Genomic DNA, 57671 nt, shown 5'->3' on the forward strand with positions numbered 1-57671 from the left:
TGGCCCTTTTGATGGGCGCTCCCCCCAGTCGGGCAGAGGCACCGATTGAGTCAGGCTTGGAGGCACGGGTGGCCGACAATGTACAACAACTGCTCATCACCAACCACTGTCAACGCTGTTATTTGGTCGGGGCTGACCTCAGTCAAACGCATTTGATTGGCGCGGACCTCCGAGGCGCAGACCTCCGAGGCGCGGACCTCTCCTGGAGTAACCTCGAAGGCGCGGACCTCACCGGGGCCAGCTTGACCCATGCCAATTTGACGGGGGCCTTTTTGACCAATGCCAGTCTGGTCAACGCCAACTTAGACCATGGGAATTTTGCACAGGCTCAGCTCTACTATGTGGATGTCACGGGGGCCTCTATGGAGAACCTCAACCTCGCCCAGGCGACGGTCGTGGGCACTCCCATCAGTATTGGGGGGGACACGGTACCGGCTGAACAGGGCAACCACCTCCCGATCTTTGTCCCGGATGAGGCGCACCCCCTGGTGCCGCCCCAGAATCTCTGGCTTGTGCCACACCCTCATACCCCTGACATCTTAGATGTCCCCCCACACATTATTCCCCATGCTTGAGGGGGTATGAGAGCCCTCCCTTATCCATACCCAGAACCGGCAGGTGTTCACGTAGAGGACCCAGCCGGTTACACCTTGGACGTGATTTAATGCTCGAAATATCAGTCATAACAACGTTGGGGACGACGTCATTTCTCCCGTCAAGAAATAGTTCACTACGGCCACAGGACATCCCTTACCAATCGTTACTTAGGTATGCAGAGCCAGCAGCCCACCTGCATTTTCCAGATGGGCTGCTGACCCCTTATTGTAACCACAGTTCCACCTGCTATGGCCTACTGATTAGTCTCTGAAATATCTCCTTCAAAGGGCTGTACCCCCGTTTCAGGATAGTTATCATCACTGGGAGAGAAGAGTCGTTTAGCAGCATCAAATATCCAAACTGTAGATTGCTGAATAGACTGACCAACCGTGCTTACCATTCTTTGTAATGCGCTCATAATAAAGCTCCCTTAATGCAGATAAATTGATCTAGCAATGCTTTTCTTTGTAGGAATATTGCAATTCCCAACAGTCTTCTAAAGACTAAACTCTATGGTTAGGCAAAACTGCTATGGCTCTAGAAGAATTATCTTGCTGCTTGTATCAAACAGCGATTGGTTCAGATAACGCCATAAAAGCATCCCTACATGCTCCAAGCGAGTTTTCTAGATGAACACTGGCTACCCCCCTCCCTGATTGTTTAATATCGAACACCTTTTAAGATACAGAGAAAGTTTGGGGATATTGTGAGGACAAATAGTATGGTGCAATGAACACGCCGACAGCCCCTAGTACCTCCCCATTTACAACCAAGCGTTACGGCCCTCAGGCACTTGCAGCTAAATAACCACCACGTCCCATGCACCCATCTACCCATCCATAGTCCTAGCCTGGGACGGTTTTGTGGGCAATCTAGCACTCTGGTGGTATTTCCTTCAGCCTTTTAGAGCACGCCGTTAAAGAAGTATAGATTGCAGCTCTATTGAAACGATATAGTTTAAATACGTCTAACACCAATACATCTTGTATTATGACTCATTACCAAGATGCTTTTATTTCCTATGGTCGGGCAGATAGCAAAGCCTTCGCTACAAAGCTAAATGACCAGCTGGTCGATCAAGGATTAGATGTTTGGTTTGACTTTGAGGATATTCCTCTAGGCGTAGACTATCAAAAACAGATTGACACCGGTATTGACCGGGCTGACAATTTTCTCTTTATCATTTCACCTCATTCTGTTAATTCATCCTATTGTGGCTTAGAAATTGAGCGGGCCATATCGCGAGGGAAACGGATTATTCCGATCTTACACGTCGAAGAAATTAGCCGAGAAATTTGGCAACAGCGCAACCCCCAAGGTGCAGATGCAGATTGGGAAGGCTATAAGGCTGCTGGGAAACATTCTAGTTTTTTAAATATGCATGCTGCGATCGAAAAAATCAACTGGATTTACTATCGCGAAGGCATTGATGATCTTGACCAGTCCTTTCAAGGACTGTTAGCGATCTTACAAAAACAGAAAAAATATGTACGCCGCCACACCATCCTGTTAAAGCAAGCGCTTTATTGGGAATATCATCAAAAGCAATCTGGCTATTTGCTAATTGGAAAAGAACGGCAAACCGCAGAAGCCTGGCTCACTCAACCATTTAAAGATGAGCAGCCTCCTTGCCTACCAACAAATTTACATTGTGAGTTTATTACTGAGAGCACTAAAAACGCCCATAATCTGATGACTCAGGTGTTTTTAGCCCATGCCGAAGAAGACATTTCTTTTCGGGAACAACTGCGTCAGCGTTTAATGCGGGAGAACATTACTGTTTGGACCAACAAAACCGATATTCTCACTGGCACAGACTTTAAACGAGCCCTCAAAGTCGGCATTGAAGAAACAGACAATATAATTTATATTCTTTCCCCCGCAGCCTTAGGGTCCACCTATTGTCAGCGAGAGATTGCCTATGCCCAGTTATTAAACAAACGGATTATTCCCCTGCTGGTTAAACCGTTGGATATGCAGCGGCTTCCTCCCCGCCAACGCTCCCTTCAGTTTATTAACTTTTCAGACAACACCAGCCTCGAACAGTATGAAGATGATATTGCCAAGCTATTACGAATTTTGCGCCATGGGGCCGATTACCACAGCGAGCATAAACAACTACTAGCAAAAGCTCTAAAGTGGAAACGCCAGCATCGCAATCCCAGCATTTTGTTAAGGGGCTACAATTTACGCCATGCTGAAACCTGGCTAAAAGTCGCTCAAGACCGTCCCCAACAAGGGCCTACAAAATTACAGACCACCTTTATTAAAGAAAGCTTACGCCAGCCTCCGGCCCAGTCACTAGACGTTTTTATCTCCTATTCCCGTAGCGATTCAGAATTTGCTCGTCGTCTCAATGATACCCTTCAAATTCAGGGTAAAACCACCTGGTTTGATCAAGAAAGTATTAGCTTTGGGGTAGACTTTCAGCAGGAGATTTATCGAGGCATTGCCTCAACGGATAATTTCTTGTTTGTGATTTCTCCACAGGCCGTAAACTCTCCCTACTGTGCTGATGAGGTCGCCTATGCAGCCAGCCTAAATAAGCGCTTTATTCCTCTATTGTATCAGTCTGTCGATACCCAACAGTTGCCTCCTGAGTTAGCTAAAATACATTGGATTGATTTTTCACCCCAAACCCACGACTTTTTAACTAGTTTTAGCCAACTAGTACGTACCCTGGATACCGACCGCAACCACGTGCAAAGCCATACAAAGTGGTGTCAACTGGCCATTGAGTGGGAACAGAAAGATCGCAGTGCCGATCTGTTGTTACGAGGCAGTGAATTAGTGATTGCTGAAGCCTGGCTACAGGAAGCCGAAATTGGCAAAAAACAGCCTCCTGCCACATCATTACAACAAGCATTTATCCATGCTAGCCGTGCCGCCCAGATGTCTGAAGAGGCTGCTGAACAGCAGCGCCAGATCCACCTACTTCAGCTACAAAAAGAGCGTACCCAAGAAGCAGAAACCCGGCTCGCTGAACAGAAAAAGTATGCCAAACGGCAACGGTGGTTTGTTGGAGTGCTGAGTGTTGCCTTAATCGTCGCCACTGGGTTAGGCGTGGTCGCCTTGATGTTGTTTGGTTGGGCTCGCGTGAGTGAACAACAGGCTAAGACCAGTGAGCAACAGGCTAAAGCCAATGAAGTAGAGGCCATCAGCCATACCTCAGAAGCACTATTTGTCTCCCATCACCAGCTGGAGGCCCTGCAAGCAGCTCTGCAAGCTGGAAGAGAGTTAGAAACAATGATCAATCCCACTGACCAACAGACTATTCCCGTCATTCGGGCATTGGGCTCGGTGCTCTATGGTATCCATGAAGCCAATCGGTTTTCAGGCCATGCCAACCTGGTCTCCGATATTAGCTACAGCCCCGATGGTAAACATTTGGCCTCAGTCTCCTGGGATCATACCCTACGGCTTTGGCGCTGGGATGGCAAACTTTTACGGGTGTTTAAGGGCCATAATGAAGCAATTTATAGCGTTGCGTTTAGCCCTGACGGTCAAACCCTAGCCTCTGCCAGTGGTGATCGCACTGTGAAGCTCTGGGATATCGAGGGGACCCTGCTCAAAACTCTCAGCGGCCACCGCAAGACTGTCCGGGCCGTTGAGTTTAGTCCCAACGGCCAGCTGCTTGGTTCCGCTAGTGATGATGGCGATATCCGTATTTGGAATCGGGATGGTACTCTGCGCCAGACGCTCACAGCGCACCATGGGGGCAGTCCAGTGCTGACACTGGTTTTTAGCCCTGATGGTCAAACCCTGGCTTCTGGCGGCGGAGATGGCACGATTAAGTTGTGGTCCGTCGAGGATAACCAACCAGCAAAACTGTTGTCCGGTCACCGCCAGGCAATCTCCAGTATTGTCTTTAGCCCCGATGGGGCAACCATTGCCTCTAGCAGTCGCGATCGCACTATTCGACTCTGGAATTCTGATGGGACTGCCCGGCAAGAACTCAAGGGGCATACGGCCTCAGTGGATAGTGTAGCCTTTAGCCATGATGGTGAACGGCTGGCATCGGGCAGTCGCGATCGCACTATTAAACTATGGAGTTTGACTGGCCAGTTATTAAAAACACTACAGGGCCACGAAAATGAAGTACAGACAGTCACCTTTAGTCCAAATCATCAACTAGCCTCAGCCAGTGCAGACAACACCATTCGCATTTGGCACACTCAGGAAGACCTGGTAACAGTCCTGGATGAACACAAAGAACCGATGCGGGATGTCAGCTTTAGCCCCGATGGGACCTTAATGGCCGTAGCTGAGGGGAAAAACGATATTAAGATCTGGCACTCTAACGGTACCCTGCTGCAAACTTTAAAAGGTCATAACAATATCGTGCATTCGGTGACCTTTAGTCCCGATGGCCAAACCCTGGTTTCCAGCAGTTACGATCAAACAGCAAAAGTTTGGCAGGTGGGTGCTAATCAACCGGCACACACATTGTCTGGTCATCAAGGACGCGTCTATGCCTCTAGCTTTAGCCCCGATGGTAAAACCTTGGCCACGGCTAGTCGCGACACCACCATTAAGCTTTGGGATCTGGAAACTGGTAATCTGCTACAAACTCTTTCTGGTCATAGCGATCGGGTTTATGACGTCACCTTTAGCCCCGATGGCCAATGGTTAGCTTCCACAGGACGAGATACCCATGTTCACCTACGGCAACGACACATGGATGGTAGCTTCGCTAATGAGCCTGCTCGTGTGCTTACCTTAGATGAAGAAGACCGTGCCTGGAATAGAGCGATAGAGTTTAGTCCCGATGGCCAAACCCTGGCAGTGGCAGGCTACGACAAAGCTATTCGCCTGTGGAGTTTAGAGGGAGAATTATCACATACATTAACCGGTCACGGTGCCTGGGTGTATGGCATCAGCTTTAACTCCGATGGCACGTTACTTGCCTCCGCCAGTGGCGACAAAACAATTAAACTGTGGCATCTGGATGGCAAGTTACTATTAACCTTGGCAGGTCACAATGACTGGGTATTTAATGTTGCATTTCATCCAGAACACTCACAAATTGTTTCTGCCAGTGCAGATGGAAAAGTCATTCTCTGGAAATTACAGTTCGAGCTAGAGAACCTGATGAAACATGGTTGTGATTGGGCAAGGTTTTACTTGCACAACAATGTGGAGATGGATGAGAACGCTCGCCAACTGTGTAACGGTTAGGATTCTATTACCATAATCTTTCCGAGATAGGAAGAATGCTAGTAATAACAAGACTGAAAGAAACAATGGAGCTGATGTCGGAGAGCTTAACTCTAGCCTATGGAAACGTACATAGGATGGGGTTTATTGCTTTTAGTCATAGTTGTGTGAATAAAATCTTGTAAGCCAGCAATATCTCTAGCAAGCCCTTTTTCCCTACTTTGTCGATCCAGAATCCGAAATCGTTGAGAATTGATGCTGACGTATGAATCAATAAATCGCCGATGGGATTTTTCCTTAATTGAGTTGATGGGAATTAAAATAGCGGCTTCGATCACATTGCCAAACTCAAGATTACAAACACTGCCAAAGTAACGAAGCTGATCGCTTGTCTTTAGATAACTATTGAGCAATGATGGCATTGACTGTCCTGTTTTCTTAAGTTGAACCCTAAGAGAATTGAGGGCAGTTTTATCAGAGCCCTCTGCCCATGAAAAATGGGGAAATGAACTATTAAGGGTAGCCGGGTCATGAATTCGACAATGGATCTTAGGGACAACCAACCTGTCTTGAGTCATCCCGTAACGTTGCATAAACGGCAATAATAGCGCTTGGACAGAGTAATAATGGGGTGATGCAATAGTCACTTTGCCAAAAAAATAGTCCATGTCAGGATACTCTCGTATCAAAGCACCCAACCCACACCAGACTGCAAATAGTCCTAGTCTGCGTCGTTGGGCACTACGATTAACAACTGAGCGCCCTAGTTCAATGGTCTTAGGCAAATATTGCTCTCGAAACCGTTGGGAAAAATCAAACAGTTTAGCTGTGGCCAGATCCAGCCTACCGTCCACATGCAGAGCATCACGGCAGAGAATGTAACGATGCATGGAGACAATTTCTTGAGCAACGGGATCCCATACCACGAGCTGACGATAGGGAACCGGTCCATAATCAAAGCAATCGATATCTTTCGGTTTTCCACTGCCACCTCCCTCCCGGCGAAATTCGACTTCTCGAATCCGGCCAATTTCGGTCATCACCCGAGGCGCATCATCCGCCGTTACCAGATAGATCTCTAACCCTTTATGGGTCCGAATCAGCTTGTCTACAGTCAACTCAGAGGACAAGACCTGTTTGTCAATGGCGTTGGTGATGGAGGGCAGCATTGTCGATGTCGCATTCATTAGTAACACCTTTCAAGTTATAGCGATCAAAGAGGATACCATCCTTAGAAGATGTGCCACTTTACTGGTGAGACGCCAGAAGTCTAGTTGGTACGGATGACATTACCACTAGCTGCGTCCTCAACCACAGCAATCCATAGACTTAAGCCACTGATTAGCAAGGATAACAGTGAAAAATAACAACGTTAACGTTTGTATCAGAGAAGAGATTTTGAAGCACTACAGGAATATGCTGTACACATGAGTTGAAAAGCTCATAGCCACAACACAGGGAGGTCTAACGATAGATATTTCGATAGAATCATCAGAAGGCTCAAAGACAACACCCAAGCACATCACTGATATTTCTTCTTACTTGCACTAGAGAGCCCTGTTTATAGTCAGTTCGCCTGACATTAAATACCTCTAAAAAGTCTTGTTTATTTTAGAAGAGTTCCTCAGCTGAGTGTTCTGGGTGTTGTTGTATTTTAAACCTGCACTCAATCCATCGCTACAACATCCGGGGCTAACACAGGAATACACCGTTAATCCCTGACTCAATCCCTAATCCGCTTACACCGCAGTGATCGCCGACACAAACCAAGCAACCTTGATGGTTGTATAAGCAGACCATAAGCATATCGGATAAAGAGAATGACATGACCCATGGCTAGCTTACTGTGAATTCACAGACAACGCAAGTGAGTGCATAACGTCTTTCAACCCCTACATCTGAGTAGAAAGAGCACTATATTTCTTAACCCTTTATATCTAAATCGAAGCCCCCATGGGTCTTAGCACTTGTGGGATTTCTTATATAGCAGTTATCTCACCGACTAGTACAAGGTAACTGATTTACCCACCCTCATAACCCTTTGAACAATAAGCAGAAAGTTGATTAATCTTTAGGTTTTGGGAATCAACTGTAATGCTTTGACGCTGTCTTTGTAACGGATAAATTGAGTCTAGGCAGGAGGGAGTTTATTAATGAGGAATATGAGACTCTCCTAAAAGAGGATGTCGAGTATGTGCCACTGATAGGCACTGCGGAATTTGTTAACCTGTATAAACAGGTTAAGACCTGAAGAAAATTGTAAGCCTACAATAAAACCACTGAGAATTACTTCACACCATGCGACTTGATGGATAAAGTCAAATTAAGGTGATACTCTACACAGATATCTTGATACTACATAGATATTCTTGTTTAACGAGCCATTGATGTCGAATTCCATGTCGACTCGAAATATGGCTCCATACGATGCTATCCAAGGAGACACTGTGGAACACGTTGGCATTGAAGCAATGAATGTTTTCGGAGGTACGGCCTACTTGGATGTAAGTAAATTGGCTGTGCATCGCAAACTGGATGTTGATCGTTTTGAGAACCTTCTGATGAAGGAAAAGACCGTAAGCTTGCCTTACGAGGATCCGATCAGTTTCGGAGTAAATGCAGCTAAACCGATTGTGGACGCGTTGAGTCCGGCTGAAAAAGATCGCATCGAACTGCTCATCACGTGTACGGAGTCGGGGATCGATTTTGGTAAATCGATCAGTACCTACATACACCATTATCTTGAACTCAATCGAAACTGTCGCCTGTTTGAACTCAAAAATGCCTGTTATTCCGGGGTTGCTGGTCTGCAAATGGCAGTCAATACAATTCTTTCTCAAACATCGCCCGGGGCAAAAGCCTTGGTAGTGGCAACAGATATCACCCGTTTTCTGGTCGCGGAGGGTGGTCAAGAGCTGACGCACGACTGGTCATTTGCCGAGCCTAGTAGCGGGGCTGGCTCAGTTGCCATGCTAGTCAGCGAAATGCCCTATATTTTCCAGGTCGATATCGGTGCCAATGGCTATTACGGGTTTGAGGTCATGGACACCTGTCGTCCGGTTCCCGACAGCGAAGCGGGTGATGCGGACCTATCGCTATTGTCCTATCTAGAGTGTTGTGAGAAGGCCTATCTGGAATACCAAAAACGCGTCAAAGATGTCGACTATACCAGCTCCTTTGGCTATCTCTCGTTTCACACCCCGTTTGGTGGCATGGTCAAAGGGGCTCACCGCAACATGATGCGCAAGATGGCCAAGGCTAAGCTACCGCAGATTGAGGAAGATTTCAGCCGTCGGGTTGCACCGGGTCTCACCTATTGTCAACGGGTCGGCAACATTATGGGGGGAACAATGGCATTGTCCCTGGCCAGCACTATCGATTGCGCGAGTTTTGATTCACCGCAACGGATCGGATGTTTTTCCTATGGGTCTGGCTGTTGCTCTGAATTTTTTAGTGGAGTAGTGACCAGTGAGGGACAGCAACGTCTTCGTCGCATGGGGATTGAGGCGCAATTGAATCGGCGTTACGAGCTATCCATGGAGGAATACGACAAGATGCTGTTGGGTAATCACGCGGTTCGTTTTGGCACCCGCAACGCGACATTAGACCCCAACTTTATGCCTGCAGCAAGATCAGCAAGGAATGGGAAACCACTGTTGTTTCTCAAAGCGATTCAAGAATATCATCGTGAATATGAGTGGGTATCGTAATGGAGCAATACGATACCATACGCATCAGGTTTGACGGCCCAATTTGCATGCTGCAGATTAACCGTCCAGAAGCCAATAATACTATCAACGATCTACTGATAGCAGAATTCCAAGACGTGCTTCGGAGGTATCGAGACACAATTACCGTTCTGGTAATTGAGGGATTGCCTGAAGTGTTTTGTTTTGGGGCAGATTTCCAGGCGATCGAGCGTAGTCTAGCGGGTGGTGAAGCAAAGGGGCAGGATCCTGAACCTCTGTACAATGTCTGGTTAGATCTGGCCACTGGGCCTTATGTCAGCGTGGCCCATGTTCGGGGAAAAGCCAACGCAGGCGGTATGGGATTTGTTGCGGCCTGCGACATTGTTCTGGCCAATGAAACCGCCATATTCAGCTTGTCCGAACTGTTGTTCGGACTCATGCCTGCCTGTGTGCTGCCGTTTCTAAACCGTCGCATTGGCTTTCAAAAGGCTCATTACCTGACCCTGATGACCCAACCCATCTCCGTTCAAAAAGCTGAGGCTTGGGGGTTAGTGGACGCTTATGATGCCAACAGCGAGAACCTGCTGCGTAAGCATCTGCTTCGCCTGAGACGGCTTTCTAAAAAGGGCATCACCCGTTATAAGCGTTACATGGGCGATCTCGATGGCTCGCTCGCCCAGGCACGACCCCAGGCTTTGGCGGCCAATCTAGAGGTTTTCACCGACATGGACAATCTTGATAAAATTGCCCGCTATGTTACAACAGGGGTATTCCCATGGGAGGAATGAGCACGGTATCGGAATCAGTGGTCAATGTTAAGGAGGTGGAACCCTATATTGTCCAGGTGACCATGTGCGATCGCGTGCACAAGAATACCTTCACCCATCAAATGAGCCGTGAACTGATTCTTGCTTTCCAAAGCATCGCAACCAACAACACATTTAAGGCCGTTATCCTGACTGGCTTTGACAGTTATTTTGCCAGCGGTGGCACACAAGAGGATTTACTGACCCTCCAGGAAGGGAATGGAAAATTTTCAGACAACAACATTTATGGCCTCGCCCTCGATTGCCGGATCCCGGTAATTTCAGCTATGCAGGGGCATGGCATTGGCGGCGGATTTGTGATGGGTTTATTTGCCGACTTTGTGATCTTAAGCAGGGAGAGTATTTACACAACCAATTTTATGAAGTACGGATTCACGCCAGGCATGGGGGCCACTATGATCGTTCCCCATAAGTTAGGACCAGTCCTGGGGCCAGAAATGTTGCTTCAAGCCCGTCGCTACCGGGGGGCAGAATTAAAAGAGCGAGGCGCTGTTTTTCCTGTTTATCCAAGAACCGAGGTCATGAAGCAGGCATTGGACGTAGCTCGGGACCTAGCTCGGATACCGCGTGTTTCCCTGATCACCCTGAAGGATCATCTTGTGCAGCAATTGCGGAAGGATTTACCCCGGTTCATTGAACAAGAAGTAACCATGCATGGCATCACCTTCCATCAGCAAGAAGTAAGAGATAACATTCGGTCTTTATTCGGCAAATAACATCACCTGACCCATGAATGATCTGCTCACCTTATTTAAACGCAAGCTGAATACTCAAGCGCCTACATCCCCTGATAACAGACCAACCATTGCCCGACCGCTCGGCAAAATGGAATACTCCGCCTGGATCTTTGACCAAGCGAGCCCATTTAACATAGGTGCGGCTGTGGATATTCATGGCAATGTGACTGAGGATGCTTTAGCGCAGGTGCTTCGTTGGTGCCAAATACGGTATCCGATGCTTCGCAGCATCCTACGCCAGGAACATCAGAAACTATACTTTGCCTGTTATGAGCCAGCAGAAGCACCGGTAATCCCCATCGAAATGTGTTCAAGCACCGAGGAGAATCGAGATCGGATTGCCACCGAAGAATTGCGCCGACCATTTGACGGCTATCATGAGTTAATGATCCGGGTAAAACTCGTAAGATTTTCCGAGGATTACTGCTCCGTATTCGTAACCTTTCAGCATTTAATCGGCGACGGCTTTTCCCATGCAAACCTGTTGGTGGACATTGTCAATTTACTTGGCACAGTCTCCTCCGGTGAAAGCTTACCATCACCGGAACCGCTTCCCTTCCCGCCGATGCTGGAAGATGGCATGGCCTCCCGTTTCAAGGGAATTAAAGGTCTGTTGCAACTGGTAAGCTGTCAATCCAAGGTAATGGGGCAACTCAATCAGCTGGGCGACATGCCAGCACCGTTGCGCAACGACGCAGATGTGCCGTTTGCTGAGCGACGGCCCATCGTCGAGACCTTCACGTTTAATGCTGCTGAAACAGCATCCCTAATTGCATATGCCAAGCAAGAACAGGTCACCCTTTACGCGCTGCTCATCGCCATCACCATGGATGTCATTCACCCGCTCCTGGCCGAGAGCCCAAAGCAAAAAGATACAACCGAGCGGGTGATTACCATGCCCATGCCCATCAATCTCCGTCCTTTCCTGTCCATTCCCAAAAATGATTTTGGATTATTCTCCTCTACCGTGGATGTGGTTCGCAAACTAACGGATAAAAAAAATATCCCCGAGATGGCCAAGGATATTAGACGCGAAATCAAATCCGCCATGAAGAAAGATTCTCCCCGGTTGTTTGTGATGCCAACGGTTGCGGCCATCATGGACTGGAAACTATTTTTCCCAAAAGGAAGCAAAGGTGTTGATCGAGCGGCTCGGTTCATTGTCAGCATGGCTAAGTACAGTTCCACCAGCTTGACGTTCCTAAATCTAACAAGAATGTCGACTAAGACTGGCAATTTTACGGTCACCAATGCCCGTGGTTACGTAGCTCCGTCGATCCTTGGCACTGCTCTTTTCAGCGCTGTCCTGTTCAAAGACTTACTAAATATTCACCTGAGTTACAACGAGAAACAATTCAGTGGAGAGGATGCTGCCCTATTGAAGCACCGATTTAAGACAACGGCACTGGCCGTGGCACAGGGAAGCAACACCATGGCTCAAAGCAAGCCTTAATGAGCTTGGACAACTGATGACTAAAACCAGCGAGCCCCCATCAGACTGCTATAGGGTTGATACGGCTGGAAAGCCCCAGTGACGAACCAGACGTATCGGTTGGCTACTGCGAAGGGCTGTCGTCACAATGTAATTTGGTGAGGGTAACCATTGCTCAAAAAACCAGTCACCAGCTTGGTTAAGCAGTCGAGGACCTCCTTCTCGTAGTTCAAATGCAATGCGTTCAAATGGCATTGACAGACCAAGTCCGAGGGCTTTTGAATAGGCCTCTTTGAGTGTCCAATACCGACTAAAAAGCAGAGGTCGCTCAGAGTCTGGCACCGTCAACAAGCTAGCCAACTCGGCAGGGGCAAGCACATTTGCAGCCAAGTGTTCCAAACAATTAAAGCGCTCGACTGACTCCACATCCACACCACAATCTAACTCGCGCGCTACGATAACAGCCACCATGCCACGTGTATGTGAAATATTGAAGCGCAAGGGTGGAAAGCCATACCCTGTAGCAATTTCCGGTCGACCGTAGGGGGTGGATTTGAAAACCCAATTCTGCGGTGCCACGTCCAGTTCAAATGATGAGAGAGCATGTCGGGCAAGGCCATGGGCCGCACGATAAGCATCCCGATCCAGATCGAACTGGAACCGTCGCATTTGCTCAATTTCTGCTGGCACGAGTGCAGCTTCGCAGCGCAGAATATCGACTCCACTAAGCTGAGAGACATCGACTACCCAAATCTTTGCAAGATTGTTAGTCAATGATCTCATTGCAGAGCCGATTTCAATCGATATGGCAACTCTCGATTCATCTAATCGTCAAGCCAGTCATGAAGACTATCAATAGCTGATTTCGGCATGAATCTCTTGGCCTGTCTTTCATTCTCTTTGTGGGCCTCAGAATTCTCAACTACATGCTTCCAAGCAGCCTTTTGGGCTTTGTGGTTATTAGTCAAAATATCCACGAGAGAGCTGTGCTTCTTATTACTCTCCGATTCTTCATGCAGCTCGCTTAATTTCTCGAAATAAACAGCAGCAGCTTTAGAAAAGACTTTGATCTCGTCCGTCAGGCCACCGAGAAGCTTATCGGTGGCAGGCTTATCATCGTCGTTATCGGATGCATCAATTACTTCAACATCATTATTTTTCTGGTCAGACATGATAATTACTTCCTATTTGACTAGTGTGTTTAAGTTGACCGTTATCTAAGGTGGTATCACCTATCGTTGAAAACTGATTGTGCCATGGGGCATCCGCCCCCTACTTCACCATTGCGATGACGATTTGAGTATCGTCTTCGACTTTTCCCTCTGCTTCCAACCCCTTCAATATATCTGAGATTTTATCCATGATGGGGCCATCAAAGTTTTCCCTTAGTTGGGTAATATGTGAGCGAGGCTTTTTCCCGAGCTTTACCAAAATTGGCTTCGTCGCGGCTAGACTCACTTCGGGAATCGCGCCAGGTAAAACTCCAGTCTCAAGGAAAACCAAGGCGCGCTGCTGGAAACTAAACGAGTTTTCATAGCCAATAACCTCAGCATAGCCCGTGCCGTTGGCAAATTGGCCACTGGTATCTGTAAAATCTACAGGCATCTCACTGGCAAGGCTCCAATCCTCTGCATTAAATGTAGCGTCATCTGACCATGCCGTCACATTACCTGCCAGGGCATGAGCCCAGGAATGATCCTTAACATTAGTTAGGGTCCAACCATTAGGGATGAGCGCATTTGGGGGATAGGGGCCGGACGCATTCGTAATCGTTGGCAATACTTGAAAATTCGTGATTTTCATCTCTCCGACGAGTGGAGGTTTCTCAGGGTTACTAAGAATGGTTACGTCTAACTTACCCTCTTTGATCGATGTATAGTAGCTAGATGTGGAGATTATAGGTAGTTGCGGCGAGAGGCCTATCGGATTTGGTCCAACATTTAAACCGATGGTCATTAGAGTATCTTTGTTGGCCAGGTTCAAATACATCCAACACCAACCGAGAAAAGGCTGGCCATCGTCAACAAAGGGGATACTGTCATAACCAGGAGTTTGCTGAGGCGGATTTTCCAAACTGCCATTCAGGTTTTGATGATCAATCCAACCTAAGCCAGACTCTACCTGATACGTTTTGCCCTCCACCATGACCGTACCAGACACCTTGATCTGGGGCCAACCATACTCAAAGCCAGGAGCGGGTAATTCGGTGAATCCGCAACCATTAACACCGCGAAGGAAAAAAGCGGTCTCAGGGGTAAGCGCATCCTGACAGTCTGCCACCAGGTCCAAACGCATACGGTCTCCATCGTTGACCTGCGCTCGCAGCGGCAGAACATTCTTCGAGCCGGAGAAAGAATCTGGACCACACACAAAGCGAAAATTCTCACCAGGTTTGCTGTAAGCTATATGCCCGCCTTTAAGAGGCCACTGAAGGTTTCGATTTCGCCGAATGAGTCGTCCCTTGCCATTGTCTGTTTTCATAACCACAGTCACCTTAGAGGCGCAAATAAGGGATTCCTCATCGCTCCAATTCGCCTCCGTTTGAGCCGTAGTACCGACAATGCGATTCTTTTGCAGCCAAATCATTACACCAATGCGCTGCGATTCACCATTTGGGCCTTTGGTATTCAGATCACAGCTCAAATAATGCCACTCGGGCCCCATTTTTGGATGTAAATGGTGATCCTTCGGAAAACTGAGGGGCTGCTCAGGCCCAGCTGTCTCCATATCAAAGCTGGCACCTCTGCCGAGAAGTCGTTGAATAATTAGCGCTGTTTGCGATGGATATGAAGATTCATCCAATCCACGAGCAGCCCTTTGAAGGACCTCATAGTTCGGAATTTGAACGGCTTCACCAGTTGCTGGATCCGTAATCTTGTTAACGGCAGTGTTAACAGATTCCAAGTATTTCAATATAGTCCCGGAGACCGGTTTTGACTGGGTAATGTTCACGATATCTCTAGCGAGCTGACAGATGCACTAAGTTGATAACCGATTCGAACAAGTTCGCCACAATAACCTGGCAAGTCATTGAGATCAAGTAAGAAATAACACTTTTGAGAAGGAATCCTGCGTTGTCTTCTTCTATTTCTTTAATACTTTATGGCCTATAACAGGTACCACGATACAGTGAATGGCTAAGAATAACAATTTTTAATCATAATAATCTCTGACATTTAGGCACACCTTGCAGCTGACTGAAAGTATCTTTCTTCAGGTGAGTAAGTCTCATATTTTCTTATTACTACCAAATCTAAAAACTGTATAATTCCCTGTAAACAAAGATGTTCATGGAATGGCAGGCCTGACGGTTGTCGAGATTACAATCTAAGGATATATCTTGAATCTAAACACCTGAACGTGTTACATCTCACCAAAAATCCGGATTATCAGGAGCATGAATTATGGCCGATGTAGTGGTTGTAGGCTTTGGCTTCAGTGCGATTCCATTGATCCGCGAACTGATCTCCACAGGTATAGACTTTAGGATAATCTCGGCCGATGGCAACAGCGTCTGGGACCGTCTTAATAAGAGTGGAAGATTAGACTTTGATCTAGTTTCCAGTTACTTAACAAGCTTTTACTCGTTTGACCTCGTAGATGAATTCCAAAGGGATCATTACCCTTGTGCTACTCAGTATTATGAAATGCATCAGAAGTGGCAGAAGCACTACGGAGAAAGAGTTATCCGAGACATTGTGACCAGGGTCGATAACTTTGCCGATCACAGCGTTGTATATACCCAGAGTGGCACTACGATTAACGCACGGCATGTGGTCTTCGCAACTGGGTTTAGTCGAGCCATCTTTTCACACCTCACCACCACCGATTACAACGCGCCAAATAAGACGTTTGTGTTTGACACAATGGGAGATTCTGCCAACCTGATGATTTCCCATTTAATTCCCCATGATGCGAAGGTGATCATTCGCACGAATGGGTTTCACCCACGGGATAAGGTCGTGCCAGCGTTTGAAACGACCCACACCTTAGATCAGCTGGAGTTTCAAAATTTTCGCTACTTCTCCAATCGTCATTACGCTGACATCGTTTACGGTGCAACCGCTGGTACTGGAATTCCTATTTTGATCGGCGATCAATTTCCAGTCAGCCTACGGGACGATAGTTGGAACACCAGCGAGTCACGTCCAGCCAGTGGTGCCGTTGCCATAAAATACTGGCCCATTGATGAATATTGCCGCAATTTTAGCGACAATTTGCCCGATGCATTTTCAAAGGGCTATTTTTTGAATGACATTTGCATGTGGTTGCATACGGGCCGAGCCATTGTTGTCCCCAAAGATACCCCAATCGATTTTGAAAAGAAAACGATTACCTACGCTGGGATTGAAAGAGCTTTCGATCATTACATCAAGGGCGATACGGAAGCACCAAGGCTGCCCACCATTATGGTTGACGGAGCAGACCCCTATCAATATCAATATCGCGATAACTTTATGGGAGTGATCCCAAAGACGCTGAACAATATCTACATGCTTGGCTATACGCGACCATACAGTGGGGGGTTAGCGAATATTATAGAAATGCAGGGATTGTTTATTCACAAGCTTGTTACTCAACCGGGTTTTCACTATCACATCCATCGCAATTTAGATGCTCGCATCGCAAGCTATAACAAGCATTATTTTGGTGATAGCGAGCCTCGTCGGCATGACCATCTGGTTTACTACGGCTTTTACAACGATGATGTGGCGAGATTGCTTGGTATTGATTACAAACCTCAAGATTGCAAATCGATACAGGACTTGATGTTCTACTATGCCTTCCCAAACAATGCGTTCAAGTATCGCCTGAGGGGAGAGTATGCGGTGACAGGTGTCGATAGATTAATTGGGAAAGTAAATCGGCAGTTCAAGAACTTTATCGTCAGCTTTGCCTATCTGTTGCAATGTAGCATCAAAGAACCTGACAAACGTCCGGCATGGCTGCACACCGTCAAACGGCACTTCTTTAATGACATGCGACATAAGGAACCTTATCGACCCTTTCTTGAGGAGTATATTCAGGTTTATCGCCAGTTCAAGCAGGTGCACATTGAGCCGATTGAAGATCCACAATGGAATGCCCTGGTAGCTAATGCCTGCCAGACCAGAGACGAGGCGATGTCACAAATCTCGTCCCCGTTGAATCATCAGATGGATGAGGATATTGCAAGTGAAATTCAGCTAATTCAGTCATGGCTTGATGATAATCAAGAATTAGACCAATTGAGATTTGACCCAACGCGCGCCTCAATTTTTGCCTCTATGGTGGAGCCACCAGATTACGAGATGTCATTTTTAGATTAAAGGAGCTATGCAGCCTTTATTTTTTAGACACTCGCTGCAAATACTGCCAATAGTAACTGTTCCACCGACACCGTTGGCTGAGCGAAGCGTCTCCTTCGGAGTTAGGCCAACACTCCTAGCCAGCATCCCCTTCGACTTCGCTCAGGGGACGCTTACCTACCAATAACCCTAAAGCTGTAGGTCTAATCTCTGTAGTAATTCGGGCGAGGGTTGGAAATCTAGAACCCGAAACTCCGGTTCGTTTATCATCTTCACCAGCAGGTTTTGCATGGCTTCACCAAACAATTCGATGGTGTGAGACGACAACAGGGTTTTGTCGTACAAAAGCTGCAGAGTTAGTTGTCCTGCCGTTTTCACTAGACATACGACCAAGGGGCCAACAGGGTCACGCTCCTCCAGCGGCATGTCAATCATTCGCTCGGCAAAGTCCGTTACCTGACAGAGGGCGTCTCGATCATTGCTGTCGATGGAGATACCACTCCACTTTCCTGAGCTACCCAACTGACCAATCACATCCATGAAATCAAACCGCTTGTGCATCTGGAGTTCCAAGGATGCCTGGCTATAGCATGCAAAGACATCACGGAGCGTCATGGTTGATTGGATATCCAGCGTTAAGGGTGCCGATGATGAAAAGTCTCCGAAAACATTCTCAAACTCGTAGCGATCGCGCAAATTGTAAACCATTTGCACTACCATATTTTGCCCCGTCAGGCGGTACATGAGCACGCCAACCGCACAGGCGACCATTTGTGTCAGGGTGACCCTGAATCGTCGGGCAACGTCCAAGAGGTCTATTGAAGTATCGATGGTTAAGACACCAGCTTTCGGGGATACGCTTTCTAAATACTCCGCCCGGTCCCGCAGCATTGGCCCATGGGCTTGTCTGTTCAGGTAGTCCTGCCAAAATTGCGTATTCTCGGCATTAGCCGACTCAAATAGAGAAAGCGAAAAGTGCGCATATTCAGCCCGCAGTGTGGGAGGTGTCCAATCTGCTCCTTCCACCAGAGCTCGATACCGCTGATACAGTTCCTGCTGAAGGAGGAATAACGTGAATCCATCGGCATGAAAATGATGCGTTTGGAAATAGATTGCCCCCAAATCCTTCCCGTTATGTACCACGAACAGGTCTAGCAAGGTTGTCTGAGCAGCATCAAACCCTGCACCAATCTGCTCTAGCTGAAATGTCTCTAGAGCGTCAAGGAAGGTTGTTTGATCTTCGACATCAGGCCAAAGCTCTTCCTGACAGTCGACTTCGTTTCTCTCGTACACAACTTGAACCCATTGCTCGCCTGCGCGTCGAATGCCAGTGCGTAAAATGGCATGATGTTGCGTCATCTCGTTGAAAGCCCGGCGGAGCAATTCCATATTGACAGGACTATCGATCCAAAATGCCTGGCCAATATTGAGAGCGGTCTTCCCGTGAACTTCAGAGGCATCCAGTGCAAATCGCTGCATTTGACTGGTCGGATAATAGCCAACACCTTCCGTGAGTAGCGACAGCAGTGAGCGAGGATGACTCAAGAGACTTTGAACCGACTCGCGCGTTTGCGTGCCCTTGAGGAACTCGAAGCATAGCCGTCCATTCACTGACCAGACACCGACCCCATGTTGTATTAAATGTTCTAACTGGGCCTCACCGTTGTCGGTGTTGATCACGTCCGTTCCAGGTGAAATCGCCAACTCTAACCGCTCAATAAATGCCGGGCAAGGTCGCTCAATGCCCGAAGTCCGCAAGGGTGATAGGCTTGAGGGTACTTCGTCACCATTCCATTGAGATCCTGTCTGAATTGTCGCCGCCATTTCATCTAGGCTGCCATTCTGCAAAAGTGATGCATCGAAGTCCTCGCTAGAGAAGGCATTAATTCGATTTAGTAAACGCATGCCCATCAATGAGTCCACACCGTAGGCACTAAGCGGTTTTCCACTCTCAATCTCATCCGGTGACAGGCCGGTCAACTCACCCACAAAAACTTTTAGATGCTCAACAATCTCAGCTGTAGGCTTGGATTTTGTAATCTTCTGTACACCCTGGGATGTTTCGCCTGAGCCGGTGCCGGATACCCAACATCGACGTTTTTCAAATGGATATCCAGGTAGTGACAAGACAGCCTGCTCTGCCGCTGTAAAACAAGCTGACATGTCCAGGTTAACGCCTTTCGTATAGAGATCCGCCAGGACTATTAGGTCTTCTTCCGTTGGTTGCAACGGTGCCTGGAGGCCTTTAATGGTGGCAGCCGCAAGTGTGGACAAGGCAGGACTCAAAGGACTGGAGGCGTCCACCCTGCCAAGAAAGCCCTTTTCGATCGGATGGCCATCGCCGATGCGAGATAACTGTGTTCGCAACGTGGCAACATCGCTGACCACAATGGCACAGCGTTCCTCAAAGTGCGACCGGTACATCAATAGGTTTGCGGAGAGACGTTGCAAATCACAGTTCAGACCCTCTGAGGATGAATCCAGCCAATGCTGAAGATCGCAACATCGCTGCCGCAGGCCAGAAGCAGTGCGAGCAGACAACGGAATCAGCACAGGCCCACTGCGAACTGAAATTGGCTCTGCCGCCGCTGTCGCCGCAGGAGATTCAGAAAGTACCAAATGCACGTTGGTTCCAGTGGCTCCAAACGAATTGATGGCTGCTCTACGTAACTGCCCAGGTTCAACCTCCCAAGGGAGGGTTTCTTGGATAATCGAGAAGGGGCTATTCTCCAGGTCTAATGAGTCTGATGGTCTTCGCACGTTTGGCGTGCCTGGAATTCGCTGATACCGCATCGCGAGTAACGTCTTCATAAGGTGGCTCATGCCCGAAGCATGAAACGCATGCCCGACATTATTTTCTACCGTCCCCAGAACACAAGGCTGCTGGCGTTTCGTAGTAGCGCCTCCAAAAATACGAGTCAGAGCGTGAGCCTCAACTGTGTCCGCCAACGGCATACCGGACGCATTAGCCTCCATGAGCGTAACGGTTTGAGGATCAATGCCGAAGCGAGTATAGACGTCTTCCAATAAAGCCACCTCAGCATCTGCGTTTGGGGTAACCATGCCATTTGTCTTACCATTATGGTTACTGCCCCAACCCTCAATTACACCGTGAATGCGGTCCCCATCAGCTAACGCGTCGGCCAACCGCTTCAAAACAACGACACTGACTGCTTCAGCGGGCATCATGCCGTTAGCCTGCGCGTCCAATGCGTGACCGGTCTCAGCCGCTGAAAGCAGCTCGATCTGACAAGCACTGATCAGAAGATTGGGGGTTGAGTGGAGCAATGCCCCGCCTGCGATCGCGGCTTCACATCGGTGCATCACCAGTTGATCGCAAGCTTGTGCAATCGCCAGGAGGGAAGAGGCGCAGCCAGCATCCACCGATTGGCAAGGTCCATTCAAGTCCAGACAGTGTGCAACTCGGGCTGGAACCTGGGAGAGGGTAACATGGGGCGAGAATCCCAAGACCTCTTTTAGCCGCAGCGAGTAATCACCGCCGTTGCCGCAAAACACACCCCATCGACACCCAGAAAGACTCTTGGGGTCAATACCGGCATCCTCAATCGCCCGCCATGATTCCTCCAGAAACAAACGTTCACATGGATCCATCGTCATCGCCTCTTTGGGCGAAATCTCAAAAAACAATGGATCGAAGCAGTCGATACCCTGCAGAAACCCTCCACGGCGCACGTAGGTTTTGTTGGGGTGCGGAGTCGAGTGATAAATCCCCTCCAAATCCCAATCTCGATCCCGTGGAAGGGGAGAGAATGCAGTTTCTCCCCTTTCAATCAGGTGCCAGAACGCATCCAGATCCGGTCCACCGGGAAACCGCCCTGACATGCCGACAATGGCAATATCGCTCGTCTGCTTATGGGAGGTTTCCAAACGATGATGCGCTGAGTTGATCGCCAAAGAATCTGGTGCCGCTGTCTCTGATTCATGGGACTGAACCACGCTGGGCTGCCCCAAAACAGCTGCATCGATAGGCTGTGTCTCGCGGCTGGTAACTGGCAATGGTTCGGCCAACGGTACGGGTGACGGGGACACCGAAGGGCTCAGGTCGCTTATTTCATTATCAAGGAATGCCGTAAACTTTCGAAGGGTTCCATGCTCATAGACGATTGCCGCCGCTATGTCCAAACCAAACTCTTGGTTGATATACCGAATCCATTCCGCCGCCACAATCGAATCAAGCCCCAAGTCCATGAATGGCTTGTCTAGCCCGATTTCATCCACTCCCATAAAGAGTGTTTCAGCCAGACTGGTCAGCAGCTTTTTCTGGAGGGATTCAAGCTCAGTCACTGAACGCTCCGATGGAGGTGCCACTGAACGTGGTGCCGCGACCGGCTCACTGATAGATTCAGCCGGTCTAATAGGTTCGGCATCATCGGTCGCCAACTGCTCGCTGGACACAACGTTCCTGGAGAATTGTGGATTAGTCGATAACGGCGTCAATTCGACGAGTTGATTAGGCTTGTTCGGCATCGCCGTCATGAAGCGGGACTCCATACCATCAAGGGTGGCCAATGGTTGGGAAAGTCCAGTCAACTCGGCCATTGGTGATGGTGCCGTCCGCGGTGGAATAGCGACTTGGGCGGCCATTGGCCATGGACCACCAGATGGAGTGCCGGGTCTTTCAACCCAATATCGACGGTGGGTAAAAGGGCTCGTCGGCAGGCTGATACGTCGGGGGCTTGGGCTGATGGCACGGTGGAGTCTAGTCCAGTCAAATTCATGTCCGCAAACCCAAAGTTGAAGGATTTCTTGCCCATCGCCCCCCCCAGCGAAGCGATCAACCATGGCGTTACTATCCGAATTTGATGACAAGGATTTGAAGCCATCCGACAATTGCTGATCGTCGCGGCCACGAAGCTGTCCCTCCACGGGCAAAGCACTATTGAGAAACATCTCAAGTTGGTCCCGTAACTCCCCCATGGAATCCACCACGAAACCTAAACGCTCCGTCATAGGTTCCCGTCCTACCTGTAGCGTGTAGGCGATGTCATGTAATTGAGTATCGGAGGCGCGTGATGGATCAGTCACAAAATCGCGTAGGTTGCGAGCCGCTTGGCGCAGTTGTTCCTCGCTTCTGGCCGAGAGCAAGATGAGGGCGCGTGGAGGCTGACCGGCCTTGAAATTCGCGTTCGGGGTATCCTCCAGCGGTTGCGAAATGGATACGTTGGGGGCTTCTTCGATTACCAGGTGGGCATTAGACCCGCCAGCACCAAAAGATGAGATGCCAGCAATGCGCTTCATCGGCCTGCCGTCAATATTGGCAGGCTGCCAATCGCGCAATTCCTGATTAACGACAAAGGGCGTGGATGCAAAATCGATATGGGGATTCAGGACACTGGAGTGAATCGACGGCACAATTTGTTGATGCTGCATTTGCAATAACACCTTGGTCAGGCCAGCAATACCCGCCGCCGCCTCGCAATGGCCAATGTTAGATTTTGCCGACCCGATCCAACATTGCCTATTGTTAGGCTCCAGACCAAATGCCTTGGTCAACCCTGCAATTTCAATTGGATCTCCAAGCTTAGTTCCGGTGCCATGGGCCTCAATGTAGCTAACGGCTCTGGGGTCAATGCCCGCTTCGTTTAGGGCTTGAACAATCACTCGCTTCTGCGCGTTAGGGTTCGGCACGCTATAGCCGTTGGTGCGACCACCGTGATTCAAAGCGCTGCCCTTGATCACGCCGTAAATGTGGTCTCCGTCGCGCTGGGCATCAGCCAAACGTTTCAACAATACGACGCCAACACCCTCACTGGGGATATAACCATCACCGCCCTCGCCAAAGCTTTCGCATCGACCCTGGGTGGAAATAAACTGACCGCCACTGAGCATCAGATACTTATTGGGATGGACGGTGAGATTGACCCCGCCAGCAATGCCCAGGTCAGTCCGACCTGACTTTAGATCCTGACAAGCCAGGTGCACACAAGTGAGTGAACTGGAACACATCGTGTCCACAATCATGCTGGGGCCGTTGAGATTAAGGACGTAGGAGACTCGATTGGCAATACTGGCCAAATTGCCCGCAAAAGCTGCGGGTTTACCGACCATCGTCGACTCTGCACCCAGCAACTGATATTCGCCATACATCGAACCGATATAGACACCGACCGGTGAAACCGTATCCTCACCAAGCTTTGCTTGAAGATCCTGGGGACGATATCCAGCATCCTCTAGTGCCTTCCAGGTCTCCTCTAGAATCAGCCGTTCCTGCGGATCGATGAATGGAGCAACCCTGGGCGAGATGTTGAAAAACTGGGGATCAAACTTGTCCACATCGTCGATGAACCCTCCCCACTTACTGCTGTGGCCAGCACCATTACCGGATTCGTCAGAGTAATAGTCCCTCCAGTTCCAACGGTCAGGCGGTACTTCTGTGATGCAATCGCGACCGTCCCGCAGATTGGCCCAGAACGCTTTCAAATCGGCTGCCATGGGATAACGCCCGGACAACCCAATAATAGCGATGTCAAGGGCACGGCTTGAAAGAGCTTCCTGAGGTTTAGTGTCCTGCACAGCGGAGCGATGCCGTCGAGTTCGCAACATACTGTTCGCTATGGGGACGGTTGTTGTCAGTGCTGTCAACGGCTCGGTAGTTGCCGCCTGTGTCCTGCCCTTTGCCATTCGGTCTCCGCGAATGACCGATGTCAGTTTTGCCCTATGGGTTTCAACAAAATATCGTGCCAGCGAACCAATGTTGTCATATTCGAAAAAGAGTGTCTTTGGTAATGATCCGAAGGTTTCCTCCAGTTGATTGGTCAGGTTCATCACCACAATCGAATCAATGCCAAATTGTGAAAATGACTCATCCGGACGTAAGCGATGGGGCGGTATATGGAGTGCGGAGGTAATCAATTGTCTTAAGTAATCGATGGCTACCGCTTCTGGCTCAGAATATTCATCGACCCTGGCTGTCGACCCATGGTCAACCTCAACCAAGGTCCTGTCGGGTTCAACAGAAACTTTAAGCAGCGATCGCAACCGTGACAGGTCGCCTGTTAATGGCATCATCTGGCCTTTGCCCGATGCCAATATGCATTCAAACGCCTCCAGTCCGACCACAGATGCCATGGAAGTTAATCCCAGCTTATCTGTCATCGTCGCTTGGGCGGCGGCGGCCATCTTCATGCCACCGTCCTGCCAAAGTGGCCAATCGATGCTGACGGTACGTCCACTCCGCTCACCGCGCTCAACACGCCCGTTGCGGAAATGGGCAAAGGCGTCTAAAAATGCGTTGGCCGTTGCATAATCACTTTGGCCCGGATTGCCGAGTAATCCCGCACCCGCTGCAAACAGAGCAAAGAAATCCAGATCCAGTTGCCTCGTTGCCCGATCCAGATTCCAGGCTCCGGCAACCTTAGGGGACAGGACTTCTTGAAACTCATCAACCGGTTTCTGAAGTATGAACGCGTCCTGTAAAACCCCTGCCGCGTGAAGAATACCGTCGATTTTTACATAATCCCTGACGATCTCCTGGGCCAGGCGTTCAACGTCTGCTTCCAGGCTGATGTCGGCCTGCCGATAGTCCACACGGGCACCATTGGCATTCAAGATTTCAAGCCATTCTCGTTGCTCGGCAGCCAAGGCTGATCGGCCTGTCAATATCAGCGTGACATCCTGCGTTTCGGTGGCAATATATTTGGCAAAGAGGCGTCCCAGACCGCCCATGCCCCCCGTGATCCAATAAACACCTCCAGATTTCCAGGGTACAGTCGATAGCTTTGTCGGCATCGGCGATGCAAATTCGCACCAATGTATCGTCTGCCGGACACCCCGCTCATATCGGATCCTGACATCCTCCAGACCAGTGGCATTCTCAGCCAAAATCTGCACCAACGTGTCTGCCGATGTTCGAACATCGACCTCAATCACTTGACCCGCAAACAGGGGATTCTCTAACCGAGCCGTGTGCAGCAAGCCCGCGAGTCCACTGAACAGATTGCCTGTCCCTTTGGACGGAATCAAGATTTGCACTAGCACCCTACGGGTGGGTTTCTTAGCCAACAACTCCTGCGTTAAACGAAAGACTTGCGTAGAGACCCCTGCAAAAGCAGCTGCGACATCGTCTTGGTCAAACGGCAACTGTTGCCATGTAACCCCTGGTAACTTAGCGTGAACAACGTCGTCGGATAGCCCATCAACGCCATAGACCAGGAGATGACGGTGCTCAAAATTAGGTGAGGGATCCGCAGCCATAACGGATTGCTCGCGCCATTCAGGATAGGCAAGCAGCAGGTTACTCGCTGCGTCTGGGTGAGAAGAACCGGATGGTAATGGGCGAAATGTGAATCCTTTCATGCGAATGCACACCTGCCCATGGGCATCGCACAGCTCGAAATCAAGTTTCTGCCCTCCTGCTGACGGGGATGTCGCTTCACTCACCTGAATCCAGACCCACATGTCGTTCACCCATGGGGCGAAGATCTGCAATTCATCCAGGGCAAACGGTACGGTTGCCACCAGGTTGTCAGCGACAACCGTCTGCCCCCCCTGTAGTGCCAAGCCAATCGCCGCCTGGAGCGCGCCGTCTAAGAGACTGGGATGCAGTAGATAGGCGTCGCTGGTTGCTAATGCCGCATCAGGCAGTTGCAGTCGTGCCAACACATGCTTGCTGTCAGCAAACAGTTCCACCAGGCTTTGATGGGATGGTCCGTAATTCACCCCCATGGATTGGAATGTGGCATAGCACTGGGCGGCATCGAATCGCGGCGCGTTAACAACTTCCGCCTTGAGCCTATCCAAGTCCAGCACAGGCGTCTCAGATTCCATCTTCACAGCCTGGAGCATTGCAACCCCCTGGCCATGCAGCACAGGAGAATCATCCGCCAATGACGAATAGATTTCGAACCGTACCTTGCCCTCCCCTTCGTCCAAAAGGCCGACATGAAAAGTTTGTGGACGCTCCGCCACAACAATTGGTCGAGCCCAAACAACATGGTTGATCGACCGAACTGACAAACCTTCACATGGGCCGCTGATCTGCTCCACCGCCGCCCGTGCCATTTCCAAACAGGCTACGCCCGGCAGGAGCTTTTGACCGCCCACAACATGGTCTGCGACATAGGGCGCGTCGGCTAAGAACACTGAACTGAAGCGTAATCCATCCAGGTCCGACGTATTCTGGTGAAGCAGGGGATGCAGGGGCTGCACACTCTGTCGTTCATTAGCTTTGGAGACACCCACGCGAATCCAATAGGGTTCCTGCTGAAATGGATAGGTGGGCAATACGACCCGGTTTGGACGGGGATGCCCATAGAGCTGCTCCCAGTCTATGGGCATCCCCTTGACCCACAAATCCAGAAGTTTAGACAGCTTTCGCTTGCTGTGCCAAGCTCGGATCATCGCCTGGGCGTCCTCGTCATGGGCCAGTCGTGTCAAACTATCGTGACCGCGAGCGACACAGTCACGCACGCAGTCCTTAACCTGATCTGGCCCGACGGCAAGAAAGCCCTGGAGCTTTTCGATCAGCTCGTGCCTGGTGCGGGCAATAAAACCAACCCGCTCCTCCATGGCATCACGTCCCGTTTGCAGAGTGAAGGCGATATCGCGTAACGCCGGAGACGCAGAAGCATCAGCCCGACTCAAAAAGTGCAACAACTTTTCGACATAGGCGGAGAGACTGTCCTCCGTTTTGGCAGAAAGGACGATGATCACAGGATCGTTGTTGTCGTCGTTAGCGATCGCAATTCTACTGGGAGGCTCAGCCAGGATCACGTGGGCGTTAGAACCACCCGCTCCAAACGACGAGATGCCAGCCACATAGGGATATTCTTTCAATGGACCATCGAGCCTTAACCGGGGCCGTTCCCATGGCTCCGGATGCACCTGCACCTTAAACGGGGTCTTTGGAAATGGGATCTTAGGATTCAAGGTTTCTGCATGCAAACTGGGCGTCAGTTCGCCGTGCCGCATCTGCAGAACCACCTTGGTTAACGCTGCAATCCCGGCAGCGGCCTCCAAGTGACCGATGTTTGACTTAACCGAACCCAAGGCACAGTAACCGGTGTCTGTAGTATCCGTTTGAAACGCCTGGGTCAGGCCGCTCACCTCAATGGGATCGCCCAACTCCGTACCCGTGCCATGGGCCTCCACATAACTGACGCTGCGAGCATCAATACCAGCATTGTCCAGCGCCTGTCTGATCAGCTCGCTTTGGGCTTTGGGGTTGGGGACGGTATAGCCATTGGTCTTACCGCCATGATTAACCTGGGTGGCCCGAATGACGGCATGAATAGGATCGCCGTCCGCTAGAGCATCAGACAAGGGTTTCAACAATACTACGCCGACGCCTTCGCCTGGAACAAAACCATTGCTGCCGTCTCCAAAACTTCGACATTGCCCAGTTTTAGACAGCATATATTGGGCACATAGACCCACGTAGGAGGACGGATGGAGATACAGATTAACGCCACCTGCCAGAGCCATGGCACAATCCCCCTGACGCAAGTGCTGACAGGCCTCATGGATGGCAGTCAGAGAGGAGGAACACATCGTGTCGATCGGCATACTGGGGCCGTGGAGATTCAGCAAATACGAGACGCGATTGGCAACTGAACCGAACGATGTATTGGGCACTGCGGTTTCCCCCTGGTTTGCCCAATCCCGTGCATATCGATCAAATCCTGTCTTGGTAATGCCAGCAAACACACCAACATTGCCATCCACGGTCTGGGCCAGTCTTGCTCGTGAGTACCCTGCCGATTCGACCGCCTCCCAGGCAGCCTGCAAAAATAGACGTTCCTGGGGATCTATGCCCATTGCTTCGAGGGGCGAGATGTTGAAGAACAGCGGATCGAAGTCGGCGAACCCGTTTAAAAATCCCCCCCATTTGCTGTAGCTCAGGCCCTGGGCCACCGCCTGCTGTGGATCCGGATGGTAAAACCCGTCCAGGGACCAGCGTTCCTCGGGAATTTCAGTGATACAGTCTTTGCCGGTTTTCAAGTTCTCCCAATAAGTGTCAAGGGAATCAGCTTGGGGATAACGACCGCTGATGCCAATGATGGCGATCGGCTCCTGAATCGACTGACGGGGGCCATTGCCTACAAGTGAGGAATCTGCGTTGTTGCCGACTCGGTTCACATCCTCAGCCGAAGGTCCGACGTCCTTGGCATTACGGGTTGTGGTTGGTCGAGTCACAGGTGCCATTACCGTGTCCAAACCTGTCCAGCGGATACAGTCCAGGCGAAACGTATCGACTAAATGATCGGTAAGATCCCGCAGATTACGGATCTCAAAGAGTAAGGTCTGGGAAACCTCTGGGAAAACACGCCCCAGTTTCAGGTTGAGTTGGGTCACCAGAATTGAATCGATGCCGTAACTTTCAAGCGGTTCATAGTCGTCAATCCGGTCTTTAGCAAGATTGATGGTTTCACCCAGCAGAGATTTCACCTGATCTAATGTGCGATCGCAAAGTTCCTGTTCGTCCACAGCCGCCGCTGATTCCAGGACATCATTGGCGGACTGTTTTGAATTCCCTGACAAGATGACCTGACGGAGACGTTTTGTTTCTCCGGACAGAATCATGACCTGGGTAAGTCCACTGGCAATTATTTGATAAAAGGCTTTCAGACCCGCGTCGCTCTCCAAAGGGATAGACCCCGTCCTTTCATGCATGGCTGCCAAAGTGGCATCATCCACCCTCATCCCCCCGGAATTCCAGAGGGGCCAATTGACAGAAACGATCCGGGTCGGGCGAGCATTCGCTCCATGCTGGAGCCCATGCCCATGGGCAAACGCATCCATAAAGGCATTAGCAGCAGCATAGTCTGCCTGACCCAGGTTACCGGTTATCCCAGAGCAAGACGAGAAAAGAACAATCAGCTTGGGAGCTAACTCTCGGGAAGCGCGCTCCAACAGCACGGTCCCCTTCACTTTGGCTGTCAAAACAGCTTTGAATTCGGCAGTTGTTTTTTTCGTTAAAAAGTTGTCACGAATCATGCCAGCGGCATGCAACACGCCATCCAACCGTCCAAAATCACGTCGAATGCTTGTCATTAAGTCTGTTACGGCAGTCTCGTCTGCCACATCAACCTGCCGATAGTCCACACGGGCACCTGCAGTTGCCAGCCGGTCCAACCGAGCTTGCATTGGATCATTGAGCACCGACCGACCGATCAGAATGATATTGGGAGTCGCAACCCTGGAAACAATTTCCTCAGCAAACAACGCGGCCAGTTCTCCAGCACCGCCAGTAATTAGGTAAACGCCCTCATCCTGCCAACATCGTGATGGCTCCTCAGACACATCAGTCAGCTCTTCGAAGGTGAGCACCATGCGGTTGCCATCGACATAGCGGATCCGTACATCCTCTGCTTGCGCATGATTTTCCAACAAGGTGGTCACCGGATCGCCATCTGGCTGTAATTCGATCACCTGACCAAACATGGCAGGATTTTCAAGGGTCGCCGTTTGCAGCAGTCCTGCAAGACCGGCCAAAATCTGCCCCTCACCCTGGCTGTCAATCAGCACCTGGACCAAGGTTTTACCCTCAGCTTTTTCAAGCAGTAGGGCCTTGATGGTTTCAAACACCTGGCAACTGACATCCCCAAAGCGGACCGCAATGTCAGTCGCATCACAGTGTAAAACAGTGCAACGCGCCCCCGGTAAACCAGACTCAATAGCCGCCGCCTGGGACTCAAAACTGCCACACAGCAGAATCACATGGCGGATAAAGGGTTCAGTAGTGTTTTCAGTAGTATGCTCATCGACAGAAACCGCCGCCGCTTTCCACACTGGCCGACACAACAACGTCGAAGAGGCCAGAGAAGGAGTCAGCCCTGAGCTTGCAAGTATAGGGAGCACCCTTGAGGTGCTAACGGTTTCATCCCCTGGCATGGCAACAGTAAGCTGCCGCCAATAATGCTCCCGTGCAAAGGGATAGGTCGGCAGGGAAACACGGCGTCGCTGTTTCCCTGTGTGTAGGCATTGCCAATCGATGTCAAGGCCATCGACCCAGAGTTCCATCAGTTTGGCATAATCCTCCTGTGCCATCCATTTTGCGACCAATTCTTGCATGGCACCGTCGGCAGCAAGCCGTGACAACGCATCCTGATCACGTTGCAGATGCCCTCGGAAAAGCCCAACCACATCGTCTCCGGCAAGGTAGCGTTGAAGCATTGTCTTCAGCGCCGCCTCTGATTTGGCAACGAAGGCTAAACGTTCAGTCATCGCAGCACGACCGATTTGGAGCGTATACGCCAGGTCGTGCAAACTGCACCCGGACGCCTTGAATTGGCTGTCCATGTAGTGAAGTAAATCCTCGCCGATTGCCCTGAGCCGATCGCGATTCTTGGCTGATAGCAGAATGACAGCTGGTGCCAGGGGTGCGTTGGTCGTGTCCTTTTGGAAAGACGGCACATACTCTTCGAACACCACATGAGCATTCGTGCCGCTGAATCCAAACCCGCTCACCGCAGCGCGACGCACTTCACCGTCCTTAATCTCCCAATTCCGACAGGAGGTATTCACGTAAAACGGAGAATTTTCCAGATCGATGTGCTCATTAAGTGCTTCGAAATGTATGGTCGGAGGGAGTTTTCGGTATTTCAAAGCCAGTATCGATTTGATCGCACCAGCAATACCCGCTGCTGCAAGTAGATGACCAACGTTGCTTTTAACCGAGCCGAGAGCACAATAACGCTTGCGACTCGTGTAGTCTTGGAAAGACTTTTTCAAACCCGCCACTTCAATCGGGTCGCCCAGTTTCGTCCCGGTACCATGGGCTTCGACCATTTGAATACTGTCGGGATTGAGTCCAAAGCGATCGTAAACGTACTTTTCCAACCTGGTTTGGGCATCGCCATTGGGCGCAGTGATTCCATTAGTTTTTCCGTCCTGGTTCACACCCCAACCCCGGATCACACCGTCGATGCGGTCCCCGTCCCTTTCGGCGTCCTCCAGACGTTTCAACAGAATAACGCCGACTCCTTCACCCGGCACAAAGCCGTTGGCCCGCTGATCAAAGGTGAAACAGCGTCCGTCCGGCGAGAGCATGCCAGCCTTGCTGGTCATAATGTGCATCATAGGTCCAGCCATGATGGAAACACCGCCCGCAAAGGCAAGATCGCTGTTTCCAAGGGTCAGACTATCGCAGGCTGATGCAATGGCAACCAGCGATGACGAACAGGCCGTATCCATGGCCACGCAAGGCCCCTGCAAATTCAACACATAGGAAATGCGGGCCGCCAGAATCGACATGGATCCACCCATCAGAGTAGACGCGTCCCTTTCTGCGCCCTCGAAACCCAGACCATAGTCGCCAGGTCCACACCCCGCAAAGACTCCACACTTGCTGCCCGCCAACTTTAACGGATCGTAACCGGCATCTTCGATGCAACTCCAACAGCTTTGCAGGAAGAGACGTTGCTGTGGATCCATTGCCTCCGCTTCCATGGGAGAAATGTTAAAGAAGAGTGGATCAAACTTGTCCACGTCTTCCAACATGCCCATCCATTTGGAATAGGTTTTTCCGGGTACCTCTGGGTTGAGGTCGTAATAAGACTCAAGCGGCCAACGAGTCGGCGGCACCTCCGAGATACAGTCTTTACCTTCGAGCAAGTTATTCCAAAATGTAGTGATGTCGCGGGCCATTGGAAACTGACCGGCCATGCCAATCACCGCGATGTCGTGACGCGTTAGCTCACGGTCTCGGGACACTGTTTGAGATCGCGTCGTTGTTTCGAACCCACCCATTTGTTCGGTATCCGCAGATACCCGAGGAGTTTCAACAGTGGCAGTGCTAACCGCAGAGGGCTGGGGATGGGGCAGATGCCTGTTATCCGGCAATCTGTTATCCGGCAATCTGTTATCCGGCAATCTGTTATCCGGCAAGAAGAGCCCGAGCTTGTTACCCTCATGCCGCACATATCTTGCCAGTTCATTGATTGTGGGGTGGTTGTAAATCTCCGTGGCGGGGATGGACAGTCCATAACGCTGATTGACTTCGCGCATCCAGGTCACACTGTTGATAGAGTCAAGCCCCATTTCAATGAACGCTACGTCATTTTTTATCTTGCCTAATGCCATGTGCAATTCGGCGGCCAGGGTTTCGCGTAGGGTATGAACAATGGTGCGTAAGATTTCGCTGCGTAAGACCTCGTCACCCATTGCAGAGGTTTCGGCAGCCTGGTAGTCAGACTGTGCCTCAGTCTGCTCCATTTGGGTTGCCATGGCGGTGGATGGACCACCATACAAGGTCTCAATTCTTGCGCGCACCTCCTGGCTCCCCACAAAGGTTTGCTCATGCATGGCAAGTTCTGCGGCGTAGATCGATTCCAGGCGTTGCCTCAATACACGAACGCGCGTCTGCTTCCAGTCCATCAATGTTTGGCGGGAAGCAGACGCTAGATGATGCGCCGCCGCCATAGCACCCGCCAACACGTCTGAACGTGGAAGCACAGGCATGGTAATACCGCGACGCTTCAACTCATGGCCTTTAAATTCCCTAGCACCAAACAGTATTTCCCCCCCGAGATCATGCCCGAACTGATGCGGGATAATCAGGGTTGAACCGGCACCGGGCGTAAATCCATATTGCATGTAGGGACTGTGATAAACACTTTCAGCGCTAAACACGGCCCCATCGCAGAACATCCCCAGCGCCCATCCAGCACCGATACCATGGCCTTGCATCGCGGCAATCACCGGAATGTTGCATTCCAGCGGTAGGCTGGTAACCCGTGAGTCAGTGAAACGCGCCCGTCCTGCCTGAATTGCCAGCAGCGCCTCACGCGTGCCACCACAAGCAAAGTAATGGCCATACCCGGTCAGCACAACCACCTTGATTGAGAAAGTCTTTTCAACCCATGCAAAGGCCTCAGTAAGACCTTGGGCAAGCGCTTCGGTAAATGTATTCTTGCTGTCTCTGTCATCCATCGTCAGGACAGCCACGCCATCGGAAAAAATCTCTAATTTGACAACCTTGGACTGAAGATTCACGATTTCAGGGGCTGCCATCTCGGTTGTTGCGGTTGCCTTGAATGCCGACTGCAACAGTGCTTCGGACGCTTCAGAGTCTAAGGGTAAATCAGCATCTTCTACCCTCGTTATGGCAGTGACCGTTCGATAAAATGTAGCTGCAATGGGGCGGGAGAGATGCCGCTTCAACAAGGTTAGAGATTGGCGCGGGGCACCTGCCATTCGATGGGCAAGATCCAATGCAAACTCATCAATGTCATGACGAGGCAATACCAGGCAGCCAATACCAAGGTCGTACAGTTCGCCACCTGTGGAACGATTGCTGGGTTGAATCAGGGCCTTAGCGATCGCAGCACCGAAGCGCTCTGTTAGAAAATCCATAGCTGCTTGGGAGACGGATGCTTCGGCACCGGACTCCAACAATCGCAATTCGCTCTCCTCACCGCAGATCATCAAGTCGCAAAGTGCTCCTACCATTAATCCTGCCCCAGAGGCTGAGCCCTTCATGACCGCGATGATCGGTACCTGCTGATCGAGCGTCAACCGACTAAGTTGTTGGTCAAAGGGCGAAACTGCCGCCGAGGGGGCACTGGTCAAGAAGCCATCGTCATTGCCCCGCAGCAATACTACATTTACATCTGCCCGGTCACATGCGATCGCTAATGCTTGTGCCAATTCATCGAGCAATGCCTGGGTCAATTGATTACAACCGTCGTGGCTATCGATTAGAACCGACACCACACCGTCTCCGTGCTCCTCTGTATTCACACTGAATAGCGACGGCTCCTTGAACGACTGCTGCTGCATCCACCAGTTCATGGGTGGATGCAACAGCCTTGGTACCTTGGCTACAGCCGGGGCAGGAAACGCACTAGGCATGATGGTTGGATCGCCCAAGGCCACCAGGCGAGGTGGCTTAGCCAAAATCGTTGCAGGCGGGGGTGTCCCATCACCTATCAATGGACGGCTCCCAGCATGAACGCTTGCAGTTGGCTCTGGAGATGCTGGCACCCAATACCTTTCCTTGGCAAATGGATAGGTCGGTAAACTGACATGTCGACACTGTTTGGGTTGCGGCCAAATGAGGTCCCAATCAAATACGAGCCCCGTCACCCAAAGTTCCAGCAACAACGAATAATCACCAACGTTTGATTGCGCCTCAATGCGCTGGAGCGTCTCCTGGTCAGGTTGAAACAATGCCAGTCGACCACGCTGGCGCTGAACTCGACCGCGAAATGTCCTCGACCCTGCAGCCTCATTTTCAAGAAACTGGGTCAGCTTCTCAATCAACTCGTCAAGGGATGACACCACCCATGCCAAACGCTCTTGCATGGCTTCACGCCCAACTTGCAGGGTATGGGCAAAATCTTTTAAAGAAGGTAGCGTTTGCGAGCCCGACGTCAAAAAAGCGCGGAGATTTTCCACCACATCACGCAGACGATCTTCATCCCTCGCCGACAGGACCACGGGAGTTGGCAAGCTAACATCTGATGATTTAGGAGAGGGACTAGCCTGAACGTATTCTTCGATCACAACGTGGGCGTTGGTGCCGCTGAAGCCGAATGAACTCACCGCAACCCGTCTGGGATGATCTGCAAGCGCGCTCCAATCTTTCAACTCTGTGTTTACATAGAAGGGAGAATTCTCAAAATCACAGTGCGCATTGGGATGCTTGAAGTGCAAACTAGGCACCAGTTGCTGGTGTTTCAGCGACAATAACACCTTGTGAATACCGGCCATGCCCGCCGCCGCCGAGGTATGACCTATGTTGCTTTTGACCGATCCTAGAGCGCAATAATGTTGTTGATCAGTCTTTTCATGAAACACTTTGGTTAGGGCTTCGAATTCGATCGGATCCCCCAATTGGGTACCGGTGCCATGGGTCTCTACATAGCTAATTGTGGCTGGATCGATTTGAAACCGATCATAAACAGTGCGTTCCAGTTCGATCTGGCTCTGAACACTGGGGGCAGTAATGCCGTTGGTGCGGCCATCCTGATTAATGCCTGAACCAATGATCACGCCATGGATACCATCGCCATCGCGCTCTGCGTCTTCAAGCCGCTTTAATACCACAAGCCCCGCCCCTTCACCGGGAACAAAACCGTTGGCCGAAGTATCAAACGACTTGCACTGACCATCCGGAGACAGCATTCCCGCCGCGCACATGCCAACGTAAGACGCTGGTGTTAGGTAAAGGGTGACACCACCTACCAGGGCCATGTCAATCTCACCGCTACGCAACGCCTGACAAGCCAAATGGACGGCCACCAGAGATGACGAACAGGCGGTGTCAATAGGGATCGCCGGTCCTTTTAGATTCAAATGATACGGTATCCGGGCAGCGGCAATGGAATAACTGTTGCCCGTGTTCAGCCCTCCAACCTGTTGCTGAGACAGCAAGTGGACGTACTCGCTGTTCATGATTCCCATATAGACACCGCACTTTTTGCCATCCAGCACCTGAGGACTGTAGCCAGCATCTTCGAACGCCCTGTAGGCCTCCTCAAGAAAAATCCGATGCTGTGGGTCCATCAGTTCTGCCTCGGCGGGCGGAATCATGAAAAACGACGTGTCAAAGCAATCAATATCCTCTAAAACACCCAGCCATTTGCAATAAATCTTGCCAGGTTTGGCGGGATCGGGATCGTAATACTCGTTTACGTCCCAGCGATCCTTCGGGATCTCTGCCACAGAGTTTCGACCCTGTTTCAGATTGTCCCAAAACTGTTGAAGATCGGCGGCACCTGGATACCTTCCGGACATCCCAACAATGGCAATACCTTCAGCTACAGGGGGGTGATTTTCGGTCTGAGTGAGGGGCTGTTGAGTCTGCTCATCGAAGTGCCGTGTTGGTTGTATTGCCTGCGAAGTAACAACAGTATCAGCTGATGATGCGATCGCAGAGGTGAAAGTGTGCAACTGGGTCGGGAGCTTTCCTTGAAGTTCCGTGCCCAGGTAATCTGCGAATTGAACAATGGTTGGGTAATCGTAGGTCCGAGTTGCTGGAATCTTAAGCCCATATTGTTGGTTGACCGTTTGAATCCATTCCACATTGACAATTGAGTCAAGCCCCATTTCACTAAAGGGCTCATCAAGGTCCACATCCTCCTTGTCCATGTAGAGGGCAGCAGCGAGACTTTCTCGCAGGCTTTCCTGTAACACATCCGGGGAACCCAATGCCTCTGATTGATTACCCTTTAGGTGGCCATTCGATTCCTCAGTGTTGCTGTTGGCGCGTATGTCACGTCGAGCCTCTTCCAGGCTGAGATCACCATCTTGCAGGGACTGTAGGATGTGTTTCAAGCTCATGGTTTAACAAGTTCTAATGCGGCCAGGTCAAGTTTTTCAATCAGGCGTTCAGCTTCTGAGACCTCCAATTCACCACGCTGAACGTGCTGAAGAACTTCGTCCAAAGAAGTTGATTTTGCAGGTGCAGACTCCTTTTCTTGATTTTGCGGAGGGGACTGCTGCTCCAGGGTGTCGGCAAGAAAGTTAGCGAAAGCAAGAATATTGGGATAGTCGTAGACTTTAGTAGCCGGAATCTTAACGTCAAAACGTCGATTGACTGCCTGAATCCACTCGACACCGATCACCGAATCCAGGCCCATATTTGTAAACGACTCATCGGTCGAAACATCGCTCACACCCATGTAGAGAATCTCGGCTAACATATCCACAAGCACATCAACAATTGACTCGATTGAGCCTGACGGCGAGGCTAATTTGAGCTGAGGGTTCACACTGGGTTGGGCCACTTCAGATAGCTCAGTTTTGACGATCGATGGCAGATTCTGACTAAAGACCGTTTCAGATGATGGTGGGGAGAGGGTAATGTCCTGCAGCTGCGTTAGTGGCTGCACACCGTTGTCAGCTACTGATTTATTTCCGCCCTCATTTTTCTTAGCGAACCAGAATCGTTTCCGATCGAATGGATAGGTGGGTAAGCTGATGCGTTCCGGCGTAATGTCTCCGTGGAGTTGTGACCAGTCGGGGTCGGCCCCCTCCATCCAGGCAGCCAGCCAGCTTTCAGGGGTGTCCTTGGGGCCAGGCTGCCGGTTTGCGCCCCCCCGATGAACTCGACTATGGTAATAGGTCTCTGCCTTTTCACCTGCCAAAAATGATGTGAGCTTCTCAACGGTCTCGTTCAGGTCAGCGGCCACGAAACCCAACCGCTCTGCCATAGCCTCCCGCCCAGTTTGTAGCGTCCAGGCAACATTTCTCAGTCTGGAAGACTTACTGCCAGCGGTCTGCGTCAAAAAGGCCAGCAGTTTCTCGGCGTATCCCTTAAGACAGCTCATATTCCTGGCGGATAAAACCATCACCTGGGGATGATCCGCAGGTGGTTCCGGGCCAGCGATCGCTGGTTGCCCATGGCCATAGGCTTCTAAGACTACGTGGGCATTGGCCCCCCCAATGCCGAAGCTGCTCACACCCGCCCGACGGGGCAGTTCCTGCCCATGGGCATCGCGCGGTGCTGACCAATTCTGGGTTTCATCGGCCAAATAAAAGGGCGTTTTCTGAAGTCCCAGATAGGGATTGGGCTCTTTCAAGTGGGGGTTACCCGGAATCTTTTGATGTCGCAGCATTTGGATCACCTTCATCACCCCGGCCATCCCCGCCGCCGCCTCCAAATGGCCAATATTGGCCTTGACCGACCCTAATCCGCAATGGGGTTCACCGACGTTAATGCCCTGTCGTTGATACAACTCGGCAAAGGCCGCTTTTAATCCGTCGATCTCAACGGCATCGCCCATGGCCGTCCCGGTGCCATGGGCTTCGATGTATCCCACGGTGCTTGGATCAATCCCCGCCCGGGTGTAGGCATCGACGAGCAACGCCTGTTGAGCCACCGGATTGGGGGCTGTGGGAGAGGCCGCTTTGCCGCCATGGTTTTCGGCACTGCTGCGAATTAAACAATAAATATGGTCACCGTCTGCCAAGGCCTGATCGAGGGGCTTTAGCCATAGCGCGGCCACCCCTTCACCCCGTCCATAGCCATCGGCGCTTTTATCAAAGGTCTTGCAGCGACCATCCTCACTAAGCACACCAGCGCGACTGGCGGCGATGGTGATATTTGGGGTCAAGATCAGATTGACGCCGCCCACTAAGGCGGACTCACAATGGCCCATCCGCATGGCCCCAATGGCGCGATGAATAGCAATTAAAGAGGACGAACAGGCGGTATCGATGGGCTCACTGGGACCGTGTAAATCCAACGCATAGGAGATGCGATTAGCAACTACAAAATGGGAAACGAGTAAAGGGCCGTCCAGTTCTTGATCAGAGACCGCATGTTGGAGCCAGGCGTCCTTATAGTCAGAGGTGGATACCCCCATAAAAACACCGACCGGACGACCGGAAAACTCACTGGCCCGATAGCCAGCATCTTCGACAGCGGACCAAACGGTCTCCATCAGCAGGCGCAGCTGCGGGTCCATGCCAATCGCCTCCCTGGGGGAAATACCAAAAAAGGCCGGATCAAATTGGTCCACATCCTCCATAAAACCGGCGCATTTGACTTTGGTTCTGCCTCGCTGTTCCAGTGGATCGCCGTAGTATTTCTGCCAGTCCCAGCGCTCCACTGGCACGTCTGAAATCAGGTCGTGGTTGGCTTCTAGATGACGCCACAGCTCATCCACGTCTTTGGCACCAGGGAAACGACCACTGATGCCAATGATGGCAACGGGCGACGGTTGCTCAGGGGACGGTTGACTATTCATGGTGGTGATCGCCTGCGAACTATCAACCCCAGGGTTGGGGGGAGCCGTAGGAGGGTCTGCCATATCCCCATTGGTTCTCTCATTTGCTCTAGTAATGGGGGCAGCGACGGTCTCCTTTGGCGCACTGCGAAAACGACTGGTGGATTCAGGCGGCTTTGCCAAAACCTGGGTTGGCATATCTGGTGTTGGTTGTGGGACCAGCTGCGCCGCTAGGGTCTCCGGATAACGTTCCAGCAGGTGTTTGGCTAGGGATCTCAGGGAAGATTTTTCGAAAAATAATGTGGGCATCAGGTCGAGCTGAAAGCGGCGGTTGAGCCGATTTGCAAACTCAGTGAAGGCCAGGGAATCGAAACCATATTGGGGAAGTTCCACATCCGGTTCAATTCTGTCTAAGGGCACCTTTTGCTGATCCGCCACCATGGCAATTAGGGCCTGGAGCGTTTGTTCAAAGGAAACAGTGTCGGTGCCTGCCGCAGACTCTTCACTCGCAGTGTTGTCCGTTGAGGTAAACAACTTTGCTCGGATGGCTGAACCCTCACCATGGAGCACCAACAGATGGTCGCGATCACTTTGCAAACAACGCTCAAATACTGTTATTCCCCTGGCCGTATCCATGGGGGTGAGACCAGAGTTTTGGTGAAGCAGGGTGGTATGTTCTGCATCGAGCTGCATACCGCCGTCACGCCAGAGGGGCCAGCCAATGGAAACGGTGCGACCGCAACGGTGCCCTTCCTGAACGCTGAGATTACGTTCCCTGGCAAACAGGTCCATGAACCCATTGGCCGCAGCATAATCGGCCTGCCCTGGGTTGCCAAAGGTGCCGGTGAGTGACGAGAACAGCACCATGAAATCTAAGGGGATATCCCGGGTGACTTCATCCAAGGCCAGGGTGCCAGCAATCTTGGGCTGCATTACCCGCACTGCTTCCTGGGTGGATTTCTTCAGTAAATGGGCGTCCTCAATTACCCCTGCACAGTGGACAATGCCATTTAAGGCTGACTCAGTTTCCAGGATCGAAGCCAGGCTTTTTTCGACGTCGGCACGATCCGCCACATTGCATTGCAGATAGCGCACAGTAGCCCCTGCCTGGGTTAGGGAATCCAAGACCTGGCGCTTATGCTGAGACAAGGGCGACCGACCGCTCAAGACGACACGGGCCTGACGAGTCACCGCCAGATGTCGGGCCAGTTGCAGGCCGACACCGCCAAGCCCCCCGGTAATCCAAATCACATCACCGGGCGAAATTTCATACGCTGGTGCCAATGTGGCAGGCACAATTTCGGCCAGCGAGGCCACAAACCGAGTTGCTTCAGCGTCATAGAATGTCTCAACATCGCCAAACGGATGACTGAGTTCGGTGGCCAAGATCCTTATCCAGCGGTCATCCAATGGGCCTTGCACAGCAGCGGGCAAGTGGCAAATCCGGACATCCACGTCCCCCTGCTCCAGCCGCACTGTCCTAAATAGCCCAGCTAGGGCAGCGTGCATGGGGGAGAAAGCACCGTCTGGCACCGCCAACATAACCGGCTGAATCCTGTCCGAGGCCTGTCCGAGGGCGGCCTGGATCAGCTGCAGGACCTCCAGAACACTGGATTGTGCTGCCTCTGCCGGGTCGCTAATGGATGAGAGCTGGATGAAACGCGCCCCAGGCCATTGGGCCTGTAGAGAAGATTGCCAATGGGCGGTATCCCCATTGAGCAGAAACACTGGGGCCGCCGATGGCCGCTGAGGCTCAGGGCCGTCGCTGGCGGCCATCGCCTGGGGCCTCCAGTCCAGTACCCCATAAAGAATGTCTGCTGGGATATCTGCTGGAATATCTATTGGGGCTGCGTTACTTGGCTGAGTCGCTGGGATGGCACAGTACCCCTGCATCGAAACCACCACCTGGCCCTGGTCATCGGCGATCGCAATGTCATACTTCATGGCCCGATCGCTGGGCCCATTAGCATCATCTTCCACAACCTGGGTCACATGGGCAAATGCCTGCTCAGGCAGGTCCCCATGGATCCATAAGGCATCCACACTGAAGGGCACTGGCCGCCCACCCGGACGACGAATCAGGGACAACAGATTGGCCGCTTGTACCGCCCCATTCATCATGCTGGGATGGAGACGGTAGTCTTGAAAGTCATCCCGCACGCAGGCTGGCAGTTCCAGGGTTGCCAGTGCTTCTACCTGATTGTGACGGAAATCTACCAGGCTGCGAAAACTCGGACCCAGATCCGCTGCTAGCCTGCGATCGCACTCTGATGGCAAAAGCCTCTCACCGCACCGTTCCCGAATTTCATCAAGGGCAATGTGGGGAATGGGGCCAGCAAATTCTTCGGTGGCGATCTTGCCCTGGGCATACACCCGATCGTCGGCGCTCACCCGATAAAGAACATTGCCATCCTGGTGTTCTAGCGAGGTACAAACATCACGAGAGCTGCCGTCCAGACGAATTAGATCGCTCCAGATTATCTGCTTTAATCCGGTCACTGGACCCACCGACGTGCCAGCCACCTGGGCCCATTCTAAGGAAACCACCCCAGGCAACAGTCCACCATGATCTTTCAGGAAAAACTCTTTCCCCGTTAATCTGCGCACGTAACGATCGCCAACTGCCCTGGCAAATGCCCGGACAGAGAACCCCTCAATGCGTACCGCCACATGGCCATCCCCATCGCACACATCAATATCCAGTTTGATCACGCCGCTGTTGGTCATGTTCTCCGGAGAGCGACGTGTCCAAACCCAGGACGGGACGGGACAGACCGCAAAAACGCTGAGGCGCTCTATGGCAAAGGGTACCAACGGCGGCGACGAGCCATGGCTCCCTTGCCCATGGACAAAAGACTGCAAGCCGAGCATGGACTGGAAGGCGGTATCCATCAAACTTGGATGCAGCACAAAGGCATCAGCTCCGACGGTCGCCACCTCGGGCAGGTCAATGCGCCCAAAGGTTTCTTCATCACCGATCAGCAGTTCCTGCAAGCCCTGGTAGAAGGGACCATAGTTCAAACCACTGGAGGCAAACGTTTGGTAACACTGCTGGGCTGAGAGTTGTCCCCCCTGCATGCGTTGTTTGATGGCTGGAATGTCCAAGGGCGACGGCGGCAATGTGGCTAGCATAGATACCCGTCCCGTGGCGTGAATCACGGGCATCGCCCCGTCGGTGCGGCACTCAAAGTCAATGCCGTCATCTTGTTCTGTAAGACCCAGCTCCACCTCCAGCCCCCCTGTCGGTATCACCAAAGGCCTTAGCCATACAACGTTTTGCAGTTGATAGCCGGATTGATAGCCAGATTGATGGTCTCGGTGAGCGACTGACTGCTCGAACGCGGAACGGGCCATTTCTAAAATGCCAACCCCTGGCAAGACTGTTTGGCCATGGACCACATGGTCGGCCAGAAATGGCTCCTGCCCCGTGAACATAGACCTGAACTGTTGCTGGGAAAAATTAGAGGTGTTGCGATGCACCAGGGGATGCAGTTGATGAACCGCTGGCCTGATTGCTGGCCTGACCACTGGCCTGTCAGCTAGCCTGACCGAGGACGTACTACCGTCACTGACCCAGTAGTGATTGCGCTCAAACGGATAGGTGGGCAGATGCAGGCGTGGCGGCAGGGGCATCCCCCACAAAAGAGCACCGTCCAGCTGGTATCCCTGACAGTAATAATCAGCCAATGCCCGCAAGGCGTCGCCATAGTCTTCGATCGTGCGATCGCGACATTGGCCCATTAAGTCTTCCGCATGCTTCCGGATCACCGTCTGCCCTTTGAAATCCGGCGGCACCAACCCCTGAAACACCTGGGGATGAGGTTCCCCAGTCAGGGCGGCGGTCCAGGCAGCGACGGCGTCATCATAATCCGCCACCACCACCGCCAATCGGTAACGAAAATGATGGCGTCCCTCCCATAGGGTGCAACTGATCCTGTCCAGACCGGCCTCGGCAGTCGCCTCCATCTGCAATACCTGGATCAGGCTACGGACCCTGGCTTTGAGTGCGACGGATGTTTTGGCCGATAAAACTAATAAATGGTAAGGGGATACCTGTGATGGGGAATAGGTTGTCTCACAGTACTCTGCAAAGACCATATGGGCATTGGTGCCGCTCATGCCAAAAGCACTCACCCCGCCCAGGCGTTCTCTAGTGTGATGGCGCGGCCAGGGTCGGGCAGTCTTGTTGACGAAAAAAGGGCTTTCATCCCAATGGATATAGTCATTTTCAGTGTGGCAATGCAGACTGGCAGGAATCAGGTCGTTTTGAAACGCCTTGACCAGGCTGACGGCACTGAGCAAACCGGAGGCAGCAAAGGTATGGCCAAAATTACTTTTCGTTGAGGTTAGGGCGCAATGACCATGGTTCTCGCTGGTGCCCTTAAACGCATCGTAAAGCGCGTTGATTTCCACCGGATCACCCAGCTTGGTGCCAGTGCCATGGGTGACGATGTAGTCCACATCCCCAGGGCGGATGTGGGCCTTTGAGTAAACGTCCCTTAGCAGCTCGGTCTGGGCAACGCCACTGGGGGCCGTAATACCATTGGTTTTGCCGTCATAATTTACACCGCTAGCCCGAATCGTCCCATAGATCGGATCCCCGTCAGCTTCAGCCTTGGCCAACGGTTTCAACACCATCGCCACCACCGCCTCGCCGGGGGTCATGCCATTGGCCCGCCGGTCGAAAACAAAACACTTGCCATCGTCTGACAACATGCCCGACTGGCCCATGGCCACCAGACCGGCGGGGGTAAGCAGCAGGTTCACCCCCGCCACCAACGCCATGTCACACTCCCCACCGCGCAGACTCACACAGGCCTGATGGGCCGCGACCAATCCTGACGAACAGGCGGTGTTGATGGCCATGGCTGGCCCCCGTAGGTCAAGAAAATAGGCTAACCGCGAGGCCAGGATACCGTTATGGTTGGCGGTGATTTGCCCGTCTCCAGCCAGAAACACATAGTCACCCTCCTCTGCCCCAACAAACAGCCCCACCTTGTGATTTTGCAGATGTCGTGGGCCACAGCCAGCATCTTCCAGGGCATTCCAGGCCTCTTGCAGTAGCAAACGCTGGCGGGGGTCCATGGCTGCCGCCTCGCGGGGCGAAATTTCAAAAAACAAGGGATCAAATTCGGCAACGCCAGGAATAAAGCCGCCCCATTTACCATTGGTCTTGCGGCTGTCCGCCTGGGGGTCGCCGTAATACTGACGCCAGTCAAACCGCTCTGTCGGCACTTCCTCAATCGCATCCCTGCCGGTGGCTAGGATTTCCCACAGGGTGTCGATATTCCGGGCCTGGGGAAATCGACCGCTCATGCCGATAATGGCAATCGGTTCCCCAGGGTATCGATCCGGTGGCTGGGGCGCTGATGCCTGGACGGCGGCTGGGGTCAGACGGTCTGGGGTCAGGCGGTGAGCAGGGGTCTGGGGTTTCACCTCGGTCTGGGGTGCCTGGGAATAAAACCCATGAACCGCCTGATGATGTTCGTCCATAAAATACTGACAGAGCTTGTTTAGGGTGCAATGCCCAAAAAACAACGCAGGTGTGATTTCGATGTCAAAATGTCTGGTCAGAGCCTCGGCGAATTCGGCCAGACTGATGGAATCAAACCCGAGATCTGCAAAGTTTGCAGTTGCCTTGAGGCGCTCTCGCTTGATTTTCAATAGGGCTCCCACCAGCTCGCGCAGATCCCACAGCACACAGTCCTCAACGCTGAATCCCTTCATTTCAGGCTTACGCCCCCGACCAAGAGCGGGCTCTGCGGGACGCTCCGAGGCTGTATCAGATGCCGTGCCCGCCAGGTTTAAAAACCGCCATACCCGGTGACGCTTGCCCACCAGCACTAGATGCTGCGGGTCAGGCTGGGCCAGCAACTGTTCAAATAGGTCAAACCCCTCTTGGGTTTCGAGCGCCCGCTGACCGCTAGTTTTCAGATAAAAGTCCATCTGTTCACGGTTGCCTGCCCCCATGCCTCCTTGGGCCCAAACCGGCCAGTTGATCGCTACGGTCTTGCCCTGGCGCTGCCCCTGGGCCACCAGCTGATGGCGATGCCGGGCAAAGGCCATCTGAAATCGATTGCCCATGGCATAGTTGCCAGCACCAAAGTCCCCCAGGATGGCGGCACTGGAGCTGAAATACACCATGAAATCCAGGGGCTCATGCTGGAGCACCTGATCGAGCACCCGGGTGCCATTGATTTTTGGTGCGGTCACGCGCTGAAAATCAGTCATCTCCATGTCCAGAATGGTGTGGGTCGATTCCACCCCTGCCGCATGGATGACGCCATCAATGGTGCCGAAGCGTTCTTTAGCTTGGGCCACGGCTAACGTCATGGCGTTAGCATCGCTCACGTCTGCTTGCAAATACATGACGCCGCCGCCCTGTTTGATCAAGGCATACAGTTGCGATCGCTTCTCCGGTGTTAGCTCCGAACGCCCGGTCAACACGAGATTTGCCTGGTGTTTGTGGGCCAGACGTGTGGCCAACTGCAAACCTAAGCCGCCGCCGCCGCCGGTAATTAGATAGGTGCCCCCTGGTTTCAAGGGCAGCGCAGTCTCCACAGGAGGCACCGTGTGCTCTGGCAAATTTACAGGCTGTAGGCGCGCCGCCAGGCGCTGCTCTCCTTCATATAGAACACTCTCAGCTACGGTGGCGTGCCATTCATCATGTAGCGCCTGGGCACATTGCTCAACCGCAAGGGATGGCTCGGCAATGCGCATGCCGACAACCACGACCAGGGTTTTTGGCAAAATCATTCCCAGGGACTTTTCGCACCCCACCCAAGCGTCTGCATAGCAACGCTGCAGGTCGCTATGGAACGGACACATAATTAGCACGCGAGCGGGGTTGAGCGCAGCTTTTGCCAGGGCCTGGATCAGCGGGACGATGTGGGCGGGATTATAAAGCCCGGCGGGGTTACCGATGGTGCGCAGATCGAACAGAGCATCGGGGGATCCAAACTCCTCACGGATTTGCTTGAATGCCTTTTCCAGGGCACCTGCGCCATTATCCTGAATCAGCTGCCAATGGCTATCGGTTGCTAAGGATTGCAAAACATCCGCCACCGCCCGTTGTTCGGGAGCATCGCCCAGCACACATACTGCTGTCTTGGGTTTCTTGGGTTTAGAAACCGTTTCCCGAACCAGCGCTGCAGGCTGCCATGTCTCTTCGAAGAGCAGGATTTCATGGGGTGCCTCCTCGGCGACATTTGACGCACTGGGTTTAGCGGGCGCTGGAGTAGGCAGAGCGGCCAGGGTGGAGTCTGGCGCGGTTACATCCAGCCAAAAATGCTCTTTCTCAAACGGATAGGTGGGCAAATGAACACGCCTGGGATTTTCCTGGCCGTAAAGTCTGTGCCAATCAACCGCCACCCCGCCAACCCACATTTTTAACAGTTTCGAATACTGGCCCGCTTCCAGACAATGGCGCACCCATTGGCCGATGTCTTCATCATCCACTAACGCACCCAGCACAGCGTCTGACTCTGATGCTTCGCCGTAAAAGACCTGCGCTTTGTCCATGGTGCCGTTCAAAAAGGCGGTTAGTTGCGATCTTAGTTCGGCTTGCGATCGCGCCAGAAAACCCAGCCTCACGGCCATCGCCTGGCGGCCCACTTGCAGTGTGTATGCCAGGTCCTGTAAGCGTCCAACCGGATAGTGCAGCAACCTTTCTGCCGCTTGCCTGAGCTGGTCTTCCCCCTGGGCGGACAACACGATCATCAACGGTTGTTGCTCGTCGTCAGCGGACTGAACCAACGGCTCACCACTGTCGCCTAACACCACATGGGCATTGGTACCGGTATGGCCGAAGGAACTAACGGCAGCAAAACGGTGCTCAGCGTCCCAAGCCTGCAAAGCCGTGTTTACATAAAACGGACCATGGTCAAGATCGATGTCCGGATTGACCGCTTCAAAATTCAAGGACGGCGGAATCGCCCGATGATGCAAGGCGAGGGTGGCCGTGATCAAATTGACAATGCCCGAGGCGGCCTGGGTATGGCCAATATTCGTCTTGGGGGAAGTGAGGGCGCAGTAAGGCGGATGCTCTCCATTGGCTCCAAAGGCATCCAATAGGGCATGGTATTCAATGGGATCCCCCAGAGTCGTGCCAGTGCCATGGGTAACGACGTAGGCAATCTGCTCCGGGCGAACACCACTCTGACGCTGTACCCGTTCATACAGTTCGCGCTGACGTTCGCCACTGGGGGCGGTCAAGCCATTGGTACGGCCATCATAATTAATGCCACTGCCTTTAATCACCGCATAAATAGAGTCGCCATCCCGCCTGGCCTGGGATAGGCGCTTGAGCACCACCAACCCGAGGCCCTCGCCGATCACCATGCCATTGGCCCGGTGGTCAAAGGCGTAGCAGGTTCCATCCGGTGACAGCATGTTGCCCATTTGGGACAGAGCAGCGTGGGTGCGCTCCGGCTGGCAGATAATATTGCATCCTCCCACCAACGCACAGTCACTCTCTCCATCGAGAATGCTTTTACAGGCATAATGAACAGCCACCAGGGAAGAGGAACAGGCCGTACTGATGGCCAATAATGGCCCCTTAGTATCGAGGAAATAGCCAATGCGTGCCGGTGCCGTACCGCCATGGATGGCCGTGATCTGGGATGCCGTCGATACCGGATAATCCGATTCTTCGATGCCGATGAAAATGCCATGATTCTTGCCTTTCCAGTCCTCCGGGTTGTAGCCAGCATCCTCAATGGCGGACCAGGCCGCCTCCAACAGCAGGCGGTGTCGCGGGTCCATGGCCTCGCATTCCCGAGGAGCGATGTTGAAAAAGAGCGGGTCAAAGGTATCGATGGACGGCAAGAACCCCCCCCGGATATCTGGGCCATCCGTCGCACCGTTAGCTCGGGCCACGGGCAACTGTGTAATGGCGCATTGGCCCTCCTTCAGCAGCTGCCAGAAGTCTGCATGATCCTCAGCCCCGGCAACGCGCAAATGCATGCCAATAACTGCGATATCATCATCGGCCTGCCCGTCCGTGGCGGCCTTGTCCTTGGGGCCAGGCAACGTCTTAGCAGGGCGAGATTTTACGCTCACACCTCCGTTGGACGCACGCCTCAATGTGGCGACATGGGTGGCTAAGCGATCGGGTGTTGAGTAGCTGAACAGATCGGATTTGCGAATGGAAACATCAAACGTGGTTTCCAACTTGGAGACCAATGAGCCGATGGAGAGTGAATCGACACCGAGTTCGGCAAACGGTAAATCAATAGTGGAGGCTTTATTCTTTTGCCCCAAAGCCTCCAGCATTACGGCCAATACTTTTTCTTTCAGGTCGCCTGGGGCGATGTCCGTCAACAACGGCTTCGCGATCGCAGGGAACCAATGACGTTTAAGTTCAAAGGGTCTTCCCTTAAAATTTTGTTGACGATCCGCCGTTGTTTGCCATGCACCTTGATAGTCTTCTAAAAGTACATGGGCATTGTTACCACCAGATCCGTAGGAATGTAATGCTGCCAACCTTGGCTCTGAGGACTGTTCCCACAATTCGGTTTCCCGAGTAAAGCGACATGGCATCGCCTCCTTGTCGCAGAATTCATTGGCTTGCTCGAAGCCTGGGATTTTATGAATCTTATTGGTCTGAAAGCTCCGAATAATCTTTAACAACGCCCCCAGGGAGGACGCGGCATGCATATGGCCCACCAGAGGCTTGAGCGTACTCACTCGGCAAAATCCAGGCTCGTACGCCAGCCCTTTTTCATCACACAGCTGCGTCAATGCCCGATTAATGGCGTTCCATTCCGCGATATCCGCCACTGGCAGCCCCATACCTTGGGCCTCCACATAGGCAACTCTCCTCGGATCGATGTCCGCCTCTCGGTAACACGCCTTAATTAACTCCGTATGGGCTTCAATGTTGGGGGCAGCCATGGAAAAACCACCCTGGCCGTTAAAATTGACCGAAGCGTTTTTGATCACCGCATACACAGAGCGACCCGCCGCTTCAGCATCTGACAATCGTTCAATCAAGATTGTCCCCACACCTTCGGCCCGGAGAAACCCGTCTGCACCATGGCCAAAAGACTTGACCGATGAACCAGCAGTCAACTGACCGGCCTCGGATAAGATCCTAAATGGATCAGGCAACAGAATGAGATTCGCCGCTCCCACAATGGCACGCTCAATCAGCCCTAGCCTAACGGCGGTAAACGCCCGATGCAGTGCCACCGCGAACCCAGCACAGGTGGCGTTGACCATCTCACTGGGACCGGCAAAATCAAAATGATAGGAGATCCGGTTGGCCATCATGCTGTCGGCCTGGCTCAACCCCATGGTCGGAACAAAACCATGCTGGGCCATTAACTGCGCGTATTCGTTGGATTCGCAGCCAACAAACACACCTGTAGCACTTTTCTTGAGAGATTCAGTGTTTATACTGGCATCTTCCAAGGTGCGCCACGTGGACATCAACAACAACCGCTGCCGAGGATCCATCTCGTCAGCTTCAATGGGCAGGATCCCAAATAATTCAGCATCGAAAGAAACAATATCTGGGATAAATCCACCCTGTTGCCGCCGCATAAACCCCAGCTGATCACCCCCTTGATGAATCATCAGGTCCAAGCGGTGATCAGAAATAGCCGTAATCAGAGGCTGATCATGATCAATATGATTGAAGAATGAAGCCACATTCATACAGCCAGGAAAATAGCCAGAGACCCCCGTTACAACAACAGCGTCATCAGTAGCCGTGACAGAAGCTGGCGGCTGAGTAGCCGCTTTCCTGGCCTTTATCCATGTCCGGATCCATTCCAATCTTTCTGTTTCAGCCTGCATGACTTAGCCCGCTAGATGTCTAGATTCTCGGTTACGGTTAACCAGTTCCCCCACATATTCGAGTGATTGCTGCACCGCACTGTATTCAACACCGAAGTCCTGCAACAATGCGATGTCATTCACCCCGGCAGCGATCACCTGATCGATCTGTCTCTGACAATCTGTCAACGGTCCAAAAATACCGCCCGTTTGTAAATACCGGGCATAAGAATAATCAACAATCCGATCAACTTCTGAATCGTTAAAATGCTTGCCTACCGCTTTCATCTGAGGCAAAACACTGCTAGCAATATACTCCTTAAATGGTCCGGAAACGACATGCTGCACCCAGTCCATGTCCGGGTGCACAAAGGTGTGCATCAGCAATGAGACAATTCCGGTTTCTGGATCAAAACCTGCAGCAGCACGCGCCTGGCGATAGCGGCCAATCTTTTTGGCTAACGCATTCACATTGTCGGGCAGCAGCATCGTAAAAATGTTGTAGCCCATACTACCAGCACGCTCAAATCCCTGTTCAGAGAATGTGGAATACCAAACATTTAGTTCTGGCTGAATGGGGCGCGGATACACTGATATGGGGAACATCTCTCCACCGGGTCCCGGAAAGTCAACCGTTTCTCCACGCCAGAGTTTTTGAATGATGGGAATCCGCTGATCACGCAGTTTGAAACGATTCTCGTAGGTTTCAGGGGAAAGGACAAAATCGGGTTTATTCCAGCCGCTACCGAATCCCAAATCCACTCGACCATTCGACAAGATATCGACCATGGCCCAATTCTCAACAATTTCAGCAGGGTGATGCAACGTGACAGAAACCGCAGCCGCCCGCAACCGCACATGGTTCGTCAATGGGGCGAAGTATGCCGCCACAACCGCATTATTGGCATAGATCGCGCCAAACTCATGGAAATGCCTCTCAGGAAAACAGACGGCTTCAAATCCTGCATGGTCGGCAAATTCAACCAGCTCTCTCACAAATGCATACTTGCTGCGATTGGAAATGGCCTTACGGACATCAGAGAAAAATATGCAACTGAAGGTCACGTTGGTTAAGCCACCACCAGCGTCCTGGGACAACATTGACGTTGAAGACCTGGATGGCTCCACAACAATGTTCTTAGAGAACAAATCTGTTAATCGCTGATTAACCGTGCTCATCGATCACCCTTCAATTCTGCAGGTTCTGTATCAAATCTCAACTCGCGATCGCTTGTCTAATAGGAGCGTGAGCCAAGCAGCGTGAATTGTTCGAAATATGAGCTAACTACAACTATGAAGATATCTGAAGGTTAGATCAAAAAGATCATGGCCACAATTTCTATCGTACTTCTGAACCGTTTCGATGACAACTTTAAACGTTACGACCTCACCCTTCAGACTCTCGACATTTGAGCATAGCTACCCATGGGTGTATTTGAGACGTGAGATTTGAGACGCTAAATTTGATTTATTACGTCTATCAGACATTCTAAATTCAGAACGTGCTAAATAATACAAAATAATACAGGGAGATTGCAACCGATTTCCTGGGAAGCTAGTAGAATGCCTTTCACAATCGAGTGTAAATTTTTCTTATCACGGTTTATCCAATGTAATTAGACAAGAGAAAGAAACTATTTCTTAAAAAGAAATAGTCGCTCTCCGCATGTGCTTGGTCATCCGAATCGCACCAACAGATTTCAGAGTGGAATGAATCGCTGTAGCCGATCAACCATCGCTGATGCTCCGTCAAATGGTAAATGTTATCTTGCGTCGAGCCCTAAAATGCCACCATGCTAAAGAAAAGCCAATGTACAACGCCATTACTACAACCATCGGAGAAAAAGGCGTTGCAAGAAGTGCCGGTCAGTAAACCGCAATTTTGGCGGATCTTCTTTATCTTAGGTCGACTGTTGCTGTTGGTGCTCAATTTTTTGCGTGACATCGTTCTGCAAGGTTCTGAAGAGGGCAGAGCAGCCAAGGTGCGTGAGTTTCTAGAACTCTTAGGCGGCATGTGGATCAAAGTGGGGCAGATATTCGCCATGCGAACCGATTTGTTTTCACTAGAGTTTTGTAGGGAACTTGCAAAACTTCAGGATCGCGCCATGATATTTTCACCCCAACTTTCTATGGAGATCATTGAGGCGCAGTTGGGAACTTCTATCGATGAAGTATTTGATGATTTCGAGCTGGAACCGTTTGCCGCCGCCTCTCTCTCTCAGGTGCACAAGGCGAGGCGCAAACAGGCAGGTAACTGGGTGGTCATTAAAGTTCAACGTCCCTACGCAGCCGAATATTTTCGATATGACTTTAACTTGTTGAACCTGGCATTCAATCTTCTGGGTCAATTCAAGGCCCTACAGTATTTAAGGTTAGATGAAATGCTTCAGGAAATTCAGGCGAGCATGGAAGAGGAGTTGGACTATCGGTTGGAGGCCAGCAACATGCTCAGGCTCAAGCAAACACTTACTGATCATGGAATCTATGTGCCTGATGTCTATCTGGAGTTCAACACCGACCGTGTTCTTGTCATGGAATTCATTGACGGTGTATTTGTTAGTGATTTCAACAGTGTATTAAGGGACGATCCTAAAAGAGTCAAGCACTGGCTTGCAGAAAATAACATTGATCCCTGTAAAGTTGCCCAGGAACTCTTACAAAGTGCTTTCAGACAACTGTATGAAGATTTACTTTTTCATGGTGATTTACATTCGGGCAATATTATTCTTCTGAGAAACAGCAAGCTGGCGTTGATTGATTTTGGCAGTGTTGGCAGACTCGATCCGAAGTTTGCTGCCCAGTACGATCAATATTTCCGAGCTATGGCCGAAGGGGCATTTGACAAGGCAGCCGAGCTATTATTGCTCACCATGGGCCAACTGCCACCGATAGACCTCGTGAAAGTGAAAAGGCGAATTGTCCGAGTACTCAACAAACAGGCAGCCCGCAGCATGATCAAGAATCTGCCTTACTACGAAAAGTCCATTGGCAGCTCTTCAGCCGAACTCGGTCAAATCATGGCCGAGTTCAAAATTGGTGTGAATTGGCAGTACCTGAGGATGAGACGTACTTTTGACACATTAGACCAAAACATCAGCATTCTGAATCCAGGGTTTGATTTTGTAGCGGAAATACAGATGTATCTGGAAGGAAAATTTCGCCGGATGAAATGTAAGCAAATACAACAGCCACCGGACATGATGCAACGCATCAATGACTTGTATGAACTACTGACACCTGCACTCACCAGACGAGCGTTTGAGTTTGAAGGAGAAGTCTCGCTCGAATCTCGCTTGGCGGCCATGGTATTGCAAAGTATTACCCTCGCCATGTGGCTTGTTCTGATCCTTTGCTTTGGAATCTATCTCTATCAATACCACTACTCTATTGTGGGAAATCTTCACCTGACGAGCAACTGGTTCACCCATTGGCTCGATTCAATTCCCCCTATTCACCCATATGCTTGGTATCTGCTTGGTTCTGTCATGATTGTCATCATCTTTCGAACCAGTCGATTCGCGTCCTCTCTTTTGGAGCCGGTTGTGCAGCTGCCACGGGATTAATTTGATGAATTGTCTTTCACTTCCTTATTTAGTTTTTCCATCAGTAAATTTAGCGTCGGATACTCAATCAGCCATCGGGGTTGCACTGGACAATTTAAATGCTTTTCTAATGTGGTGGCCAGTTGCATGGCAATAATCGAATCCAATCCGTAATCCTGGAGTGGATGGTTCCAATCCAGTTCACTTTCCGGAATCTTCAGGGTCTTCTTGATACTGGCCAAAATGGCCGCTCGTAATGGATTTGAGTCTTTAGACGCTGGCTTAGGGCTAATTGCGACTTGGATTGGGCTGTTAGAGGGCTGTTGCCCAGTATCAATACGAGCACCGTTGCTGTTGCGTTTCTTTCCAGCAGGCCGTTCAGCAGGTCGTGAAAACGAATCAGCAGCACGGATCACCCGAATGATTTCAGCTTGGATGGAGTCAGTCAGATCCTGGTCGGGAACTGAATCCAAGAACCGAGCCAGATCCAAATCCGTCCATTGCTGGTGCTCATAAGCTTTGATTCCGTTTGCGATCGCCTCTTCACTGACATGGCTATCCGCCCCCAGCCCCAGCGTGCGCCGCACCCGCTCGCGATCAAAAACGGCCATAAAGCCCACCACACTGGTGTCATACCTGACAGAGGCCTGCATCAGGGCCATGGCAGAGGCCGCATCAATGGCATCCATACCCATGCCGCGCAGGCGTTCCAGTCGTTTAGGCAACTGTTCTGAGGAGACCACACCATCCACATCCCACTGTCCCCAACAGATGGACCGGGTCCGCCCTGAACGTCGTCCCTGGGAGACTTGTTGGTCGCGAAACCGAGCCAGGGTATTTTGATACGCTGCGGAGAAGGCATAATCCGGCGAGCCCTGGATACCAAATGCCGCCATTGAGGAATACATCAGAAAAAAGTCCAACGGTTCATCGGCGGTCACGGCATCAAGGTTTAAACCACCCATGACCTTGGCCGCCATCACATCAATAAAATCATGGAAATTCTTCTGAACAATCGGGGCATCGGCCACCCGCCGCGCCATATGGATCACCCCGTTGAGTGTTACCCCCTCGGCCTTGACGGACGCCATCGCCTGCCTCAAGGCAGTTTGGTCCACAATATCGACGGAGCGATAGAACACCGTGGCACCAGCAGCCCTGATCCGGTTTAACGCTGCCTCTGCTTGATGTTCCCCACGCCGAGAAAAGATCACCAACCGCGCTTGATACCGACGGCCCAATTCTTCGCAAACCTGCAATCCAGCAGGGCCAAGGGCACCCACCATCAGGTATGTGGCCCCCTGACGAAATACATTAAGCTCATCCGCAGGCGGCATTGATTCAGCCGCCCGCAATTCGTAACGTTGTCCCTGTTCGTAACGGACCATGGGCACCATCGCCACTGGCAGTTCCTGGGTTTCATCGCACAGCCATTCCTGGACTATTCTCAAAGCTGTGCGTCCGTCTGTAGCTGATGCGGCGTCATGGGACACCACCCGATAGCGATGGTTCACCGACTCTGCCATCGCGGACTTAAATAATCCCGCCAAGGCCTCACCGTACAACCAGTGTGCAGCGGTGGGTTCCGTATAACAACAATAGAAACGTGTCGACCTGGCATGCATCACCCGCATCACAGACTGAACAGCGGCAAACACCTGAGCAAGCTGATCGATGCCGTCATCGACTATCGGTGGCACACACAGAAAAATGGTGAGGGGTTGAGTGACATCCCCCCGAACAATGGCAGCCAACAGGGTTTCATCCAACCCATGGGTGTCAAGGGATAAATGCCTCACCGTCCAGGTATTGGCTGGATATTCAGCCAGCCTGGCGACGGTCTCGCAAACCTTCGTGATGGCGTCTGCATCTTCTAATTTTGCACTGATAACCAGCACTTCGTTCGTCTTGACCGCATCGATTCTTGGCGTCCAATCAGCCACCTCAAGCGGGGCCGCATACCAGTCTTCCTGGCAAGTCAAAAACTCTTTCTCAAGCGGGGCCGCACCCCAGTCTTCCTGGTAAGCCAGAAACTCTTTTTTTCCAGAAATATTTTGGGGTGTGCCCAGGGAAGCCGCCAGAATCTGTTGCCCCAATTCGTGGGATTCCCCACAGGGAAACACCACCGATGCGAAGCCCTCCTCTCTTAGCACCTTTTCCCAAGTCTCGGGATATAGAGCCGGTGAGCCAGGGATGCGTAATTCGTTGTCTTCATTCAGCCACCAGCCATCTAGCAGCCCAAAGGTGAGATGCCCGAGCAAAGACTTGCGGCTGATTTCGTTAATTAACAAGAGCCCATTGGACCGTAGCACCGAACGGGCATGACCCACGGTACGCCGGATGTTGCGCGTGGCATGCAACACATTGCTAGCAATAACAAAGTCGTATTGTCCCTGGGCCACACCCTGTTCTGTAGGCGGTCGTTCCACATCGAACAGTTGAGCACGAACAAAGGGATAGTCTGGAACAAATTGCTCTTCGGCATGGAACTGAAACGATTTGGAAATATCCGTGTGACAATATTCGACCACATGCTGACCAAAGGCTTTGAGGCATGGCAATACAGCAGCGGTCATGCCACCGGTACCGGCACCGATCTCAAGGATGCGAATGCGAGCCTCAGGATCGGCGGCAATACGCTGTTCGATGCAACTCGTCAGTGTGCGACTGAGGATCTCGTTGAACAGGTCTGAAACCGGATTGCCTTGATAAAACGGTTCCACCAGCTCTAGTGAAGCATCTGGGAACATCACTTCCACGGCGGTGCGATCGCCTTGTAGAATCTCTGGCAAGGAGCGCAGGCAAGCCTCAATCAAGGGAAACTGGGCCTGCTTGAGTGGATCACGGCTTTCAATCTGCTGCTGCAAGTCCCACAGAGTCCAGAGGGATGTAAGGCTGGGTGGATGAGCATCGGGGGTGACAAACTTGCCAGCAGAATAATCCAGCTGCCCCCGCCGGACAAAGTCTTGGAGAGCTGCCTGTAGCCAACGTTCGTATCCCTGACGAATCTTGCCAGCGGCCATGGCTGCAGACAAGTCAAAAGAGCCTCGTTGAAACAGCCCCATGGCTTGCAATATGCCCCATAGCAATTGGGCCAACAAGTCTTCTAAAGCAGCTGGCACAAAGTCCCTGGCAACTCCGAGAGGATCAAGGTCCTTTAGAGTCAGCGTTGGCAGTTGCAGGGGGGAGAGTAGTGGACGTTGCGTGGCTGAGGATTGAGGCAGGGTACTGCTGCCCCCTGGGTTTTCTGCCACTGCATCTACCCAGCAGCGATGGCGGGCAAACGGGTAGGTGGGCAAACTGATGCGCCTTGGCCTGGCACTGCCATACAAACGGTGCCAATCCACATCCAGGCCTTTTACCCACAATTGCAAAACGCTATCGAGATTGCCCTGTTGCATCCCCTGGTCAACAGTTTCCATAAAGGCATCATCATCCACGAGGGCCTGGACCGTTTCATCATGGGGGTTGACCTGCCCCCGAAAGTACCGGGCATGACCGGGCGCATCCGCCAGAAATCCCTGTAGCGCTTGAATCAGTTCATCCATCGAATCCACAATAAAAGCCAGCCGTTCCTCCAGTTCAGCCCTGCCTACCTGGAGGGTGTAGGCCAATGACGGTAACTCGATGGCATCTGGGGTCTCGGTGGCAATTAAATGATCATGTAACTGACGGACTACTGTTTGTAATTGGTCTACTCGTCTGGCGGAAAGCACGATGACCACGGGGGATGGCCCACTCGGTGCTGGCGACGCAGAGGGTGGTCCCACATAGTCTTCCAACACCAGATGGGCATTGGTGCCACTGAATCCGAAGGCGCTCACGGCAGCCCGACGAGGGGAAGACGGCTCCGTTGGCCAGGCCTTGAGTTCGGTATTTACATAGAACGGCGACTCGGCAAACTTGAAGTGGCGATTTGGCTTTTTAAAGTGCAAACTGGCGGGCAGTTGTTGGTGCTGCATGCCCAGCAGTGTCTTTTGTACGCCTG

General features: G+C 51.6%; 16 protein-coding genes and 1 pseudogene (1 of these 17 cut by a window edge). 8 read left to right on the top strand and 9 right to left on the bottom strand.

The window, feature by feature from the left end; genetic code table 11:
- Window positions 1-11: 11 nt before the first annotated feature.
- Window positions 12-422: pseudogene (locus DXZ20_RS19505) on the top strand (pentapeptide repeat-containing protein); the annotation flags it as partial.
- 428 nt (window positions 423-850) lie between these two features.
- Here the strand turns inward: DXZ20_RS19505 and DXZ20_RS19510 are convergent.
- Window positions 851-1015: a hypothetical protein gene (locus DXZ20_RS19510; RefSeq protein WP_163670432.1), complete on the bottom strand. Its 165-nt coding sequence runs from the start codon at window positions 1013-1015 to the stop codon at window positions 851-853.
- Between the two features lie 572 nt (window positions 1016-1587).
- Between DXZ20_RS19510 and DXZ20_RS19515 the strand changes: the two genes are divergently transcribed.
- Complete coding sequence (locus DXZ20_RS19515; RefSeq protein WP_163699963.1) at window positions 1588-5775, top strand: TIR domain-containing protein; 4188 nt, start codon at window positions 1588-1590, stop codon at window positions 5773-5775.
- Window positions 5776-5867: 92 nt separating this feature from the next.
- Here the strand turns inward: DXZ20_RS19515 and DXZ20_RS19520 are convergent, their stop codons facing one another.
- Entirely contained in the window at window positions 5868-6941 is a 1074-nt protein-coding gene (locus tag DXZ20_RS19520; protein ID WP_163699964.1) for a GNAT family N-acetyltransferase, read from the bottom strand.
- Between the two features lie 1260 nt (window positions 6942-8201).
- Here DXZ20_RS19520 and DXZ20_RS19525 point away from each other — a divergent pair.
- From DXZ20_RS19525 to DXZ20_RS19540, 4 genes are read left to right on the top strand one after another with little or no spacing between them, the layout of a single operon-like run.
- The gene (locus DXZ20_RS19525) at window positions 8202-9464 is read left to right on the top strand and encodes a hydroxymethylglutaryl-CoA synthase (protein ID WP_163671846.1); all 1263 of its coding nucleotides are present in this window, start codon (window positions 8202-8204) and stop codon (window positions 9462-9464) included.
- Window positions 9464-10231: an enoyl-CoA hydratase/isomerase gene (locus DXZ20_RS19530; RefSeq protein WP_163699966.1), complete on the top strand. Its 768-nt coding sequence runs from the start codon at window positions 9464-9466 to the stop codon at window positions 10229-10231. The genes DXZ20_RS19525 and DXZ20_RS19530 overlap by 1 nt, the downstream gene beginning before the upstream one ends.
- Window positions 10219-10986, top strand: a complete 768-nt coding sequence (locus DXZ20_RS19535; RefSeq protein WP_163699968.1) for a polyketide synthase — start codon at window positions 10219-10221, stop codon at window positions 10984-10986. Before DXZ20_RS19530 ends, DXZ20_RS19535 begins: the two co-directional genes overlap by 13 nt.
- 13 nt (window positions 10987-10999) lie before the next feature.
- The gene (locus tag DXZ20_RS19540; protein ID WP_163699970.1) at window positions 11000-12460 is read left to right on the top strand and encodes a condensation domain-containing protein; all 1461 of its coding nucleotides are present in this window, start codon (window positions 11000-11002) and stop codon (window positions 12458-12460) included.
- Between the two features lie 48 nt (window positions 12461-12508).
- Here the strand turns inward: DXZ20_RS19540 and DXZ20_RS19545 are convergent, their stop codons facing one another.
- The 3 genes from DXZ20_RS19545 to DXZ20_RS19555 all read right to left on the bottom strand — a co-directional run bounded on the left by DXZ20_RS19545 (window position 12509) and on the right by DXZ20_RS19555 (window position 15343).
- Complete coding sequence (locus tag DXZ20_RS19545) at window positions 12509-13213, bottom strand: 4'-phosphopantetheinyl transferase family protein (RefSeq protein WP_163699972.1); 705 nt, start codon at window positions 13211-13213, stop codon at window positions 12509-12511.
- Window positions 13214-13263: 50 nt separating this feature from the next.
- The gene (locus DXZ20_RS19550) at window positions 13264-13611 is read right to left on the bottom strand and encodes a hypothetical protein (protein WP_163670421.1); all 348 of its coding nucleotides are present in this window, start codon (window positions 13609-13611) and stop codon (window positions 13264-13266) included.
- Window positions 13612-13711: 100 nt separating this feature from the next.
- Window positions 13712-15343 (bottom strand): lipocalin-like domain-containing protein, encoded by a 1632-nt coding sequence (locus DXZ20_RS19555; RefSeq protein ID WP_163699974.1) that lies wholly within the window; start codon window positions 15341-15343, stop codon window positions 13712-13714.
- A 500-nt stretch (window positions 15344-15843) separates the two neighbouring features.
- Here DXZ20_RS19555 and DXZ20_RS19560 point away from each other — a divergent pair, with 500 nt between their 5' ends.
- Window positions 15844-17748, top strand: coding sequence for an NAD(P)/FAD-dependent oxidoreductase (locus DXZ20_RS19560; RefSeq protein WP_163699976.1), 1905 nt, complete (start codon window positions 15844-15846; stop codon window positions 17746-17748).
- 168 nt (window positions 17749-17916) lie between these two features.
- On the opposite strand, the gene DXZ20_RS19565 is transcribed toward DXZ20_RS19560, so the two are convergent.
- From DXZ20_RS19565 to DXZ20_RS19575, 3 genes are read right to left on the bottom strand one after another with little or no spacing between them, the layout of a single operon-like run.
- On the bottom strand, window positions 17917-36972 hold the full coding sequence (locus DXZ20_RS19565; RefSeq protein WP_163699978.1) for an SDR family NAD(P)-dependent oxidoreductase: 19056 nt from the start codon (window positions 36970-36972) through the stop codon (window positions 17917-17919).
- Window positions 36969-50162 (bottom strand): SDR family NAD(P)-dependent oxidoreductase, encoded by a 13194-nt coding sequence (locus DXZ20_RS19570; RefSeq protein ID WP_163699979.1) that lies wholly within the window; start codon window positions 50160-50162, stop codon window positions 36969-36971. The genes DXZ20_RS19565 and DXZ20_RS19570 overlap by 4 nt, the downstream gene beginning before the upstream one ends.
- A 3-nt stretch (window positions 50163-50165) precedes the next feature.
- Window positions 50166-51320: a MupA/Atu3671 family FMN-dependent luciferase-like monooxygenase gene (locus DXZ20_RS19575; protein WP_250565839.1), complete on the bottom strand. Its 1155-nt coding sequence runs from the start codon at window positions 51318-51320 to the stop codon at window positions 50166-50168.
- Window positions 51321-51934: 614 nt separating this feature from the next.
- On the opposite strand from DXZ20_RS19575, the gene DXZ20_RS19580 reads away from it, so the two are divergent.
- Complete coding sequence (locus DXZ20_RS19580) at window positions 51935-53704, top strand: ABC1 kinase family protein (RefSeq protein ID WP_163699981.1); 1770 nt, start codon at window positions 51935-51937, stop codon at window positions 53702-53704.
- Here DXZ20_RS19580 and DXZ20_RS19585 read toward each other — a convergent pair.
- Window positions 53701-57671: part of an SDR family NAD(P)-dependent oxidoreductase coding region (locus tag DXZ20_RS19585; protein ID WP_431732084.1), annotated on the bottom strand (this coding region is incomplete at its 5' end). Its footprint extends 11427 nt past the window's final position; the window shows 3971 of its 15398 annotated nt. The genes DXZ20_RS19580 and DXZ20_RS19585 overlap by 4 nt on opposite strands.

This window comes from Adonisia turfae CCMR0081 (assembly GCF_011009555.1).
Lineage (GTDB): Bacteria > Cyanobacteriota > Cyanobacteriia > Phormidesmidales > Phormidesmidaceae > Leptothoe > Leptothoe turfae.

Coding starts and splice junctions, on each gene's coding strand:
- DXZ20_RS19580 (WP_163699981.1), top strand. CDS start 51,935: ATGCTAAAGAAAAGCCAATGTACAACGCCATTACTACAACCATCGGAG.
- DXZ20_RS19560 (WP_163699976.1), top strand. CDS start 15,844: ATGGCCGATGTAGTGGTTGTAGGCTTTGGCTTCAGTGCGATTCCATTG.
- DXZ20_RS19550 (WP_163670421.1), bottom strand. CDS start 13,611: ATGTCTGACCAGAAAAATAATGATGTTGAAGTAATTGATGCATCCGAT.
- DXZ20_RS19510 (WP_163670432.1), bottom strand. CDS start 1,015: ATGAGCGCATTACAAAGAATGGTAAGCACGGTTGGTCAGTCTATTCAG.
- DXZ20_RS19515 (WP_163699963.1), top strand. CDS start 1,588: ATGACTCATTACCAAGATGCTTTTATTTCCTATGGTCGGGCAGATAGC.
- DXZ20_RS19520 (WP_163699964.1), bottom strand. CDS start 6,941: ATGAATGCGACATCGACAATGCTGCCCTCCATCACCAACGCCATTGAC.
- DXZ20_RS19530 (WP_163699966.1), top strand. CDS start 9,464: ATGGAGCAATACGATACCATACGCATCAGGTTTGACGGCCCAATTTGC.
- DXZ20_RS19540 (WP_163699970.1), top strand. CDS start 11,000: ATGAATGATCTGCTCACCTTATTTAAACGCAAGCTGAATACTCAAGCG.
- DXZ20_RS19575 (WP_250565839.1), bottom strand. CDS start 51,320: ATGAGCACGGTTAATCAGCGATTAACAGATTTGTTCTCTAAGAACATT.
- DXZ20_RS19570 (WP_163699979.1), bottom strand. CDS start 50,162: ATGCAGGCTGAAACAGAAAGATTGGAATGGATCCGGACATGGATAAAG.
- DXZ20_RS19535 (WP_163699968.1), top strand. CDS start 10,219: ATGGGAGGAATGAGCACGGTATCGGAATCAGTGGTCAATGTTAAGGAG.
- DXZ20_RS19565 (WP_163699978.1), bottom strand. CDS start 36,972: ATGAGCTTGAAACACATCCTACAGTCCCTGCAAGATGGTGATCTCAGC.